Annotated in this window: 52 protein-coding genes and 1 rRNA gene (1 of these 53 running past the window's edge); 30 read left to right on the top strand and 23 right to left on the bottom strand. The window is 40.6% G+C overall.

From position 1 onward, the window contains the following. The 4 genes from C9J12_RS30750 to C9J12_RS31185 form a co-directional block, all read left to right on the top strand. Positions 1 to 38, top strand: the 3' end of a protein-coding gene (locus C9J12_RS30750) for a hypothetical protein (RefSeq protein ID WP_170111818.1). It extends 130 nt beyond the left edge of the window; the window shows 38 of its 168 coding nt (coding positions 131-168); its start codon lies beyond the left edge, outside the window; its stop codon occupies positions 36 to 38. A 315-nt stretch (positions 39 to 353) separates the two neighbouring features. After that, complete coding sequence (locus tag C9J12_RS19015; RefSeq protein ID WP_107244149.1) at positions 354 to 2612, top strand: glycoside hydrolase family 3 protein; 2259 nt, start codon at positions 354 to 356, stop codon at positions 2610 to 2612. 170 nt (positions 2613 to 2782) lie between these two features. Then, complete coding sequence (locus C9J12_RS31190; protein WP_227876411.1) at positions 2783 to 3286, top strand: YhcH/YjgK/YiaL family protein; 504 nt, start codon at positions 2783 to 2785, stop codon at positions 3284 to 3286. Positions 3287 to 3294: 8 nt separating this feature from the next. Further along, positions 3295 to 3675, top strand: a complete 381-nt coding sequence (locus tag C9J12_RS31185) for a hypothetical protein (RefSeq protein WP_107244147.1) — start codon at positions 3295 to 3297, stop codon at positions 3673 to 3675. 96 nt (positions 3676 to 3771) lie between these two features. Here C9J12_RS31185 and C9J12_RS19000 read toward each other — a convergent pair whose 3' ends face one another. The 8 genes from C9J12_RS19000 to C9J12_RS18965 form a co-directional block, all read right to left on the bottom strand. After that, positions 3772 to 4278 (bottom strand): YgjV family protein, encoded by a 507-nt coding sequence (locus C9J12_RS19000; protein WP_107244146.1) that lies wholly within the window; start codon positions 4276 to 4278, stop codon positions 3772 to 3774. After that, complete coding sequence (locus C9J12_RS18995) at positions 4271 to 4963, bottom strand: hypothetical protein (protein WP_107244145.1); 693 nt, start codon at positions 4961 to 4963, stop codon at positions 4271 to 4273. The genes C9J12_RS19000 and C9J12_RS18995 overlap by 8 nt, the downstream gene beginning before the upstream one ends. A 104-nt stretch (positions 4964 to 5067) precedes the next feature. Continuing rightward, positions 5068 to 5694 (bottom strand): bifunctional 4-hydroxy-2-oxoglutarate aldolase/2-dehydro-3-deoxy-phosphogluconate aldolase, encoded by a 627-nt coding sequence (locus C9J12_RS18990; RefSeq protein WP_107244144.1) that lies wholly within the window; start codon positions 5692 to 5694, stop codon positions 5068 to 5070. Between the two features lie 13 nt (positions 5695 to 5707). Continuing rightward, entirely contained in the window at positions 5708 to 6679 is a 972-nt protein-coding gene (locus C9J12_RS18985) for a sugar kinase (RefSeq protein ID WP_107244143.1), read from the bottom strand. Next, a complete protein-coding gene (uxaC, locus tag C9J12_RS18980) occupies positions 6676 to 8100 on the bottom strand; it encodes a glucuronate isomerase (protein WP_107244142.1) in 1425 nt (474 codons plus the stop codon). The genes C9J12_RS18985 and uxaC overlap by 4 nt, the downstream gene beginning before the upstream one ends. Positions 8101 to 8158: 58 nt before the next feature. Next, complete coding sequence (locus C9J12_RS18975; RefSeq protein WP_107244141.1) at positions 8159 to 9622, bottom strand: fructuronate reductase; 1464 nt, start codon at positions 9620 to 9622, stop codon at positions 8159 to 8161. A gap of 82 nt (positions 9623 to 9704) precedes the next feature. Beyond that, positions 9705 to 11006: a TRAP transporter large permease gene (locus C9J12_RS18970; protein ID WP_107244140.1), complete on the bottom strand. Its 1302-nt coding sequence runs from the start codon at positions 11004 to 11006 to the stop codon at positions 9705 to 9707. 25 nt (positions 11007 to 11031) lie between these two features. After that, positions 11032 to 11541 (bottom strand): TRAP transporter small permease, encoded by a 510-nt coding sequence (locus C9J12_RS18965; RefSeq protein ID WP_107244139.1) that lies wholly within the window; start codon positions 11539 to 11541, stop codon positions 11032 to 11034. 299 nt (positions 11542 to 11840) lie between these two features. On the opposite strand from C9J12_RS18965, the gene C9J12_RS18960 reads away from it, so the two are divergent. The 3 genes from C9J12_RS18960 (at position 11841) to uxuA (ending at position 15060) form a co-directional block, all read left to right on the top strand. Next, a complete protein-coding gene (locus tag C9J12_RS18960) occupies positions 11841 to 12824 on the top strand; it encodes a TRAP transporter substrate-binding protein (protein ID WP_107244138.1) in 984 nt (327 codons plus the stop codon). A 101-nt stretch (positions 12825 to 12925) separates the two neighbouring features. Continuing rightward, positions 12926 to 13714: an FCD domain-containing protein gene (locus C9J12_RS18955; protein ID WP_107244137.1), complete on the top strand. Its 789-nt coding sequence runs from the start codon at positions 12926 to 12928 to the stop codon at positions 13712 to 13714. A 161-nt stretch (positions 13715 to 13875) separates the two neighbouring features. Further along, positions 13876 to 15060, top strand: a complete 1185-nt coding sequence (uxuA, locus tag C9J12_RS18950) for a mannonate dehydratase (protein WP_107244136.1) — start codon at positions 13876 to 13878, stop codon at positions 15058 to 15060. A gap of 206 nt (positions 15061 to 15266) precedes the next feature. Here uxuA and C9J12_RS18945 read toward each other — a convergent pair whose 3' ends face one another. Then, complete coding sequence (locus C9J12_RS18945; RefSeq protein WP_107244135.1) at positions 15267 to 15752, bottom strand: acyl-CoA thioesterase; 486 nt, start codon at positions 15750 to 15752, stop codon at positions 15267 to 15269. Between the two features lie 833 nt (positions 15753 to 16585). Here C9J12_RS18945 and mglB point away from each other — a divergent pair. The 4 genes from mglB to C9J12_RS18925 all read left to right on the top strand — a co-directional run bounded on the left by mglB (position 16586) and on the right by C9J12_RS18925 (position 21973). Then, positions 16586 to 17563 carry a galactose/glucose ABC transporter substrate-binding protein MglB gene (gene mglB / locus C9J12_RS18940; RefSeq protein WP_107244134.1) on the top strand — a complete coding sequence of 326 codons (978 nt, stop codon included), beginning with the start codon at positions 16586 to 16588 and terminating at the stop codon, positions 17561 to 17563. A gap of 66 nt (positions 17564 to 17629) precedes the next feature. After that, positions 17630 to 19141 (top strand): galactose/methyl galactoside ABC transporter ATP-binding protein MglA, encoded by a 1512-nt coding sequence (mglA, locus tag C9J12_RS18935; protein ID WP_107244133.1) that lies wholly within the window; start codon positions 17630 to 17632, stop codon positions 19139 to 19141. A 12-nt stretch (positions 19142 to 19153) separates the two neighbouring features. Beyond that, entirely contained in the window at positions 19154 to 20164 is a 1011-nt protein-coding gene (gene mglC / locus C9J12_RS18930) for a galactose/methyl galactoside ABC transporter permease MglC (RefSeq protein ID WP_107244132.1), read from the top strand. Positions 20165 to 20239: 75 nt separating this feature from the next. Next, positions 20240 to 21973, top strand: a complete 1734-nt coding sequence (locus tag C9J12_RS18925) for a methyl-accepting chemotaxis protein (RefSeq protein ID WP_107244131.1) — start codon at positions 20240 to 20242, stop codon at positions 21971 to 21973. Between the two features lie 160 nt (positions 21974 to 22133). Here C9J12_RS18925 and C9J12_RS18920 read toward each other — a convergent pair whose 3' ends face one another. Next, positions 22134 to 24131 (bottom strand): HAMP domain-containing methyl-accepting chemotaxis protein, encoded by a 1998-nt coding sequence (locus tag C9J12_RS18920; RefSeq protein ID WP_107244130.1) that lies wholly within the window; start codon positions 24129 to 24131, stop codon positions 22134 to 22136. Between the two features lie 371 nt (positions 24132 to 24502). Between C9J12_RS18920 and C9J12_RS18915 the strand changes: the two genes are divergently transcribed. Continuing rightward, positions 24503 to 24952 (top strand): hypothetical protein, encoded by a 450-nt coding sequence (locus C9J12_RS18915; protein WP_107244129.1) that lies wholly within the window; start codon positions 24503 to 24505, stop codon positions 24950 to 24952. Positions 24953 to 25065: 113 nt separating this feature from the next. Here C9J12_RS18915 and C9J12_RS18910 read toward each other — a convergent pair whose 3' ends face one another. Beyond that, positions 25066 to 26469 carry a methyl-accepting chemotaxis protein gene (locus tag C9J12_RS18910; RefSeq protein WP_107244128.1) on the bottom strand — a complete coding sequence of 468 codons (1404 nt, stop codon included), beginning with the start codon at positions 26467 to 26469 and terminating at the stop codon, positions 25066 to 25068. Positions 26470 to 27109: 640 nt separating this feature from the next. Between C9J12_RS18910 and C9J12_RS18900 the strand changes: the two genes are divergently transcribed. Together C9J12_RS18900 and C9J12_RS18895 are read left to right on the top strand one after the other, a co-directional pair. Then, entirely contained in the window at positions 27110 to 28612 is a 1503-nt protein-coding gene (locus C9J12_RS18900; protein ID WP_107244126.1) for a peptide MFS transporter, read from the top strand. Positions 28613 to 28740: 128 nt separating this feature from the next. Further along, on the top strand, positions 28741 to 29373 hold the full coding sequence (locus tag C9J12_RS18895; protein ID WP_107244125.1) for an SDR family oxidoreductase: 633 nt from the start codon (positions 28741 to 28743) through the stop codon (positions 29371 to 29373). A 66-nt stretch (positions 29374 to 29439) separates the two neighbouring features. Here C9J12_RS18895 and C9J12_RS30745 read toward each other — a convergent pair whose 3' ends face one another. The 4 genes from C9J12_RS30745 to C9J12_RS18880 are packed head-to-tail and all read right to left on the bottom strand — an operon-like array spanning position 29440 to position 33789. After that, complete coding sequence (locus tag C9J12_RS30745; RefSeq protein ID WP_170111819.1) at positions 29440 to 29598, bottom strand: hypothetical protein; 159 nt, start codon at positions 29596 to 29598, stop codon at positions 29440 to 29442. A gap of 46 nt (positions 29599 to 29644) precedes the next feature. Next, on the bottom strand, positions 29645 to 31183 hold the full coding sequence (locus C9J12_RS18890; RefSeq protein WP_107244124.1) for a DHA2 family efflux MFS transporter permease subunit: 1539 nt from the start codon (positions 31181 to 31183) through the stop codon (positions 29645 to 29647). Positions 31184 to 31195: 12 nt separating this feature from the next. Further along, entirely contained in the window at positions 31196 to 32341 is a 1146-nt protein-coding gene (locus C9J12_RS18885; RefSeq protein WP_107244123.1) for an HlyD family secretion protein, read from the bottom strand. 11 nt (positions 32342 to 32352) lie between these two features. Further along, on the bottom strand, positions 32353 to 33789 hold the full coding sequence (locus C9J12_RS18880) for an efflux transporter outer membrane subunit (protein ID WP_107244122.1): 1437 nt from the start codon (positions 33787 to 33789) through the stop codon (positions 32353 to 32355). Positions 33790 to 33869: 80 nt separating this feature from the next. Between C9J12_RS18880 and C9J12_RS18875 the strand changes: the two genes are divergently transcribed. From C9J12_RS18875 to C9J12_RS18850, 6 genes are all read left to right on the top strand, one after another. Continuing rightward, positions 33870 to 34790, top strand: coding sequence for a LysR family transcriptional regulator (locus C9J12_RS18875; protein WP_107244121.1), 921 nt, complete (start codon positions 33870 to 33872; stop codon positions 34788 to 34790). 107 nt (positions 34791 to 34897) lie between these two features. Next, positions 34898 to 35458, top strand: a complete 561-nt coding sequence (locus tag C9J12_RS18870) for a hypothetical protein (protein ID WP_107244120.1) — start codon at positions 34898 to 34900, stop codon at positions 35456 to 35458. Between the two features lie 545 nt (positions 35459 to 36003). Next, the gene (gene cspE / locus C9J12_RS18865) at positions 36004 to 36213 is read left to right on the top strand and encodes a transcription antiterminator/RNA stability regulator CspE (RefSeq protein ID WP_006228435.1); all 210 of its coding nucleotides are present in this window, start codon (positions 36004 to 36006) and stop codon (positions 36211 to 36213) included. A gap of 453 nt (positions 36214 to 36666) precedes the next feature. Continuing rightward, on the top strand, positions 36667 to 36876 hold the full coding sequence (cspE, locus tag C9J12_RS18860; RefSeq protein ID WP_006228435.1) for a transcription antiterminator/RNA stability regulator CspE: 210 nt from the start codon (positions 36667 to 36669) through the stop codon (positions 36874 to 36876). Positions 36877 to 37109: 233 nt separating this feature from the next. Then, positions 37110 to 37799, top strand: a complete 690-nt coding sequence (locus C9J12_RS18855) for an ABC transporter ATP-binding protein (RefSeq protein ID WP_107244119.1) — start codon at positions 37110 to 37112, stop codon at positions 37797 to 37799. Beyond that, the gene (locus C9J12_RS18850; RefSeq protein ID WP_107244118.1) at positions 37792 to 38562 is read left to right on the top strand and encodes an ABC transporter permease; all 771 of its coding nucleotides are present in this window, start codon (positions 37792 to 37794) and stop codon (positions 38560 to 38562) included. Before C9J12_RS18855 ends, C9J12_RS18850 begins: the two co-directional genes overlap by 8 nt. A 46-nt stretch (positions 38563 to 38608) precedes the next feature. On the opposite strand, the gene C9J12_RS31630 is transcribed toward C9J12_RS18850, so the two are convergent. Next, on the bottom strand, positions 38609 to 38713 hold the full coding sequence (locus tag C9J12_RS31630; RefSeq protein ID WP_407675692.1) for a DUF6942 family protein: 105 nt from the start codon (positions 38711 to 38713) through the stop codon (positions 38609 to 38611). A gap of 258 nt (positions 38714 to 38971) precedes the next feature. Between C9J12_RS31630 and C9J12_RS18845 the strand changes: the two genes are divergently transcribed. The 5 genes from C9J12_RS18845 to C9J12_RS18825 all read left to right on the top strand — a co-directional run bounded on the left by C9J12_RS18845 (position 38972) and on the right by C9J12_RS18825 (position 42726). Next, positions 38972 to 39310, top strand: coding sequence for a hypothetical protein (locus C9J12_RS18845; protein WP_227876410.1), 339 nt, complete (start codon positions 38972 to 38974; stop codon positions 39308 to 39310). Positions 39311 to 39814: 504 nt separating this feature from the next. After that, a complete protein-coding gene (locus C9J12_RS18840) occupies positions 39815 to 40471 on the top strand; it encodes a 2OG-Fe dioxygenase family protein (RefSeq protein WP_107244117.1) in 657 nt (218 codons plus the stop codon). Then, positions 40455 to 41696 carry a cysteine desulfurase-like protein gene (locus C9J12_RS18835; RefSeq protein WP_107244116.1) on the top strand — a complete coding sequence of 414 codons (1242 nt, stop codon included), beginning with the start codon at positions 40455 to 40457 and terminating at the stop codon, positions 41694 to 41696. The genes C9J12_RS18840 and C9J12_RS18835 overlap by 17 nt, the downstream gene beginning before the upstream one ends. A gap of 369 nt (positions 41697 to 42065) precedes the next feature. After that, positions 42066 to 42401, top strand: coding sequence for a hypothetical protein (locus tag C9J12_RS18830; RefSeq protein ID WP_107244115.1), 336 nt, complete (start codon positions 42066 to 42068; stop codon positions 42399 to 42401). 133 nt (positions 42402 to 42534) lie between these two features. Then, complete coding sequence (locus tag C9J12_RS18825; protein ID WP_107244114.1) at positions 42535 to 42726, top strand: hypothetical protein; 192 nt, start codon at positions 42535 to 42537, stop codon at positions 42724 to 42726. Between the two features lie 411 nt (positions 42727 to 43137). Here C9J12_RS18825 and sstT read toward each other — a convergent pair whose 3' ends face one another. The 7 genes from sstT to C9J12_RS18790 all read right to left on the bottom strand — a co-directional run bounded on the left by sstT (position 43138) and on the right by C9J12_RS18790 (position 51832). Beyond that, on the bottom strand, positions 43138 to 44373 hold the full coding sequence (sstT, locus tag C9J12_RS18820) for a serine/threonine transporter SstT (RefSeq protein WP_107244113.1): 1236 nt from the start codon (positions 44371 to 44373) through the stop codon (positions 43138 to 43140). 276 nt (positions 44374 to 44649) lie between these two features. After that, on the bottom strand, positions 44650 to 46362 hold the full coding sequence (locus C9J12_RS18815) for a BatD family protein (protein WP_227876409.1): 1713 nt from the start codon (positions 46360 to 46362) through the stop codon (positions 44650 to 44652). Positions 46363 to 46370: 8 nt separating this feature from the next. Next, on the bottom strand, positions 46371 to 48371 hold the full coding sequence (locus tag C9J12_RS18810; protein ID WP_107244111.1) for a VWA domain-containing protein: 2001 nt from the start codon (positions 48369 to 48371) through the stop codon (positions 46371 to 46373). Then, positions 48364 to 49329, bottom strand: coding sequence for a vWA domain-containing protein (locus C9J12_RS18805; RefSeq protein WP_107244110.1), 966 nt, complete (start codon positions 49327 to 49329; stop codon positions 48364 to 48366). The genes C9J12_RS18810 and C9J12_RS18805 overlap by 8 nt, the downstream gene beginning before the upstream one ends. Next, entirely contained in the window at positions 49322 to 49894 is a 573-nt protein-coding gene (locus tag C9J12_RS18800; protein ID WP_107244109.1) for a DUF4381 domain-containing protein, read from the bottom strand. The genes C9J12_RS18805 and C9J12_RS18800 overlap by 8 nt, the downstream gene beginning before the upstream one ends. Continuing rightward, positions 49887 to 50879 carry a DUF58 domain-containing protein gene (locus C9J12_RS18795; RefSeq protein ID WP_107244108.1) on the bottom strand — a complete coding sequence of 331 codons (993 nt, stop codon included), beginning with the start codon at positions 50877 to 50879 and terminating at the stop codon, positions 49887 to 49889. Before C9J12_RS18795 ends, C9J12_RS18800 begins: the two co-directional genes overlap by 8 nt. Beyond that, on the bottom strand, positions 50876 to 51832 hold the full coding sequence (locus C9J12_RS18790; RefSeq protein WP_006228458.1) for an AAA family ATPase: 957 nt from the start codon (positions 51830 to 51832) through the stop codon (positions 50876 to 50878). Before C9J12_RS18790 ends, C9J12_RS18795 begins: the two co-directional genes overlap by 4 nt. Positions 51833 to 52819: 987 nt before the next feature. Here C9J12_RS18790 and C9J12_RS18785 point away from each other — a divergent pair. The 5 genes from C9J12_RS18785 to C9J12_RS18765 all read left to right on the top strand — a co-directional run. Continuing rightward, a complete protein-coding gene (locus tag C9J12_RS18785; RefSeq protein ID WP_107244107.1) occupies positions 52820 to 53560 on the top strand; it encodes an SDR family oxidoreductase in 741 nt (246 codons plus the stop codon). A gap of 59 nt (positions 53561 to 53619) precedes the next feature. Then, a complete protein-coding gene (locus C9J12_RS18780) occupies positions 53620 to 54825 on the top strand; it encodes an acetyl-CoA C-acetyltransferase (protein ID WP_107244106.1) in 1206 nt (401 codons plus the stop codon). Between the two features lie 101 nt (positions 54826 to 54926). Then, positions 54927 to 55274: a phasin family protein gene (locus C9J12_RS18775; protein WP_006228474.1), complete on the top strand. Its 348-nt coding sequence runs from the start codon at positions 54927 to 54929 to the stop codon at positions 55272 to 55274. 65 nt (positions 55275 to 55339) lie between these two features. Next, positions 55340 to 57157: a class I poly(R)-hydroxyalkanoic acid synthase gene (gene phaC / locus C9J12_RS18770; RefSeq protein WP_107244105.1), complete on the top strand. Its 1818-nt coding sequence runs from the start codon at positions 55340 to 55342 to the stop codon at positions 57155 to 57157. Between the two features lie 448 nt (positions 57158 to 57605). After that, a 16S ribosomal RNA gene (locus C9J12_RS18765) occupies positions 57606 to 57671 on the top strand; the annotation flags it as partial.

Raw genomic sequence — 57671 nt, 5'->3', positions numbered from 1 at the left:
TTGATAGCCTTCGGGTACCAATAAAGTTGCTAGACTGAAGCTGTTGAAAAAAATAAAAAGAGCGCTGATAGAGCGTTCTTTTTTATTGTGTATTATGCCAACCTAGACAAGTACCTGAACACTTCCCAAAATTGGTCTACCAATGCCACGTGAGTGCTAATTCTTCTGTGACCTATTTAACAAAATACGTATTGTTATAAAATGTAAGCATATTTTTGTGAGTAATAAATGCAAGTCATTAAAATTGGTTGATCTAACTGGCATATTCTGCATTTTTGGTTAACCAATTTGGTTTGCTACCTATATTATTGAAACTGTTCGGATAGCAGTGGCACATAATAATAAGGATTCTTATGAACCGTAAACTCTTTACCCTCGCCCCAATTGCCGCAGTACTTATTCTTGCTGGTTGTAATTCATCAAGTTCAAGTGACGGCAAAGATGATCTTCTCCAACCAATTGTTCAATCGAAAGTTCACGACATTCTTAACGTTGATGGTTACCAATTCCGTGATGCTAATGGTGATGGCAAGCTTGCACCTTATGAGGATTGGCGTTTAACGTCGGCAGAACGTGCTGCTGACCTAGTCAGCCGTATGACTCTCGAAGAAAAAGTCGGCATGATGCTGATCGACACTTTGAATGCTGAAGCTTATGGATATGTTGGTAGCGAACACCAAAATTTGGTCAATCGTCAGATGATGAATCGTTTTATCTTCCGTAATACGATTCTGACTCAAGACGAGATTAATGCACTTACTGATGAAGAGCGACAAGATGGTGGTGCAGGCGGGCCAATGGGGGCTAACTATAAAATCAGCCCGATGGAAGCTGCTCAGTATATGAATAGCATGCAGGAGTTGACCGAACGTACTCGTTTGGGTATCCCTGCGTTATTTAAATCGAATGCGCGTAACCATATCGACCCTAATGCTAAAGCGGGTATCAATGTTGATTCAGGTGCTTTCTCGTCATGGCCGAAAGAAGGTGGGCTTGCCGCTACGGGTGATATGGCGTTGATCGGTGAATTCGGTAATATTATGCGTGCTGAGTGGAATGCTATTGGTCTGCGTGGTATGTACGGTTATATGGCAGATCTCGCGACTGAACCGCGTTGGTATCGTGTGCATGAAACTTTTACAGAAGATGCAGATCTGGCTTCAGAAATTATGACATCTTTGGTTGGCAACCTACAAGGTAAAGACGTTTCCTCCGACAGTATCGTACTAACCATGAAGCACTTCCCTGGTGGCGGCCCGCAGTTCCTTGGGGCAGATCCACATTATATTGCAGGTCAACATCAGAGCTATCCGGCGGGTAATTTTGATTACCACGTCAAACCATTTATTGCAGCGATTGATGCAGGTGTTGCTGCAATGATGCCTTACTACGGAATAGTTGGTGGTGGTGAGTGGTCAATCAACAATCCTGATAGGACGGACTTGGATGCAGGTGGTATACCTCTAGGCGATCTTCTACATGAACGCGTGAAAGATACCGTCCGTGTACCGAACAATGATTACTCTACTAGCGTCGGTACGCCTGCGGGTAATGTTGGTGTTGCTTTCTCGAAAGGCATCTTAGATGGCCTTCTGCGTAAAGAACTGGGCTTTAAAGGGGTTATTAATTCCGATACGGGTATCATCAATGATCAAAATGAAGTGCATACTGATTATGAGATGATGCACAATAATCGTGCTTGGGGTCTACAGGATAAAGACAAGACAGAGCAATTTGTTATCGCCATTGAGGCAGGTACAGATGTATTTTCTGGGTTCAAGAGTAATGCAGAAATTCGTACTGTGGTTGAGCAAGGTTTAGTTTCTGAAGCACGTATTGACGAGTCAGTTAAACGTCTTCTGGAAGTTCAATTTGACTTAGGGCTGTTTGAAAATGCTTATGTCGATGCCGACAAAGCGAACGCTATTGTTGGTAATGCAAATTTTCAAGAAAAAGCTCAGCTAGCACAGCGTAAAGCCGTTGTATTACTTGAAAATACAGATGCAACTTTGCCATTACCTACGACATCGAGCCTGTATACCATGGGTATGGATGGCGAAATCGCTAAAGAGTACGGTTACGATGTAACTATCGGTGATGACGCTGAAGGTAATAAAGTAGAAGTTGCGACAGGTAATGATTACGCATTAATTCGAGTGCGTGTTGATAATATTCCGGCAGTTATTACGGGTGATACTCCCACTAACCGTGCATTAGTATTTGGTGGTTCTGATTTCGATGAACTATCAGTGCTTGATTTCACTGGCATGGCTAAATCTGAGTCTTGGGTAATTACTCCGTCTCTAGAAGATATCCAAGCTGTGATGGGGGAGGTTGGTGCTGAAAATACCGTGCTTTCTGTGTACTTCCGTCAGCCATATGTGCTGGATGATATCAGTGGCTTGAAGGGTGCTGGCGCGATACTAGCAACATTTGGTTCGGATGATCGTGCTGTGATGGATGTTATCAGCGGTGAGTTTAAACCTACCGGTAAACTACCATTTGCCTTGGCTAACAGTGCTCAGGCGATTCTTGATCAACATTCTGATGCTCCGGGTTACAAAGAAGGTGATGAGCTATATCCATTCGGTCACGGATTAAACTACAAGTAAATAAATGAGTTTAGTGATTTAAGCGAGATAAAATGCCAGATAATTATCTGGCATTTTTTATATATGAATACGGATCAAGATCAATAAACCAACACTAACTGGTCAACCAATTGCTTGTGGTGGTATATAATGTTTACACCCTGTCAGTAAAGATACCTTTTGGTAATACTTTGCTTTTTAAACCATTAAAATTAATAGAGGTTATTTTGTTTAAAGGTAATTTAAGCCAGTTACATTTAGTTTCAGATTTACCTGAAAAAATAATGGAATGTATAAATAGCGTAAAGAACATTTTAGAGCATAATGTTGAAGTAGGTACTTATCCACTATTAGAAGATAAAGCATTTTTCTTTATTGTTAATGACCATACAGAGCAATTAGAAAAAAGGCGTTCTGAATGTCACCAAAAATATATTGATGTGCAAATAGTATTAGAAGGTGAAGAAACATTCGGTTATAGCGAACATCCATTTTTATCGTTAGATGAAGAGTTATTTGAAGAAAAAGACATTGCCTTTAGTGAAGATATTATTAATGAACAATTTGTAACGCTACAGTCTGGCGATTTTATTATTTTTACTGCTGAACAGCCACATCGCCCATTAATCGCGGTTAATGCGCCTGCTCCAGTTAAAAAAGTAGTTATTAAAATCGATAGAACGTTAGTTAATTAGGTGAAAACATGAATCAATATATTAATGTACTTACTTGGGACGACAGTAATATTCCGCATCGATTATGGGTTGAAAAGTGTGATAATGGCGGTGCTCGTTTATGTTTGAAAGTGATTAAAGATGTAGAACCTGAAATCTTGTACTTAGATTTACCCGTTAGTCAGCAGCAAGTAATGGGGGCTTGGCAGGGGAAAGCATCACCAATATCGGATGAATTCAATGATGGAAAACTGTATTCTCAAGTAAGAAGCTTACTTAACTTACCGCAAGGTTGCGTTGTTTGGACTGTTAATCATATTCAGATGCCGAGTGGATTAAAAATGTCGGCAGACAAATTGGCATTTATACCAGAAATGAAACAAGAACATGGTTTGTTAGTTGCTATATAGTCAGTGTGATACAGTTTTTAATAAAACATCCCCATCAATGATGGTGTTATATTATGGGGATGATTATTTTAGGTAATTTACGATTGTTATAACTCACTAGACAGTGAGTTGTTTGGAATTACGATACATTTTATAGATAGTCACTGCGTTCACGATAATAAACGTTGCTTCCATCATTGTGCCGCCAATCGAACCTAATAATAAATTATTCGTTAGCCAACAAAATGAATTAAATAGAATTAATAAGCGCATATGAATACCTTGAGCTTTAAATAAGCTCCAGGTGGCCACTGATGCCCCAAAGATGGTCAAAATTTCATAGCTATACTCAACATTGGGTAATCCCATTACCCATAATAATCCAATAAAAAACCACATTACGGGGCTAGATTGCGTTCTGGTAGAGGCATAACTGCGTAGCGCGCTGATTCCACAGCCTACGGCGGCAGTAACCGCACCCATTAAAATGAAGTGAGAGCAAAGAACAATTTGAAATACGGTTAGATGAAGCCGAAACTTATGTCCATCTTGATGCAAAAATGCTGTCGCGCCGATTAAAAAAGCAACAATACCAATAGTTTGTGGGAAATCTAATTCAGGCATGTAGCTTTACTGCCTCTGCAAGGTAACGAAGGCATAGCTCAGGGCTCGTTAATATTTCAAAGCTGCTCTTATTACAATACAGTGTTGCAGGTGCCATAGATGCTTGCGCTAATACAACAATATCTGGTTTGGTCTTTACCGCATTAATATGTGCTGCGATTGTTCTAGCATACATTTCTGTATTACCAGCAAAATAATAAGGCCAGGCTTTAGGTACTAACTCCGTTTGGATGAATGGCTGCTTTTTTCGTTGAGCTGTTGATTGCTCTAGATGCTTGCTCGTTTTCCCTTTGGTATTAACGGAATGCAATAACGCAACGGTAGGCTTTAATGTGCTAGAAAGGGCTGCAAGTACCAATATATTGTTATGTTGAATAGCTGCTTCTGCCATTGGGCGATCAACGCGAATAACCTTCGCCGAAATATAGGGTGTTTTTTCAGCTAAATCACCAATAGTAGAGCAGGTGCAAATAATGATATCAGCATTACTTGCTGCAATTTCGGTGATGGTTTTCTGTACGTCACTGGCGACTTGTTCGGTTAAACCGTCTTCCATGGCCTTTTGTAATAAACGTTCATTGGTATGGTGTGAAACCGTAACAGGCAGGTCTTTCAGATATTTATCAATATATGGCTTAAAGAGCACTTCGTTGGCTTGAAGGGTGTAAAGAAAGCTAATGTTCATTGTGACGTTCCCTCGTTCAGTAATCTATTGTTATCGCGTATTCTCAGTAAAAGAAAGGCCTCCAGATGGAAGCCTTAATATTGTTTAGCTGCTATATATATCAATTATTTCACTAAGTCGGCAGCTTCACGCGCTAAACGACCAATTTCATCCCAACGGCCTTCGTTGATCATCGTCTTATCGACCATCCAAGTACCACCACATGCGTAAACTCGGTCAATAGCGAGGTAGTCTTTTACATTGTTAATGTTAATGCCACCTGTAGGCATTAGCTGGATTTGTGTATACGGCGCAAGCAGAGATTTCAGCATATTAATGCCGCCAGATGCTTCAGCAGGGAAGAACTTTAATGTGGTTAGGCCAAGTTCTAACGCGGCTTCAACCGCACTTGGGTTGTTAACACCAGGAACGATATCGATGCCAATTTCCTGACATGCTTTAACGGTTGTCGGGTTTAAGCCAGGAGAGACAACAAACGTTGCTCCTGCTTCTTTCGCCGCCAGTGCTTGTTCGCGGTTAAGTACCGTACCAGCACCGATTAGCATATCTGGTTGGGCTTCGCGAAGTAGACGAATTGCCTCTACTGCTGCATCTGAACGAAAAGTGATCTCAGCGGCAGGTAGACCATTTTCAGCCAATGCTTTACCCAGAGGAATAATGTCTTCAGCGCGGTCGATAGCGATAACTGGAATAACTTTAATTTCGGCTAGTTGTTGTGCAATGGTGCTCATTGTCTGACTTCCTTTATAATTTTGTTGTTGTGGTTGAAGCGGTCGAGTGGATATTAAAATCCATCGCTTCGGTGGCATAACATGGGATAATCGCCCCTTTGTGCTGGATCACCGTACCAGCTAACTGATGGCCCTGAAGCGCCGCTTCTCGTGGTGTTTTATCGGTAAGGTAACCCGATAAAAAACCGGCATTAAATGAATCGCCAGCCGATGTTGTATCAATAACCGTTTCTACTGGCGTTGTACCAATAAGTTCTGGAGTATCAGCGTTGAAATCAGTATATAAGCAACCTTTCGGCCCCATTTTAAGTACAACTTTTTTTACGCCAGCGGTCTGTAAACGCTCCAATGTTGCTTGTGATGATGTATCTCCCCACAAGGTTTCTTCGTCGTCGTCAGTCACTAATGCAAGGTTGGTAAACGACAATATTTGCTTGTAGCACTTACGTGCTTCATCGGCACTTTCCCACAACGCAGGGCGATAGTTGGAATCAAAGGCAATTTCAACGCCATTGCTAGACAGTTGTCCAAGCAATGTGACTAATTGTTGACGATCTTCCGCGGGTAAAATCGCTAAGCTAATACCACTGACATAGACCATATCAACGGTCTGCAAATGAAGTTCTATCTGTGCAAAGTCAGGGTGACGAACAAGATAGCGTGCCGCCGATTGGTTACGCCAATACAGGAATGTACGTTCACCTTGCTCATCAAGTTGGATCAAATATAAACCCGGCTGACGTGTTTTATCACGTAACACGTGTTCGGTATTGATACCTTCTTGCTGCCAACGTGAAATCATACCGTTACTGATAATATCTGTACCGAGCGCACTGATGTAATCAATTTCGACAGATTGCCCTGCAGTACGTGCCATATATACCGCAGTATTCAGTGAATCGCCGCCATAGGCTTGCTGCATGGTGCCAAAAGAGGCGCCATTAAGCTCTATCATGCATTCGCCGATAATTGCGATGCGTTTCATGCATACTCTCCAGGTAGTTTGAAGTAAGTTTTCGCATTATTAAAGCAAATATCTTTAATCATCTGACTTAATAGATTCATATCATTTGGTGCTTCGCCATTCTCAACCCACTGACCAATCATGTTGCACAGAATACGACGGAAATACTCATGTCGAGTGTATGACAAGAAGCTACGAGAATCGGTAAGCATACCCACAAACTGGCTTAACAGGCCCAGTTGAGATAACTGTTCCATCTGGCGTTGCATGCCGTCTTTTTGATCGTTGAACCACCAACCTGAACCGAACTGTACTTTGCCTGCAATGCCGTCACCTTGGAAGTTACCGATCATCGTTGCCATCATCTCGTTATCACGTGGATTTAGGCAATAAAGAATGGTTTTTGGTAGTTCATTAGTGATGTCCATCGCATTGAGTAACGAAGCTAACTCAAGGGCAAATGGGCGATCAGACATTGAATCAAAGCCTGTATCCGCACCCAGTAGCTTGAACATGCGGGTGCTGTTATTACGCTGTGCGCCTAAGTGGAGTTGCATTACCCAGCCACGTTTTGCGTACTGCTGACCAAGCCAAACTTGAACGGCAGTGGTAAATTGATCGACTTGTTTTTCTTCAAGTGATTCGCCATTTAAACGACGAGTCAGCATGCCATCAAGATCGGCTTCTGATGGAATGGCAGCATAACGTAGTATTTCAATACCGTGATCAGCTGCGCGACAACCATGAGCGGCAAAGTGATCAAGACGACGATCAAGCGCAGTCAGTAAATCAGAAAAACGGCGGATTTCAATATCAGCGACTTGACCTAACTGCTGCATATAATCAGCAAAGCCTTCGAGTTCTACTTTAAATGCACGATCAGGACGCCAGCTTGGTGCAACTTCAATGTCACAAGTATCATCTTCAGCAATGGTTTTGTGATGTTCTAGTGTATGGATGGGATCATCCGTTGTGCCCGCCATAACCACGTTCATTTGTTTCATGATACCGCGCGCAGAAAATTCTGGGCTCGCGAGCATTTCGTTACATTCGTGCCAGATATCTTCAGCGGTTTCAGGGCTGAATAGTTTGCCAGTGATACCAAATGGACGACGTAATTCTAGGTGAGTCCAGTGGTACAGTGGATTGCCCAGTGTCTGTGGTACTGTTTTAGCCCATGCCATGTATTTTTCAAAATCAGAGGTTTCTTTACCCGTGATGAGCGACTCACTAATACCTGCAGCGCGCATACCGCGCCATTTGTAGTGATCGCCTTCTAGCCACATTTGACCCAGATTATCGAATCGACGGTTATCTGCGACTTCTTGTGCATTGAGATGACAATGGTAATCATAGATCGGCATGTCTTTCGCGAAGTCATGATATAAACGGCGTGCAATGTCATTGGTTAGAAGAAAATCTTCACATAGAAAAGCTTTCATAGATGACTCCAGAAAAGTATCCCCTCGAAAGGTGTATCAGTCGAAGGGATAGAATTAATTAAAGAGATGCAACCGCAGCACGAGCGCCGTCAGTGATTATTAGCTGATAAGCGTCGGTTACAGCTGTAACCAATTCTTCGTTCTTAATCAGATCGGTGCCGAAGATTGCTTCAATGCCCAGAAGTGCTTTAACCACAGAAGCATTAATACCGTGTTGCTGGTAGATCTCTTTAAATAGGTCGACCATAGGGTCGCGAACATCTATCGGGTTCGCTTTTTCGTCAGAACCGCTGACGTATGTCATCCAACCTGCAATGCCCATTGCCAGCCATTTGTAGTCAGAACCAGCGTCAAGGTGGAAACGTAATGAGCCACCCATACGTTGAGGGATCTTTTGGCTACCATCCATCGCGATCTGCCATGTTTGGTGCTTCAGGCTTGGGTTGGTGAAGCGGTTGATAAGCAGGTTTGCGTAACCTTCTAAATCGGTGCCTTCAGGCATGTTTAGGGTCGGTGCTTGTGCTTTCATCATCATGTCGAAAGCTGCTTTACGGTAGCTTTCATTGGTCATGGTGTCAGAGATGTGCGCGTAGCCCCCCAAATAGCCAAGGTAGGCTAAGAAAGAGTGGCTACCATTGAGCATACGCAGCTTCATTTCTTCGAAAGGCACAACATCAGTAACGAATTCAGCGCCCACGATGTTCCATTCAGGACGACCATTGACGAAGTTATCTTCAATAACCCATTGTCTGAATGGTTCACAAGCGATACCACATGGGTCTTCAACACCGACTAAGGTTGTGATTTCAGCTAATGTTTCAGCAGTTGCCGCTGGCACAATACGATCGACCATAGTGCATGGGAAAGTTACGTTAGCTTCAATCCAACCAGCAAGCTCTTTATCTACTAGCATTGCAAAATCTAACACTGCTGCGCGGGCAACATGACCATTTTCTTGCACGTTGTCGCAAGACATGACTGTGAAGGGGTTGATGTTTAGTTCACGACGAATGCGCAAAGCTTCAACAATGTAACCAATGGCAGATTTTGGCTCGCTTGGGTTAGCTAAATCCGCTTTAATTAGACTATTGTTTTTATCTAAACGACCTGTGGCAGGGTCGGCACAATACCCTTTTTCTGTAATCGTCATTGATACAATAGCAACCTGTTCTTCTGCCATTTTTTCAAGTACGGCACGTTGTCCGTCAAGTACAGGATGCAGAGATTCAGTCACAGAACCGACCATTTTCACTGTAGTCGCGTCGGCACCTTTTTCTGCCACCGTGTATAAGTGGTCTTGCTCGCGCAGTTGCTTGATAAGAACTTCACCACCGAACAGGTTAATTTCACAAATCCCCCAATCACTACCGTTTTTTTCTAACATTTCACTTGTGAATAACGCTTGGTGAGCACGGTGGAATGCCCCAAAACCTAAATGAACGATACGGCTCTTAAGGGCAGTTCTATCGTAATTAGAACGGATAACTTGCGCATTGATTTCAGTATTAGCAATATTTGACATGTTGTATTTCCTTTATTTTCTCACCGGTTTATTACCGATGAGAAATATATTAATTGAGACGTTCTAGTGAATTGATAATTGCTTAGTAACCTAAAACTAAACCAGGTAGGAATAGGCTCAATTGAGGAATAAAGGTTACAGCCATTAGCGCAATAACCAGTGCCGCATAGAAAGGTAATAATGGTTTGATGATCTTATCAATCGATACATTTGCAACTGAACAACCAATGAATAACGCACTGCCTACAGGCGGAGTACAAATACCAATAGCAAGGTTAAACGTCATCATGATACCGAAGTGCACAGGATCAATGCCTAAATCTAATACGATAGGTAAGAAGATAGGAGTGAAGATCAGTACTGCTGGTGTCATGTCCATGAAGATACCAACAATTAATAAAATAAGGTTGATAATTAATAAGACAACGAGTGGATTATCAGAAACAGCCAGTAATGCGTCGGCAATCATGTAAGGGATATCGGCGTTAGCCATTGCCCACGACATGCCCATTGATGCACCCACTAACAGTAGAACAATTGAGGTTGTCACTGCTGATTCTAAGATGATGGCTGGAAGCTGCTTTATTTTAACTTCACGGTAAACAATTACGGCAAGTATAAAGGTATATACCACTGCAATAGCCGATGCTTCGGTTGCGGTGAAGATACCGCCAATAATACCGCCCATAATAATGACGATAAGCATTAAAGAAGGTAACGCTCTTAATAATGTATCCCACACTTCTGCCAGACTTGGCTTAGGCGCAATAGGGTAGCCACGGCGCTTGGCAATAAAGCCTGCAACACACATCAAGCTCAAGCCCATGATCAGGCCCGGAATGTAACCCGCTAGAAATAGTGCCGCAATCGATGTACCACCAGAAACAAGTGAGAATACTATTAAGGTATTACTCGGTGGAATCAATAAACCAGTAGGGCAAGATGTAATATTGACCGCTGCAGAGAAATGCTCATCATAGCCATCTTTCTTTTGTAAAGGAGACATCGTACCGCCAACGGCTGCCGCAGAGGCTACCGCTGAACCTGAAATTGATCCAAACATCATATTTGCCATGATGTTTACATGCGCTAGAGAACCAGGAAGACGACCACCTAATACTTTTGCAAAATTAATAAGGCGAATCGCAATACCGCCTTGGTTCATAATATTACCCGCCAAAATAAAGAACGGGATTGCAAGCAGTGCAAAGTTATCAAGACCTGCCGCCATACGCTGTGCTACTACGGCTATTGCAGGTTCAAGTGGCAGGCTCAGCATAATGGTTGCTAAAGAAGACAGCCCAATAGCAAATGAAACTGGGATCCCTAACGTTAAGAGAACCGCAAAGCTACCAAATAGAGTAAGAATGACTTGCCATTCCATGATGGAATTCCTTTTTTAATTAGTTTTATTGAGGATCTGCGGTTACTTGGGCTTCACCAGATATCAGTTGTTTTGCTTTTTCTAAGCCGAAAACAAAAGAGTAAAAAATCATTAATGCCCCGCTCAAGGGTAAGCAGAAATAGATGTAGCCCATTTCCCAACCCAGCGCTGGTGTAACCTGCCCAGTAGCTAATGTTTTAAGTGCGAGGTTAGTGCCACCGTAGATCAATACAATAAAGGCAAAAACAGCAATGGCGGCTTGAATAAAGATTTCGTTAATTAGTTTTCGTTTGCCTGTTAATTTCATTGTTAACAAATCGATAGCAAGATGACGTTTTTGACCTGTTGTATAAGCTGCACCAACAAGCGCAACCCACATAAATAGATAGCGTGCTAATTCATCCGTGATGGTGCTTGGTTTGCCAATAACATACCGCGAGATCACCTGCCAGATGACACAGAAAACGAGGAAGGTAGAGAGAGATACAGTAAATGTGGCTAACCCTCTATTTATATAACCAACCAATTTATTCATCTTTAATTCCTTAGTGTGTGGGAGTCTGTAAATTAATTTTTGGTTAACCAATGTAAGGAAGTATTAATCAATATTATTTTTACACACTCGTTTCTAGTGGGGATTATAGGTAATGGTTAATAAATGTCATGTGAGCTGCCTCACAATTCAATTGGTTGACCAATTCAGGGGTTGTTATTGTGATATAGGTCAACCAATTGGTATTTTTGTTTTGACGACATACGTGTTTAACGCCAATATTGGTCCCGTATTCCAATATACCCTACGAAATGGACAACCAATCTCACGGAGATATAATAATGATGATACGTAAAAGTGTACTAACAGCTCTAATCGGTACTGCGCTAACAATTGGTGCTTCAGCTTCTGCTTTTGCTGCAACTACATTTAAGCTGAGCCATAACCACCCACGTGACCATGCCGTTCACCAAGCTATGGATTCAATGGCAAAAGAAGTACGTGAGCTGACTAATGGTGAAGTGCGTATTCGTATCTACCCTGATGCACAATTAGGTACGCAACGTGAGTCAATGGAGCTAATGCAAAATGGCGCGCTTGATATGGTTAAAACAAATGCGGCTGAATTAGAAGCATTTGCACCAGCTTATGCGGCATTTAACTTACCGTACTTATTCCGTGATAAAGCACACTACTACAATGTACAAGAAGGTGCGGTTGGTGAAGAAATTTTAGCGTCTTCTCATGATAGTGGTTTCATTGGCGTAACGTATTACGATGCTGGTGCACGTAGCTTCTATACGTCTAAGCCTATTAACACACCGGAAGACCTTAAAGGCTTAAAAATCCGTGTACAACCAAGCCCTTCTGCAATCAGTATGGTTCAAGCGTTGGGTGGTAATGCGACACCTTTAGCTTACGGTGAGTTGTATACCGCTCTACAACAAGGTGTGGTTGATGCTGCAGAAAATAATATTCCTTCATTTAGCTTAAGTCGTCATGGTGAAGTCTCTAAATACTTCAGCTTGGATGAACACACAATGGTACCGGATGTATTGGTTATCTCTAACAAAGCGTACGACGGCTTGTCTGAAGAAAACCGTGCTGCACTTAAAACGGCAGCTAATCATTCTATGGAGCTAATGAAAAAGCTCTGGGCTGAATCAGAAGCGAAAGAACGTGCGAATGCTGAAAAGTTAGGTGTGAAATTTATTACGCCAAACAAAACTGCTTTCGTTGAGGCCGTTCAACCAATGTATGACGCTTTAGATGAAACAAACCCAGATCTAGCTGAAATTGTTGAGCGTATTAGAGCTGTTCAATAATTGACAGATTAGTTATTAGTGAAAAATAACAAGGTGTTGCTACTCTTTACCATAAAGAGGTTGACCAATTTGTTCAGGTCTTTATCATGGCGTAGAGTGCAATGGAATATAGTGACAATATCAATATGATGCCTTTTGAAGCAAAAAGACCTTATCAAGAATTAGGGTTGGTACTGAGACAAGAATTAATGAGCGGTCAGTATAGTGTGGGTGACCGCCTGCCACCTGAACGTGACATCGCCGAAAGGTTAGATGTGAGTCGTACAGTGGTGCGCGAAGCCATCATTATGCTTGAACTTGAAAATTTAGTTGAAGTTAAAAAGGGGTCGGGGGTATATGTTCTTAATATTCCGAGTGAAACGAGTAGCCACGAAAATGTGATTAGTGATGAAGCCGGCCCATTTGAAATGTTGCAAGCCAGACAGTTACTAGAAAGTAACATTGCTGAGTTTGCCGCGATTCAAGTAACACCGAGCGATATTGTGAAAATGCGAGTCGCACTTGAGCTTGAGCGTAATGAAATCGCCAGTGAATCTGAAAATTGTAACGGTGATGAACAATTCCACCTTTGCATTGCTGAAGCAACTCAGAATTCTGTGCTGGTGGATATGCTTAAACATTCTTGGGCGCGACGTGAGCAAAGCCCAATGTGGAAAAAGCTTCATTCTCGCATTAATGATCAGGCTTATCGCGAAGAGTGGCTAGGCGATCACGCAAAGATTCTTTCTGCAATGCAGCGGAAAGATCCTATTGCAGCCAAAAATGCCATGTGGCAACACCTTGAAAATGTAAAACAACGATTACTTGAGTTATCTGATATCGACGATCCTAATTTTGATGGGTATTTATTTAGCTCAAACCCTGTTGTCCTTCTTGGGGACGATAAATAAAATCGAGTCCTTAATATAAGGCATCGACAAATAAGACCAATGTCCTTGTTGGTCTTTATTTAGAACTGCTACTTCTAAGTGACAGTTAATTAGAATTCTTAAATACTTTACTCGTCAATAATTATCGAGCGGGTTAAGTGTGTCTGTAAAAGGTGATTGTCATGGAACAAACTTGGCGCTGGTATGGTCCTAATGACCCAGTTTCTCTAAACGATATTCGTCAGGCGGGAGCGACGGGCATTGTGAACGCGTTACACCATATTCCCAACGGAGAAGTGTGGACGAAAGAAGAAATTCTTATTCGTAAGGCTTTAATCGAAGATAAAGGCCTTACATGGTCAGTGGTTGAGAGTGTTCCGGTACACGAAGAGATCAAAACTCAAACGGGTAATTACCAGTTGTGGATTGATAACTATAAACAAACATTACGCAACTTAGCTGAATGCGGCATTGATACTATCTGTTATAACTTTATGCCTGTTCTAGATTGGACACGTACTGATCTTGAATTTGAAATGGAAGATGGCTCTAAAGCATTACGGTTTGACCAAATTGCATTTGCCGCTTTTGAATTACATATTTTAAAACGCCCAAATTCCGAAGATGCTTATTCTGATGAAGAACAAGCACAAGCTAAAATCTATTTTGATAATATGTCTGATGCCGAAATTGCTAAACTGACGGGTAATATTATTGCAGGGTTACCTGGCGCAGAAGAAGGCTATACATTACAAGAATTCCAAGCCCAACTAGATCGTTACGATGGTATAACGAAAGATAAACTTCGTGATCATATGGTGTACTTTCTAAAAGAATTAATGCCAATCTGTGATGCTAACGGTTTAAAAATGGCAGTACATCCAGATGATCCACCACGCCCAATTTTAGGCCTACCTCGTGTCGTTTCAACGATTGAAGATATTGATTGGCTAACAACTGAAGTACCAAGCCAAATGAATGGTATTACAATGTGCACTGGTTCGTATGGTGTACGTGGTGATAATGATTTAGTGAATATGATTAGACAACACGGTGATCGTATTTATTTCACTCATTTGCGTTCGACTCAACGTGAAGACAATCAGCTTAGTTTCCATGAAGCTGCACACCTTGATGGTGATGTTGATATGTATAACGTAGTGATGGAAATTCTGAAAGAAGAACAGCGCCGTGATGAAGCTGGTGATGTACGGTTAATACCAATGCGACCAGATCACGGTCATCAGATGTTAGATGATTTGAACAAAAAAACGAACCCTGGTTACTCGGCTATAGGTCGCTTAAAAGGCCTTGCTGAAGTGCGAGGTTTGGAAATGGCATTAAAGCGCGCATTCTTTACAAAGTGAAAATAAAATAAATTTTAGAAAAGGTCCGATTATCGGGCCTTTTTTGTTTGTTGTGAGAATAGACTTCGGTCTACTGATGTAGTAAAAACCCCCAAGTTTGTATTCAGTAAACCTCTTTATTTTATCATGATGAAGAGGCTTGCTGATTACCTTTAAACACCATACTAAAGTGGCGTCAAAATTCATTTTTTAATTCATTTTTTAATTCATTTTAAATACTTTACATGTGCTTCCATTTCTTCCCCGATTTCTTTACGCATATTCATTAATTTAATGGCTGAATCACGTAATTCAATATCTTCAGGGGTCTGTGGAATCCATTCTGGAATAGGCGTTGATTTACCGTCTTCATCAACAGCAACCATAATGACAATACAATGCGTAGTTAGACGGCGTTCTAATAGTTTAGGATCGCTTGCTTGTACATCTATCGCAATATGCATTGAAGATCGCCCTGTATAAATAACCTTGGCACTGACTTCGACAAGGTTACCTACTTGAATAGGGGCGACAAAACGAATCCCACCAGCATAAGCAGTAATACAGTATTTAGCACTCCATCCGGCAGAGCAGGCATAAGCAGCTAAATCGATCCATTTCATTACCGCCCCGCCATGGACTTTACCACCAAAGTTAACGTCACTCGGTTCTGCTAAAAAACGGAGTGTTACATCACGCTGTCCACCTTTCATACAACTATTCCTCAGAGCTTAAAGAGATACGATTTAATTTTATGTAAAAACAGATGTATTAGTAGTGTTAATTATTTGTTTTGCTATTACACCTTTACAAATCTGATAGATCAAGCGCTTAGTGGCTATTTTCTGGAATAAATAGCCACGGTAGCCTTTACTTTACTTGGATTGTAACTTCAATGTAACAAGGTGCGGTTCCACTGGGGGGGAGGGATAAATTCATGATTTATTAGTGAAAGTGGTTACGTTTACAATGTTTATATAAAAGGTTTTCAAAGGGTTGTATCTACTGGGTGTTACAGCATTGATAGTTGTGTCACAAATTTTACATTTTGTCATATGTGCTTTTTTAATAAGAAGAAGGGAAATTAAATTTATTAATATTCAATAAAATCATGGGTTTTAAAGGTGATTTTTTCTTTATGATAGAGTAATCAATTAAATTGTTTGTAATGCTTATTTTTTGTAAAGTAGCCACGTTTTTTTATGAAAAACAGCGGTGTTATTTGTGGTGTGAATGCATTTTGTCTATATGAATTATAAGTCTATCATTATGATTACTGGGAATAAATTTATTAATTCTATTCTAATTGGCAATTTATAGGTGTATGAATATTAATCGGTTACAAAGTTGGTAAAACTAACCAACATTACGCAGTTGTAACTATTGTTACACTGGGGAAACGTTTACATTAACACCGTATCGATCACGTTAAACCTAATTCCAATCAATGTAGACTTCGCTTAGAAAGGTCAATCGAGCAGAGGATATTGCTCGAACCTCTCCCTACAAAAGCAGTATAACTATAATAATTGACAGGATTAGTTCGATGAAAAAACTGACTATACTCGCTACTCTATGTGCTGGAATGTCTTTCGGTACTAGCGCACTTGCTGAAACGACGCTTGGTTTTACGGTTTACAAATATGATGACAACTTTATGGCCGTTGTTCGTCAAGCTATCGTGAAAGTTGCAGATGAAGACAAAGATGTTCGTTTGTTAATGAATGACTCGCAAAATAGCCAATCAATGCAAAATGATCAGATCGACATTATGCTTGCGCGTGGTGTACAAGCCCTTGCAATAAACTTGGTAGATCCTGCGGCGGCGCCCGTGATTATTAAAAAAGCAAAAATGGATGATGTGCCAATTGTTTTTTATAACAAAGAACCATCAGCGGCTGCATTAGCAAGTTACGACAAAGCATATTATGTCGGAACAGATTCAAAAGAGTCAGGCATTATTCAAGGCGAACTGATTGCTAAGCAGTGGTCAGAAAATGCCAATTGGGATTTAAATAACGATGGTGTTATTCAGTATGTTTTACTTAAAGGTGAACCTGGACACCCAGATGCTGAAGCACGTTCTAGTTATGTAATCAAAACATTGAACGAAAAAGGGTATAAAACAGAACAATTACATCTTGATACTGCCATGTGGGATACCGCAATGGCCAAAGATAAGATGGACGCATGGGTTTCAGGACCTAACGGTAATAAGATTGAAGTTGTAATTGCTAACAACGATGGTATGGCAATGGGTGCTGTAGAATCATTGAAAGCGGCAGGTAAAACCGAGCTCCCTGTATTTGGTGTTGATGCATTGAGTGAAGCATTAGCGATGGTACGTTCTGGCCAAATGGCAGGCACAGTATTGAATGATGCAAGTAATCAAGCAAAAGCAACATTTGAATTAACCCGTAACCTTGCAAATGGTCTTCCTGCGGGTGAAGGAACAAATTGGAAAATAGAGAATAAAGTTGTACGTGTACCGTACGTTGGCGTTGATAAAAGTAACCTAAACTAATTTTCTGCCAACTAGAAGCGGGAGACGTTCTTTTCCCGCTTTTATAACCTTCTGGTTAATGCCGTTATGACTACAATAAATAAAAATGAATTTCTGTTAGAAATGACAGGAATAAGTAAAGAGTTCCCTGGGGTTAAAGCTCTCGATAAAGTGAACTTGAAGGTACGCCCGCATTCTATTCATGCATTAATGGGTGAGAATGGAGCAGGGAAATCGACGTTATTAAAATGCTTATTTGGGATCTATGAGAAAAACGAAGGGGATATCGTTTTCTTAGGTAAAAGCATTAATTTTTCATCATCAAAAGAAGCGCTAGAAGCTGGTGTTTCTATGGTACACCAAGAACTAAATCAGGTTCTGCAGCGTACCGTTATGGATAATATTTGGCTTGGCCGTTATCCGACAAAAGGTTTCTTTGTTGATCAAAAAAAAATGTATGAAGAAACTAAAAAAGTATTTGAAGAACTCGATATTGATATCGACCCTAATGTAAAAGTCGCGACCTTATCTGTATCTCAAATGCAGATGTTAGAAATTGCAAAAGCATTTTCTTATGACGCAAAAATTGTGATTATGGATGAGCCAACATCGTCATTAACTGAAAAAGAAGTTAATCACCTATTCAAGATCATTAAAAAGCTAAAAGAGAAAGGCTGTGGCATTGTTTATATTTCTCACAAGATGGAAGAAATATTTGAAATCTGCGATGAAATTACCATTTTACGCGATGGTGTTTGGGTTGATACACGCCCGTTAGAAGGTTTAACCATGGATCAAATCATCGGTATGATGGTTGGACGTGAATTAACGCAGCGATTTCCTGAAAAAACAAATACGCCGAAAGAAACCATTTTAGCTGTGAAGAATTTAACGGCGTTGAATCAACCCTCTGTTCAAGATGTTAGCTTTGAACTCCGCAAAGGTGAAATTCTAGGTATTGCTGGATTGGTGGGCGCGAAACGAACCGATATTGTAGAAACATTATTTGGTATTCGTGAACGTAGCAGCGGCGATATTATTTTGCATGGTAAACACCTAAAGAATAAAGACGCCCACGAAGCCATTAATAATGGTTTTGCGTTAGTGACAGAAGAGCGACGCTCTACTGGGATTTATAGCAACCTCGATATTACATTTAATTCTTTGGTAGCGAATGTTGAACAATATAAAGAAGGCTTTGGGCTACTTAGTAACCGAAAAATGAAAAGCGATACTCAGTGGGTAATCGATGCCATGAGTGTGAAAACACCGTCGCATAAAACCATGATCGGCTCGTTATCTGGTGGGAACCAGCAAAAAATCATTATTGGGCGCTGGTTATTAACTGGCCCTGAAATATTAATGTTAGATGAGCCAACGCGGGGTATTGATGTTGGTGCGAAATTTGAAATCTATCAACTGATATTAGAATTGGCCAATAAAAATAAAGGGATAATTATTATCTCTTCTGAAATGCCTGAACTTTTAGGTATTACTGATCGCATACTCGTGATGAGCAATGGTCGTGCTGCTGGCATCGTAGAAACAAAAAATACCACACAGAATGAAATTCTCGGTTTGGCCTCTCGTTATCTTTAAGGATTAGAGTTAATGGAAACTTTAAAAAAACTCAGCATGATGCGCTACCTCAAAGAAGGGGGCATTTATGCGGTACTATTTATTTTATTGGCAATTATAGTTATTCAAGAACCAAGCTTTTTAAGCTTAAGAAACCTGAGTAATATTCTTACCCAATCATCTGTACGTATTATTATTGCATTGGGTGTTGCAGGGCTTATTGTTACCCAAGGTACTGATTTATCAGCAGGTCGTCAGGTAGGTTTGGCTGCGGTATTATCGGCTACCTTGCTTCAAGCGGCAGATAACGTTAATAAGGTTTTTCCCAATGTTGGTGAAATCCCAATTGTTGGCGTCATTATCGTTGTGTGTGCCGTGGGGGCGCTAATCGGTTTGATTAACGGCATTATCGTTGCGTATTTACATGTGACCCCGTTTATCGCCACACTGGGTTCAATGATCATGGTATACGGTGTTAACTCACTATACTTTGATTCCGTAGGGGCATCACCGGTTGCTGGTTTTGATGAGCGTTTTTCTGAATTTGCTCAAGGCTTTATTCGCTTTGGTGATTTTAGATTATCGTACCTTACGTTTTACGCCATTATTGCCATCATATTTGTCTGGATTATATGGAATAAAACTGTTTTTGGTAAGAACATCTTTGCGATTGGGGGGAATCCAGAAGCGGCAAAAGTATCGGGTGTTAACGTGCCGATCACACTGCTTAAAATCTATGCCTTATCGGGTGTGTTCTACGCATTTGGCGGCATGTTAGAAGCGGGGCGAATTGGTAGTGCGACTAACAACCTTGGTTTCATGTACGAACTTGATGCCATTGCTGCCTGTGTAGTGGGTGGTGTGTCATTTGCGGGTGGTGTAGGAAGTGTTGCAGGTGTTGTAACAGGGGTATTAATCTTTACCGTTATTAACTACGGAATGACGTATATTGGTGTTAGCCCTTACTGGCAGTACATTATTAAAGGCGGCATTATTATTTTCGCAGTAGCGCTTGATTCAATGAAGTATGCAAACAAAAAATAATAATAAGTAACGACAAAGGCAAAGAGCTAATCGCTCTTTGCCTTTTTTCGTTTAATTGAAATAGGAATTCAACGTATGTCTTTTAAAGGTAAAATATACGCATTATTTGGGTTTATTATTGCTCTTGCAGTATCAACGTCATATTTAAGCGTGAATTATTATATTAGTCAGTATATTAACGATAACAGCATTAACAATATAAACCATCAGCTTAATTTGGTGCGTGATAAGCTTTCTGGTGATATTAAAAATAAAGTCTTACTCGCTGAAAATATAGATACAAGTTCATCAGGGTTAGCAGAGTTACAGGAACAGTCTGGCTTCTATCGCATCAATAAAATCATTCAAGGGATGGTTTTTACTGATACTGGCACGGTGACTGATCCCACGATTACTGAACCATTAGTGTCTATGGTGAAGGCTGCGGGTGATAAGGTAACCGTTAGTGATATCTTTACTGATCAAGGCAAGACTGTGATTACAGTGACCAAGCCGGGAGCCAATGGACGAGGTGATATTTTCTTTATTGATCTGGGTGATATTCAAACCTTGCTAGAAAATTCGACATCTAAAGGTAGCTATCTTGAGTTAACCGATCAGACTGGTACATCATTATTCAGTAATAAAGTGTCAGGTGATTTAATTAAAGCGGAATACCCCGTGGCGGTGGGTGATAAGACTTGGTTGTTAACGGGTTATATTGATAAAGCCTTTATCGAGCAGGATACGAGTGTGCTTAACAATGCGATTACTTTGGCATTGGTTATCGCTGGCGTGGTGATCATTATCATTAGTATTGTGTTGGTGAATATAGCTTATCGCCCTATAACTGGGCTTCGTGACGTTGTCACTGATTTGGCGGGGGGAGAAGGGGATCTTACCAACCGATTAGATGTGTATAGCAAAGATGAACTTGGTCAGATAGCAGGGGCGATAAATCAATTTACGGCAAGCTTACAGAAGCTCATGCTAGGTGTATCAGATTCGACCAAAATATTGGGTGATGGAGTAGGGCAAATTTCTGCACATGCAGAACATAACCAATCTTTAATGGCGACGCATGTCGCTGAGACCGAACAAGCCGTCGCGGCGATTACAGAAATGAGTGCAACGGCCGATTCTGTCGCTCAAAGTGCTTTATCAGCAGCACAGTTAACAGAACAATCAACGCAGCAGGCTGAACAATGCAAAACGTTAGTTGGGCAGTCAGTACAGAGTGTCGAAGCTTTAGTGAATGAAGTTGAGCATATGTCTGGCTCTATCCATACCTTAAATCTAGATATTGGTAAAATTAGCAGTGTGTTAGGGGTAATAGGTAGCATCGCTGAACAGACCAATTTACTGGCGTTAAATGCTGCGATTGAAGCCGCGAGGGCGGGTGAGCAAGGCAGAGGTTTTGCGGTTGTTGCCGATGAAGTGCGAGCATTAGCCGATCAAACCCAAAAAAGCACTAAAGAAATTAATGAGATGCTAACGAAGCTGCAGTCAGGCACGAGTTCTGTTGTATCGGCAATGGAAAAAACGAAGCAAGGTTGCCAAGCCTCTGCCGCCGCGACAGCACAAAGCACTGTATCGTTAGATGCCATGACCGTATCGATTGCTGATATCAACTCGCTTAATACCCAAATAGCTACTGCTGCTGAAGAGCAAAGTGTCGTGACAAACGAGATTTCTCGTAATATGGAAGCGATTCAAACCATGATTGCAGAACTAGATGAAAGCGGTAAAGCAACACGCTTGAGTACAGCTCAACTAGCGGAAACGAAAGCGCAATTAGTCGAGGTTGTTGAGCACTTTAAGCTGGCGTAATGTGTGAATTCTCGCTGAAACGAGCAGCTTGAGGTAACTTGGGTATAAGTATTAGAACATCCACTTATTTATTAAACATAGAAAGAAACCAGCTCACTCTTACTGAATTGTAGGAGTAGGGCTGGTTTTTATTTGTTTTGTAACTCGATATTAAGCCGATTTACACCGTAAATTTTGCCATTTCGTTATTTAAATCGACCACTTTATGTTTGATTTCTTGTGATGTGGTATTTGCGTCGTCACAATTATTGGAGACGTCATTAGCAGAATCTGATAGCTGATGAACGATATCTGCCAATGATTGTGAAACCGAAGATTGTTGTTCGGTAGCCACAGCAACATCACTGACTTTTTGCGAAACATCCTGCATTTGATTAATGGTTTCAAGCAGCATATTACTGGCTGTGGACGTTTGCTGCGCGCCTGTTTGTACTAACCTTTGACTCTCGCCAATAACCTTAACTACTTGTACGGTTGAGCTTTGAATTGCTTCAACAATGCTATTAATTTCTGTGGTCGAGTCTGTTGTACGTTGTGCCAATAATCGAACCTCATCGGCAACAACGGCAAAACCTCTGCCTTGCTCGCCAGCTCTTGCGGCTTCGATTGCTGCATTTAATGCTAACAGATTCGTTTGCTGTGCAAGGCTTTCTATTACCTCGGTCACTCGCTCTATACGGTTACTTTCTTCACTTAAACTGTGCACCATGCCACTGGCACTTTCAATTAATTGATGAAGTTCTTCGGCGGTTAGCTTATTTTGAGTGAGTGCTTGCTCACCACTGGTTAAGTATTTTGTCGACGTCTGCACGCTTGCAGAGACATCTTGTGTGTTTTGAGCCGTTTCATTTGTTGTGACAGAAAGCTCTTCAATGGCTGTTGCCATAGATCCCACTTTATTTGCTTGATTCTGTGTTTCATTGGCTGTTTTAGCATTAATATTAAGTAAACTCGCCATGCTTGAATCAACGTCATCGGCTTTGTTTGAAACGCCTTGGACTAAAGAAGAGAGCGACTCTGTCATACGGTTTACTGTAACCATTAATGTTGCCAGTTCATCTGAACCACTATTTTTCAGTGGGCGGCCTGAAAAGTCACCGAGGGAAATATCTTCTGCACGTTTAGCAATAATACTTAGCCGTAAGCCAATATTACGGCCTAACCATGTCGCAATAATAAAGGCGCTCAAGCTTGCAATAATGGCGGTAACCACAAGCATCCATATAACATTGGCAACACTCGTATTGATGGCGAAGCCGCTTGCCTGTGCGATTGTTTGTTGGTTTTGTACTATTTTCTCGAGTGATAATTCAAGTTGGGTGGCGATTGGAATGACGTTATTGGTCATCATGAAGTTCGCTTTGTTCCAATCTGGTGCTTGGCGCAATGCGATAACTTGATCTGCTAATGGGAGGTACATTTTCTGCATCTCTTCAAATAGTCGCCACAAATTCACATCACTTTCACTTAAGCGGTCGATTTTAGCGTTTATTTCAGCGACTGATTTTTTATGACTGATAATTAAATCATTGTATTTGTCTGAGTACTCTTGCTCGCCATACAATAAAAAATCACGCAGTACACTAAGGCTGTTCGCTAGCGAATTATAGCTATCGGCATAGACTTTAATTAAGCGCTTTCTATCACCGCCAAAAGGATTATTTTCTTCTTCATTTAACAAGCCTTGAAGTTGGTCAAGCGCGACTTCTGCAATAGGTGCCGCTTCATTTAATAACAAGGTGTGAGCGGGGAGATTATCTTCAGTATGACTGATGCGCATTATCTCGCTTTGTGCATTGACTAGGCTTTTCCACTGTAGGTCTATTTGGTCATAATTTTCTGAGGTTAAATGTGCTTGTAGTGTTGGTAATAATACGTCAACCGAAGCAATTGTTTTTGCGAGTTCGCTTTGTAATTCAGCCGCGGTATTTTTATTTGCGCCAAGTAACATATAAGCCCGAACCGATGACATCGAAGCTTGTACCGATTGCTGTAGAGAGCGACTAGCATCGACTGTGGGCAAGTCAACGTTTAGCAAGGAGTTGGCATTGGTTTCTACTTGGGATACCAACTTATACAGTGCGACAGAAGAGAATAAAAAGAGGGTTGTAACCAACAAAAAGCTCAGTCTGAGTTTTCGTGCAATCGATAATTTCATAACATCGTAAATCCATTTACAGTAAAGTCATGGTTAATATAATGTTAAATTAGTCAATTAGGAATGACCGTTTTATCAAATACGATCTAAATGGCATATAGTTCTAAACGAGTGCGTATAAAAAGTTTTTGCTGCTTTATAGACCAAATCAGTTGATTGGATGGCCCGGTTAAGTGAATCATGACAACTATAGATGCGGTTATTTATTGCTCACATTTAGGTCTGCGGACGTAGAATGCTTGGCTCATATGTATGATTTATATTGCGTGATTGGTAAAAGGCACAATTCAGGACTAGCCTCATCTTTATTAAACAATCACAGGTATGCTTGTGATGCTTAACTAACGATATGAGCCAACATAGGATATGTGATGAGTGAGAAAGTATACCGATTTAATACTCCGCAACGACTCTTCGTGGGTTATACACTGGCTGTTTTGGTCGATCTGACTGTCCTTAATTTCTATGATGAGTACTGGGAGTTCGTCAATATAGACTCTTTTACTATTTCGTTTGCCGCAGCATTATTATTGCAGTTGTTACTTAAGTTATCGCTTGCCGCCGAACATAAGCTAGCAAATTATTTCAAACAAAAACCAGGAACAGCCGCAAAGTTTTATCGTGGTATCAGCACATATATCATCCTAGTGGGTTCAAAGTTCATCATGCTTGAAGCCATTAATATTTTGTTTGGCGATAAAGTGCAATTTACGGGGCCACTGCATGGTGTCGTGGCGTTTTTTGCGGTTGTGTTCACCATCTTAATCAGTGAAATCGTTGTCTCTAAAATCTATTTCGCGCTGGATAATGGTAAAGAGTAATGGTCACCTTTGTTTCCAACCTTTGTCCCCAATAAAAAAGCAGCGAGATTAGCCGCTGCTTTTATTTTATATACTTGTTAGTGTTGTTGTGACAGCTGGTATTAATGGCTTAATTAAACTTTAAGCCCTTTCATTAATCCCTCAAGAACATCTGCTTGATGATTCAGACGCTGTATTTCGCTGGTTGATTGAGTAACCATATCAGCCACGCGTTGCGACTGTTCACGTACTTGTTCAACGTCTGATGCGATATTATCTGCAACTGCACCTTGCTCTTCTGCTGCGGCTGCAATTTCAATACTACGATCTGCAATATATTGGTTTTGCTCAGAGATATGACTAATATCTTTACTGACTGACCCCATCATTTTTTCGCTTGATTCAGCATTATTAACGGTAAGTTGCATTACTTTCATCAAGCCCTGACTATTGGTTTGTAGTGCCTCGATCATTGTCTTGATTTCAACCGTTGCGGTTTGAGTTCTACCTGCAAGGGTACGTACTTCATCAGCAACAACAGCAAATCCACGGCCTTGTTCGCCGGCACGTGCAGCTTCGATGGCAGCATTCAATGCAAGTAGGTTTGTTTGCTCTGAAATAGCATTAATTGTTGTTACAACGTCATCAATTTTGGCGGCGTTACTATCGAGTTCGGCAACGGCTTCTGCGGCAGAATTTATCTCTGTCCCTAATTGATTTATAGATTTAAGCGTTTGATTTACCTGAGCCAAGCCCTTGGTTGTTGTTTCTGTCGCTTGGCTAGTTTGGCTAGATGTATCTTGCGCATGACTTGCTACTTCGCGAATTGAACCTGCCATTTGTTCTGTTGCACTGGCGAGAGAGTCGATTCTATCTTGTTGTTCGTTCGTTAATTGCTCATTTTCAGTGCTTCGTTGGCGCAGTTCTGAGCTAATTTGTTGAATTAAAGCAATGGCTTCTTGTGTTGCTTTCACTAATTGTTGCTCTCGATCTGATACGCGATCGATTGTTTGTGCAATAAGATTAAAATCGTTTCGTGCTGGAGCATACGCAATACGTGAGACTAAATCGCCATCAGCAAGACGTTGAACAGCATTATAGATATTATAAAGAGCCCCACCCATGAAAGTCATGATGTAGTAAAGGCACATAATAATGAAAAGGCATGAAGCGAAAATAATGCTTATGTGGCTGAATGCCAATGATGAGATTAAGCTCGGCTGCTCTTTTATCGCGAGGCTGTAAGAGGTGTTGGGCACTGAAACAGTATCGACGCCATAGCCACCAACCTGGATATTACTGCCAGTCAGAATACGATCAACGTCATTTTCTGTCAGATTTGATTGGGCGATTAAGTTTGCAACAGTACCCATGTTTTGTTCTAGCAATTGTTTTTGCTGGCTATCTGATGCATTTATTAATGTCAAGCTGACAATGATTATTGCTAGAACAGGCGTGAAGAAGAGGATTAAAAAATTCTCTTTAAGAGTGACATTGACTAAATATTTATCAATCCAACGGAATGCAATTTCTTTCATTGTATTTATTCTCTAAGTACAGCTATGAATAGTCAGGGTTTTAAACTGCTCATATTATGTATGTAAACAATGTTCGAGTTCTGTTGAATTAAGTGATCACAATCACGAATGTAATGATAAAAGTCATTCAGCCACTCCGTCCTTCCAGAGAATCAATTGAAAACGAGAGCTTGGTGTTCAAGTAATGACCTCTATTTAATTATCCAGCGGTTCAAGGCGTCGTGATCAATATTGATTCTTATCCAGCATAGGCGGCTTCAATTTTACGGTAACTCAACCTGAAAAAGAGATAGTTCTGACTCATTGAAGGATGATATCTGCTGGAAAATTGAAGCCAAAATTTGATGGCGATTGTACTGGAAGTAGAGAGTGGTGACGGAGATCATAACTTATTGATCCTACTTGATATATTACCAAAATTTGATACACGTGTGGCAGTTTTAAACCTACTGAATGATATAGTCCTCGAAAAATACCCATTCATAACAAAAGGTTATGACAATTCTATCAATAATTTCAAACATCCAGTGAACGTAGCTTTCCGCAGTTCTTACCCTGTTAGTCGTATAAATAAACTGATGATGCCTAACTAATAAGGCACACAATCTACACAATTAAGCCCACATATTTGGAGTGAAACATGCAAGACCATAATTCAAGATTCCCTACGATTTCTAAGATTCTTATCTTACGGCAACTTCTTTGGGGGGCAGCCTTCTACGGTACATATGTACTTTTAACTAAATTCTTTTTAAATGACTTAAATTACAGTGAAGCAGACACCATTATGATGATGGGTGCCTTCGGTGCGGTTGGTCCGGTCTTCTCGGCAGTTGGTGGGTTTGTTGCCGACAAATATATTGGTGCTTTTCGCGCTGTCTATATTGGCTACACAGCGTATTTAGCTGGATTTGTATTACTAGGGGTTGGTGCTAGCGATCTCAATGTACCTTTAAGTATCTTTGCGATTGCATTAATCGGTTATGCACGCGGCTTGTCAGCTACTTGCCCTACCGTTCTTTTGGGGAACTCCTATTCAGAGACCAATCGAGATGCATTCCAACAGGGTCTGACGGTAAACTATTCAATCAACAATCTTGGTTCTTTTTCTGCTAAGTATCTATTTCCTTTCTTGATTGCTTACCTTGCGTATCAGGGGGTTTTCTTTATCTCTGGGCTGCTCATGGCTTGCATCTTGGTCTTATTTTTCAAGTTCCGTAAAGATCTCGAGAGTGTGGGTAACGATTTAGATAAAACGCCACTGCCATTCATGACATGGGCACTCTTTTTTGTAGGTTCAATTGCGACTTTAGGTTTGGTATTTTGGATTTTCTCAAATCTAGATATGGGGAAATACATTCTTTACTCGCTAGGCTTTGGTGCTATTGGCTACTTCATTTATGAAATCACTAAAGCAACTCGTGCTTATCAATTCAAAATGGTCGCGGTACTGATCACTGTTTGTATTCTAATCGTGTTCTATTTTTTCTACGGCCAAATGTTCACATCAATGAACATGTACGCTATTAACCTGATGGGTGACAAGCTACTTGGTTTTATTCCAATTTATCCTGAATCCAATATGGCATTCAACCCACTATGGTGTTTTGTTCTGGGTGGGCCAATGATTCAGGTATACGCTTGGTTAGATCGTAAAGGCTATTCTCCGACTATTCCAACTAAGATCGCTGGCGCATTTGTACTAAGTGCTATCGCGTTTACGTTATTGGGTCTATCTTCAGAAAATATGGGGCCTGATGGTAAAATATCAGCAGACTGGATTCTATTGGTACACTTTTTCCAATCTGGAGCTGAGTTGATTGTAGGCGCATTAGGTGCTGGCTTTATCTTCGAGATGGTACCTCGCTATTTAGCCGCGTTCTCTATTGGTTTACGTGCTGTGGCGATTTCACTAAGTGGTATTTTGGCTGCGGTAATTGCAACTAAAATTGCATTGCCTAAAGACATTGTATTTACGCCAGAAGTGGTTGAAGCGGTCTATACGGGTTACTTCTATATGCTAGCCCAGATTGCCGCATTTATGTCTGTCTTGACCTTCGCTTTGTCACGCGTGATTCAGAAGTTAATTTTACGCGGAGAAGCGCTTGAAGCAGAAGAAAAGGAAGCCGCTCTGTCACATTAAGTGATGTTAGTCGCGAATGTAATGATGAAGCTTATTCAGTAATCAAATAATCGTTCTTCATAGGTTTTGTATCATTTCGTGGTAATACGAATTAGAATCATTATCTAAAATTTCAAGGTGTGTGACTTATGAAGACGATTGCTATTTTTGGTGCGAATCGAGGTTTAGGCTTAGCAATGGTTAAGCATTATGTTCAGCAAAACTATTCAGTGATTGCGATGGTACGGAACCCTGAAAAGGCAATCGAGCTGGCTGAATTGAACGTCAAAATTATTCAATGTGATGCTGTTAATCAAACGGATGTTCAACATGCAGTGAGCTGCTTGCCAAAAGATACTATTGTGATTTCGGGAATGGGGAGCTTTCAAGCTCAACAATCTGTCGACTATATCGGTCACCGTTATTTGATTGATGCGCTTGAAGAACAAGAAATACAACGTTTCTTAATGGTGACGTCGTTAGGGTGTGGTGATTCATGGCCGATGCTTTCTGATCGTGCAAAAGCTGTATTTGGTGCTGCTGTGCGTGAAAAAAGCTTGGCGGAATCTTGGCTACAAACCAGCCAACTGGCTTACACAATTGTAAGGCCTGGAGGTTTAAAAGACGGCGAATCAACAGGAAATGCTGAAATTTACCAGAATGAAGAAGTGCATGGTTTGATTAATCGAAGTGACGTTGCTGTGATAACAGAAAGGTTGCTGAATGATGATGCTTCAATCGGGCAAATTTACGCAAGTGTTGATCCTACATTAAGCTATTAATTAAAACGTGAACATTGTAAAAAAGGAGAGCATAGCTCTCCTTTTTGTTCAATTATTGGAGTGAGATTAATCACCGCCCCCATCACCGTTATCAGAAGAAGCTCCGCGAGCGTATTTTTTATTCCGCTCTTCCAATTCGAGTTGCTCTTCTTCTTTTTGCTTATTGATAACAGCTTCTGCTTCATCATCTTTTGGCGTGAATAAACCTTTAGCCCATTCGAACATATACTGTACCTTTGTTGCTTCGGATCACCGAAACTTTGTTTAAAGTTTAGTCGATATTAACAGCAACATTAGTCGTGCTTTTCTGGCTTGACAACTTTCTGGTCTTTATCGGTTTGGCTAACCACACAATAGGGATTAAGCATAAGCATAAAATTCCCGTCATCCAGAATATGTCAGTTGTTGACATCATATAGGCTTGGCGAGTTAATTCGCCATTCACTGCGGTTAAGTTATTGCCCATTTGATGGATGAACTCCATTGCGCTTTGATTTGCATTGGTAAAACCTTCCGCTAGTCTGGCATGGTGAAATTCCATGCGTTCATCCCACATTGTTGTGACGATAGAAGATGAAAAGCTGCCAAACAAGGTTCTAAAAAATGTTGATAATGCGACGGCATTGGCAATTTGGTCACTGCTAACGCTCGTTACAACAAGGTTCTGTAGTGGCACAAAAAACGCTAAGGTGGCAGCTCCCAGTACGAATTGCGGCATCATAATGTAACTGTATGGTGCATCAAGGCTATAACTGGCTCGCCAAAACCCGACAATAGAAAACATGACAAAGGCATAGCTGAGTATGATCCGCAGGTCGACCTTTTGCACTAGTTTACCAATAATAGGGGCGCTGACTATCGCCAATATACCGATGGGTGCCACGGCATACCCAGACCAAGATGCGGTGTAGCCCATCACACCTTGTAACCAGAGAGGTAGTAAGACGGTTGACCCGAAATACATCATAAAACCTAAGCACATCACAACAACGGCAACGAGGAAGTTACGTTGCTTGAAAAAGCGAAAATTCACTATTGGGTTATCGTGATACCATTCCCAGATAATCATGATCCCCCATGATAAAATGGCAACAAAGGTTAAACCAACAATGAGGTTTGACTGAAACCAATCATTATTTTTACCTAAATCGAGCATCATTTGTAAGCTACCCGCCGCGATAACCAACAAACCAATACCGATATAATCGACGTTCTCACGTTGTGCTTTTGTATCTCGATCTTTAAGCAAAACATAAACCAAAATACTGGCAATAATACCGATGGGTACATTGATAAAAAATATCCATGACCAAGAGTAATTATCAGTCAGTACGCCACCTAGAATAGGGCCCATAATAGGAGCAACCACCACGGTCATCGACCATAAAGCCATTGCCATCCCATGCTTTTCTTTTGGAAAGTTACGCAACAATATGCTTTGCGAAAGTGGGGCAATTGAGCCTGAAACTGCCCCTTGAAGAACGCGGAAGAAGATCAGCGTTTCAATACTGTTAGACATGCCACACAGTATTGAGGTAACAATAAACCCCACAACAGCAAATGTGAATAAACGTACTTCACCAAATCGACGGCTAAGAAAGCCAGTCATCGGCATTGATATCGCATTGGCGGCACCAAACGCGGTAATTACCCATATACCTTGGTCGGTAGATATGCCTAAGTTACCCGCAATGGTGGGTATGGCGACATTGGCAATGGACGTGTCCAAGACCATCATAAAGGTTGCCATCGATGTGGCGAGAGTGATCAATAAGAGGCGAACGCCTTTGACAGGTGTTAAATCATTCATATTAGCACCTCATTACAAGGTGATTTGATGAACAAAGGTGTCAATATGCTGATCAACAGTTTGTAGGTGCTGTTGAGTAATATTGGCAAGGCTGTCATCAGTAGTAAAAACAGAGTAGTCAAAAGGTTCGTCAGTTGCTGATTCAGTATCAACAGTCACTTTCATTGACATACCAATACGCAGAGGGTGTGTTTTGAATTGTACTGGGTCGACGTAGATGCGTACCGGTACACGCTGAATCACTTTGATCCAATTACCTGTCGCATTCTGTGCTGGAATCGCAGAGAACGCACTGCCAGTACCAGCTCCTATACCAGCAACAACGCCTGTGTAAGTGTGTTTGCTACCGTATAAGTCAGAGATTAACGTAACAGGTTGCCCTGCTTGCATATTGGTTAGCTGAGTTTCTTTAAAGTTTGCTTCAATCCATACTTTATTCAGTGGCACTAGCGTCATAAGTGCTTGTCCTGGTTGAATCTGTTGACCAACTTGTACGGCACGCTTGGCAATTATCCCGCTTTTAGGAGCAATAATTGTGCTGTTGACCTGTGCCAAATAGACTTTTCGCAACTGTGAAATAGCTGCTTCAACCTGTGGGTTATTAAGCAGTTTCTCTTTAGGCAGTAATACCTCAGAAGCTTCAAGTTGTTTGTTCAATGCAACAAGATTTTGTGAGCTGATGTTGACTGCGTTTTTAGCATGAGCAAGCACTTCTGGTAATACTGAGCCATCTTTGTCGCCGCCAATTCGGCGGTTGTAATCTTGTTTTGCTTGTTTGTAGGCGATTTTTTCAGCTTGAACTTGCGCTTTTAGTTGGTCGATTTTGATGTAATTGCTTTGAACCTGACGCAAGGTAGCTTTTAGGTTCGCTTCAGCTGACTGTTGTTCTAATGATAATTTATTACGATTCAAAGTGAGTAGTTCACTGCCTTGCTTAACCGCTTGTGTATCATCAACGCTAATCGAGTCTATTGTTCCGGGTTCTTGTGAAGTAATTATTACCTGCTGACCAGCCACATAGGCATCATCTGTTTGTTGTTGTGTGGTAGGCAATAACATGAACCAAATACCTGCTGCTGCCGCAACAATAAGGGTAAAGCTGGTTAGAATAATATTTCGTTTTTTCTTTGATGAGTTAGATAGTGTTTGAGTTGTCATTGTTATTCTCTTTACTCGTTATTGCTTGGTGTTGATGCCAAAACGGATTGTTCTTGCTGGTAATCACCACCAAGTGCCACAATTAACTGCAATTGATTTTGTAAAATAGCGGATTCAGTATTGGTGGCTTTTACTACTTGTTGGTGCCATTGCATACGGGCACTGTTCATATCAGCAAAGCTTGATAAACCACGCTCGTAACGATTATTTAAAATGTCGTATGCTTGCTGGTAATGGGTAACGGAAGATTGTGCGAGTATTTGTTGTTTTTGTGCTTCTTGTAAGCTGACGATGGCATCGGAGGTTTGTTTAACCGCGTTAAGTATCGTTTGATTGTAATTTGTGACCGCTTGGTCAAACTTAATATTGGCTGATGCGTAATTGGCATCGCGCACGCCACCGTCATAAAGCGGTAAGCTCGCCGCGACTGTTGCACCACCTAAGAATAAGCTGGCAGGGTTCATATTTGAGAGCTTTTGAAATACGCCCATTACCATCAAGTTCACGTCTGGATAATATGACGCTTTGGCTTGTTTAATACCTTGCTCGTTCGCTTCCACCATCCATTTGCTGGCAATAATGTCAGGACGACGACCGAGCAAATTCATAGGTATAGTATCGACAGCAGCCAATTGGTTGATTGCTTGGGCATTCGGTAAGGTTAATTGGCCCAATTGATCGGGAGTTTTAGCAAGATACAAAGCGAGTTGGTTTTTTGCTAATTGCTGCTGGGTTTTTGCATCTGATAACTGAGCTGATAAGGTGTCGATATCACCTTGGTTTTGAAACGATTCCGCTTCGCTGGCTAAACCTCGTTTTACTTGCGCGGTAATCACTTTATTTTGATGATTAATTTCGTCTAATAACGTGGTTAAGTTTTGCTCTAAACGATAATTATTCTGTAAAGCAAAGTAACTGCTGGCGATAGATGCAGATATTACTAATCGAGCTTGTGCTTCTTGTGCTTCTAAAGATAGCTTTTGATCACTTGCTGCGGTAATTGTCGCTTCGTTCTTGCCCCAGAAATCAAACTGGTATGAAAAAGAGGGTAGGAGCATGCCCATCGCGGAGTAATCAGCATTAGACATATTGAGCGATTGCGTATTAGCGCCAATACCACCGCCACTTACATTGAGGTTTAGTTTTGGTTTATCACCTGATTTAGCAAGAGCCACTTGTTGAGAGGCCAAATCAATACGCTGTTTGGCTTGTTGTAATGTGAGATTATTTGTAAGCCCTAATTGGATTAGCTGTGTGAGCTGTTGGTCACCAAATTGATTCCACCATTGACGATGAATAACTTGAATATCATGACTTTTTAGTTGAATTTGTTCATTTGTTAACATCGATTGATGTTGCGGTTCTTCAGGGGGAATCATGCTACATCCTGAGAGAACCGATAAGGATAATAATATCGGAATGGATGCATTTTTATGAAAACGGTTCATCGTCTGTCCTAATCTGTTTTATAGGGTAGAGTATAAATATGATCCGATTGTTGATATATACGCCATAAAGGGAAAGACTGTTGCAGACAAAAAACAATAAGATTGGTTTCGATCTGAATACGCTCGAGATGTTTGCGCGAGTTGTGGTATGCCATAGCTTCACAAAAGCTGCGGCAGAACTAGAAATAACGAAATCAACGATTAGTCGAAAAGTCGCGGAGTTAGAAAAGCACTTAGGTACACGCTTACTAACGCGATCAACACGAACCCTAGTATTAACGAAAGAAGGCGAAGCGTTTTATCAATCTTGTGTCCATATCATAGATCTTATTGAGCAAGCTGAATTGGAAGTTATGGCAAGCCATGATCTGGTTCGTGGACCATTGAACATCGTTATGCCAGTAGAAGTAGGGAATGGGTTATTAGGACGGTGCATGAAGGAGTTCATGAAATTGCATCCCCATGTAACAATTCATCTAGAACTTTCAAATCGAAAAGTTGATCTTATTTCTGAAGGTGTTGATTTAAAAGTACAAATAGGAGAGCTGGATGAGTCGTCGTTAATTGCACGAACATTCCACTATTCGACACGTATTCTTGTGGCTAGCCCCGAATACTTAGCAGAATACGGAACACCGCAATTACTCGAAGATCTAAAAGCGCCGCATCAGCAAATTAAAAATAGCAGCTCAATACGAACAGCAGATAAAAACGTATTAGCAGGCTTGCCTTACCGTTTTAAAGTGAACACGATTAATGCATCATTGGAAGCTTGCTTAGATGGTTTTGGTATCACTTTCATGCCTGAATTTATTTGTAAAGAACACATAGTCTCTGGACGGCTCGTACATGTTTTACCAGATGTATATTCAGCCCAGATACCCGTTAGTTTTGTTTATCCCGAGAGAAAATTGATTTCAAAACGGTTGAGAGCATTCATTGATTTTACCATTATGCGTTTTGAAGAAGAGATAACGTTACGAAAAGTTAATGAAATTTAGATCTCATTATGTACAGCGTGTGCGATGTGTTTAGAGGCGGTTTATAGCCATGCAGTGTGATGTTGATCATCTTTTACGTTTGCTATACAAACGAAGGTGAAATGATAATGAAGCGATTGGTAAAACTATTGGTTGTTCTATTTAGCTTGTCTCTCATTGCTTGCGCTAACAACGGCAGCTCCTCTTCATACAATGCGAACTACTACACTGGGTCGTGGTGGTATAACGATTACTACTATTACTGGGCTGATAACTATCCTTGGTGCTGTGATTCTGATGATAAGTGGGATGAAGTACTTAACAGCTGGTGGAATAATCTAGACGAAGATAAACAGCAACAAGTAAAAGATAACGTGGCGAATTGGAAAGAGAATGGTGAGAAACCAGATTTAACAACATTGAAGTCTGATTTTCAAACACATTGGAGCAGCCTACCAGAAGAAAAGCGCAATAAGGTACTTGATTCACGAGAAAAGCATCTGAATGATCCATTGGCAGCCAAAGACCGCCTCGAAGATATAGATAAAGATAAAGTTGCTCAGAAGGTAAATGATAGTGATAAATTGAGCCCCAACCTAAATGCCGAGCATCGTTCCGAATTTCAGTCTCGTATGGGAAGCGCACCAGTAAGGATACGTGGACGTTTAGGTGGTGGTTTTAGGCATTAAAGAATGCCATTCCTACACACATTTTTCTTGAATTAAACACGCTGAGATCACTCTGAATCCTGCATCTTGAGGTAGCTTGGGTATAAATGGACGTCAGATTCTGCTGTGCTAGGTGGATTATATGGCGACGAATGGGATTATTACGTTATTTCACTTTTATTAATCAGAGAAATAAAGGTGAAAATGCTTAATAAAGAGACGAACAGTAAGTCCCTTATGTTTTCAGGTTCTTTGTCGTGTTTTTTTAAGTATTTGTTATATAGGTATTTCCATCGGCGCGCATCAGAATATGTGTGCTTTTTTTGATTTTTTGCCACATAAAAAACAAAAAAGACTACCCAAATCCTTTTAGGATGCTATTATTCTTTCCGGCTGTAATTCAGACCTATTTATATGCAATATTATGTTTTAGAAAACCTTTGCTGCACTGCTTTTCAAGTATGTTGTTTTTGAAGATTTCACTCATAAGTTATCAACACATAAATAATTCTATTCTGGCTAAAACCGCATTATTGCGAATTATTTCGAAAATTTAGGAGACTATCATGTCTAACACAACTGGTATCGTTAAGTGGTTCAACGAAGAGAAAGGTTTCGGTTTCATTACTCAAGATAACGGCGGCGCTGACGTATTCGTTCACTTCCGTGCTATCGCTTCTGAAGGCTTCAAAACTCTTGCTGAAGGTCAAAAAGTTTCTTTTGACGTTGAACAAGGCCAGAAAGGTCCTCAAGCTGCTAACGTAGTTGCTCTTTAATTTAGAGTCTATGTAACAGTATAAAATGTCGGCTTAGCCGGCATTTTTTTTATCTGCTATTTATCAATCTCGTAAACTCTCTTCTAACTTTTATAAATATCCTTCTGTACGTTTAATCATCGATCTGCTTTTGTTTTAACTTATCATTTAACTTCCTGATTTTAATGTAAAAAATACAATTTTAACTGTTTTATTATGCACTTAATCACATTTATGGGATGTTCGGTAAATAAAGCTACCCAACCGTATATTCTGTGGTAGTATGTGTCTCGGCCTGTAATTCAGACCTTATTTATATGCAACATTATGTTTTAGAAAAGCTTCGCTGTACCGATTTACCCAGTAAGTTGTCATGAAGATTTCCACTCATAAGTTTCGTTCACATAGATAATTCTTTTTTCGGCTACAAACGCATTTTTGCGAATTATTTTATTGAAAATTTTGGAGACTATTATGTCTAACACAACTGGTATCGTTAAGTGGTTCAACGAAGAGAAAGGTTTCGGTTTCATTACTCAAGATAACGGCGGCGCTGACGTATTCGTTCACTTCCGTGCTATCGCTTCTGAAGGCTTCAAAACTCTTGCTGAAGGTCAAAAAGTTTCTTTTGACGTTGAACAAGGCCAGAAAGGTCCTCAAGCTGCTAACGTAGTTGCTCTTTAATTTAGAGTCTATGTAACAGTATAAAATGTCGGCTTAGCCGGCATTTTTTTTATCTGAAATTTGAAACTAACGTTATTCAGAATCACCCATCACTTTCCTTCATGTTTGTAATGATTTCTATCAATTTGAGTCATAGCCTTCTATTTCGTACACTGTACCCAACAAAACGCGCTGAGATCACCCTTAATTCTGCACCTTGAGGTTACTGGGTATAATCGTATTGCGGAGGGGATATGACAAACAATGCAGATATCTTGCTATTAATTAATCAGTTAGGTTCGGGGCTTGAAACTAAAAACGGTATGTTACTGACGCAAACCGTTAAGTCTGGCGAACACCTTGCCATATCTGGATCATCAGGATGTGGAAAAACGAGCTTATTAATGGTCTTAGCTGGGTTGAAAGAACCTAATAGTGGAAGCTTTTCATGGCAAGGGCAACCAGTCTTAGTTGATGGACTCACTTGGTGGCGACAACAATTTTGCTATTTACCACAGCAACCTGTTATGGGGGCTGAAACCATTAGCCAAGTACTGCGGTTACCTTGGACACTAAATGCGATAAGAAACGTGCCTTCTCCTTCTTCTGAAACATCGCTATTGAATCAAGACGCTGCAACTGAACCAAGTGAACAAGCCTGTATTCATGCTTTGCGACAAGTAGGGCTGAAACAATCATTAGACACTGATGTTAATCTGCTTTCAGGTGGTGAAAAGCAACGCATTGCTATTGCCCGTGCTGTATTAATGCAGCGACCATTATGGTTATTAGATGAGCCAACATCAGCATTAGATGGCACAAGTCGTGACACTATCATTGAATTACTAACCACGCTTGCCCCTACTCGAATATCTGTATCACACGACCCTGTGTGGTTGGCATCGAGTGATCATCTGCATCATATGGAATCAAATAATGGATAGTGTAGCCAATATTCAGAATGTTGCCTTAGCGGCATTCTACCTGTTGCTTTTATTGCCTTTATTTTTATTTCATCGTTGGCAGCTAGGCTTAACACGTACTGTTGTTGAAGCTGTATTAAGAATGACGTTACAGCTCACGATTGTTGGTATGTATTTACAAACGTTATTTACTTGGCAAAACCCAACGTTGAATATTATTTGGCTATCTGTCATGGCGCTTGTTGCCAGTTATAGTATTTGTCGAAGAGCAGAAGTTAATCTACGTAAAATATTTCCAGCAGTATTGCTAGGGCTGGGTGTCGCATTATTGGTTGTCTTACCGGCTATGTTAGCGGGAGTGATACAAGCTGAACCGTGGTGGCAAGCGCAATATATGATTCCAGTGGCAGGAATGTTATTAGGTAATTGCTTAACTGCCAACGTATTAGCGTTGGAACGCTGGCATAGTAGCTTACGAGATAAACAAAATGAGTATCAATTTTATCTCACTTTAGGAGCTCCTAATCCGGTTCAACCTTTTATTCGTACGGCTGTAAAAGCAGCGCTTGCGCCTCAACTCGCATCGATGACAACATTGGGAATAGTGAGTTTGCCTGGCATGATGACAGGGCAAATTCTTGGCGGTACAGAACCACTGCTTGCAGTGAAATATCAGCTTGTCATTATGGTGGCGATTTTCATTGCCGGTGTATTATCGGTAACAACCTGTTTAGCGCTTGTAAGCCGTTATGCTTTTAATCGCTATGGTCAATTGATGATATAGACGTTGAATGAAGAGACTTTATTGATGCCATAATATTTGCTAGTTTTTAAATTTTAATATTAGAAAGTTGGCGATTATCAAAGTAAGGGCACACTATCACTCTATGCTCATCATGGCTGGAGTATTTTCTATATACACCGCAATCTGACATTCTGGGCATCCAAGACCAATACGTTGTTTCATTGAAATTCCTTGTTACATTTTATTGCTCTTAATCTTGTCTGAATCAGAGCTTTTTATAGTGTTTATAACTAGCCGTTTTTTATGATTAATTAGTAATAAATGGAACTTTTTTGCTATGTTTTTGTCCAGTTCTGTCGATCTCATAACACGGCACTGACTTTGGCATGACATTCGCTGAAGGTTCAAATGTACCATGTTCATAATAAAAATTACTTATGAGCATTTTATGAAATTATTAATTTCTATTTTCTTGATGATGTCATTCGCGATTCCTTCGTATGCTTGGGCAGGTAAGGGACATGGCAAAGGACACGGTAAAGGGCATAATAAACACCACCATAATACTGTCGTGGTCGTACAGCCTAAGTATAAGAAGAAGCACCATCATCATCACAATACTGTTGTGGTTGTGCAGCCGCCACGTGATCGCTATTATCACCGTTCCCGTTTACCTGAAATTGCAACTTTTGCGGTGATTGCTGGTATCTCTTACGCTATTGTCGATAACGTTTTTTATAAGAAATCGGGTGACCGATATGATTATGTAGACAATCCACGTCGTTAATATGATATTTCAAAGCGTGTAAAGTCGGCATTAGACATGTATGTTTAATGCCTATTTTTTCCTCCCTTCTTATTTATTCCACCTTCAATCTCATCACTTTTCATCGTATGTTCTACAAAGACTATAAATGAGCACTTGCTCACAAACAGAATAATGCACTGCTTTTTGGGTCGTAAATATACCGTTGTATTTACGATATTGTATATTTAAACTATTAATTATCAGTTGGTTATGTTTTTGTTGGTGAACATATCTAGTTTCACACTAGCGAAGGCCGTCAATTTGAAGTGTTAAGCTGATTTGTATCTATATAGTGGGTTATTATTTTGTATTTGTGCTTTTGTTTGAAATTTAAATTGCATTTACTTGGCTTTTGCAGTTTTTTGTTTAATTCTAATTGTAATCGAATTGTTACAAAGTGGCGGGCGCCAAATAACATTCTTAAGCGTTAAACAGGATGTTGGTTTTTGCTAGGGACTTAAGCAAGCACTAGGACAAGATGATATGAATTCTCTGCTCGATCGTACTCTACAACTGACTCAATTAAGTGGACAAGCGGTAAAAGAACTTTCTCCATCATTCGACCAATTACCCAAAACTGATCACGCTGATGGTGAATATCGATTACGTCGTTATTCAATTGTGAGAGTAAGTAATGGCAAAGTTCAAGCCATGCCACCGCGTAGTTTTATGCAGTCTGATGAGGTTAATACCTTTCAAGGAAATGTTTGCCGAAGCTTTGAAGCATTAGATGAAAGTATTCTTAGTAGCGCCGGTATGTTTGAGATGTGTGAAGTCTTTAAAAATGCCAACGTACTGTCTGATGAGCAAGAGATCGAAATCCATCAAATTCGTATTGCTGCAATCAATGGTGAAACACAAGTTGCGCCAGAAGGGGTACACCAAGATGGATTTAATCATATTGCAGTGATTGGTATTGATCGTCATAACATTGAAGGTGGCGAATTCATGGTTTATCGAGATAAAACAGACATCCCATTTTTAAGTATGGCGTTACAACAAGGCGAAGTTGCTATTTTAGCGGATAACCAACTATGGCATAACGCGCGTCCGATTAAAGCAGTAAAGCAAGATGAGCAAGGCTACCTTGATTTGTTTGTACTGACAGCAAAGGAGGCAGCTCATGCTCTTCACGCCTAATGCTGTTCGCCCTGCGTTTCCCGCTTTACATCAAACGGTCAATAATAAGCCAGTTTACTTTTTTGATGGTCCAGGTGGGTCACAAGTTCCTCAGCCTGTTTTAGATGCAATGGTAGGGTATCTTGGACACTACAACTCTAACCTTGGTGGTTCTTTTTTCTCAAGTTCAGTAACCGTATCTTTGATGCAAGAAGCGAGAATATCGGCTCAAGCATTATTAGGTGCAGCGTCACCCAACAATATTGTGTTTGGCGCAAACATGACCTCTCTCACCTTTCAATTAAGTCGTGCGATTAGTCGCGATTGGCAAGCAGGTGATGAGGTGATCGTAACAGCGTTAGATCACTATTCAAATGTGTCTAGCTGGCAACAAGCCGCTGAAGATAAAGGTGTGATTGTTCACCAAGTGCGAGTGAATGAAGAAGATTGCACGTTAGATTATGATCATTTTGAATCTTTGCTTAGTGATAAAACCCGTTTAGTGGCAGTGACATACGCCTCGAATACCACTGGCTCTTTAGTGGATGTAAAACGATTAATCGATGCTGCACATGCTGTTGACGCGCAAGTTTATGTTGATGCGGTTCACTATATGCCACACGGTCTAGTTGATGTGCAAGATCTTGGTTGTGACTTTTTAGTGTGTTCAGCCTATAAGTTCTTTGGTCCGCATGTGGGTATCGCTTACATTGCTCCCCAATGGTTACAGACATTGCAACCTTATAAAGTTGAACCCGCGACAGATGAAGGCCCCGGACGGTTTGAAACTGGCACACAAAGTTTTGAGGCGTTAGCTGGATTCGTTGCTGCGGTGGATTATCTTGCGCAATGGGGCGATCAAGATGCATCGTTACGTCAACGCTTATTAACGAGTTTTGTTCAATATCAAGAGCATGAAAAAAACCTTAGTCACCATTTTTTAAGTAAGCTTTCAGAGTTTGGTAACGTGAGTTTGTATGGAATTAATAGCCCAAACCTACTAAGTGAGCGCACACCAACTTTTGCTATACGAATTGATGATGTAATGCCATCAGATGTTGCGGCACATCTTGGGAAAAATAACATGTGTGTGTGGAATGGTCATTTCTACGCGCAAGGGTTATGTAAACAGTTAGGTGTAATGGATAAAGGTGGTGTTATTCGCATTGGCTTGATGCACTACAACACGATCGATGAAATTGATTTACTTTTTACTGAATTAGCGCCATTTCTAATAAAAAAATAAGTAACGTTTAGTAAGATAAATATAAAAACAATAAGATATAAATAGATTCAAACAATGTCACAGGCTTGAAATTTCTAAAATAACGATAAAGCCCTGCAAGTCTACCTCGTGAAGGTTTTACTTCAGGGCTGTTTTTGTTCCGCTGAAAAGAAACTCAATAACTGCATGATAAAACGCCAGTATGGTTCAGCGTATCTCGACCATTGGGGAACTTCTGTTTTTCAGGGTTATTCAATGATGAATATGAACATAAAATAAAAGCAAAAAAGCACTTTAATTTTTATTATTTCGTTTTATTAAGGGATTAAAGGCACCGTTGTTAGTATTTACGGCCTGTTCGATTTAATGAATATGTGAATTGGAGCTTAAATGTTTTCTCGTACAAACGCGTCGCTTTTTATAAAATATGCCCCCTTACTCGGTTTGCTTGCCGTATCTTCTGCCCATGCAGACAATTTGGTTGAGCGATTAAATCAAGTTGATAACAGTCTACAAAAGGCACACCACTCTGTGCAGAAGACTAAAAATAGTATTAATAACAGCCAGAATAAATTTGATAATACCCAGCGTTCAATACAAGAGGCGAAAGAGGGCACTTACGTTGAAAAACGCACTGAACGAAGTGTAAAAAACACCAAACGTAAGGCGGTTGATAATTTGATTAATCGATCAAATCGTGCGATTCGAGATATCACTAACACGTGATTTGCTTTAAAAAGAGCAAAAAAATAACACCATTAGTCAGCTGTCGGTATAAAATTAACGGTAAGATGATTGAGTATATTATGTTGAAAGATACATAGACTCTAGAAATAGAAAAATAAATGGTGAGTAGCAAATGTTAAAATATATTGTATTGGCGTTAATTGGCTTTGGTATTTATATTGGTGTGACTTATCAAGACCAATTCTCTGATCTAACTAATTCTCGGTCATTTGAAGATGTTAGAGACGTTTATGAAGACGTTAAAGATCAAGCAATGGATGACTTTAGTGCCATTTCTGACAAGGTCGAAGACCTTCAGAACTAATATAAAACCTCGTTTGCAACTTGGGGCTGGATTCAAGCAAAAAGGTCGAGTCACTGAATAGTGACTCGACCTTTTGTTTTTTTAGTGACTAGCAACGATGTAGAAGTAGTAAATCACTGATGCTGCTCATACAATCTCAAATGAACAGAGCGTATATGACCTTTGACTTAAGAAATAATGGGACAAAACTGACTTAGAGAGTAATCTGTTATGACTAACGACTCTAAATGACAATGGAGCAGATTCAGCTTAGAGTTATCATCCTAAGCCAGAGTTGGACAGAAGTTATATATTAGATTTAACGCTATTCAGTAATATGACCGATAACGTCTAGTTTTTTACTTATGGGAAAAAAAGCGGCAACCTAATGGCTGCCGCTTTTCATATCTATTACGTTGTTAAATACGTTTATTACGCAACGTGAGGTGATGCAACTTTCGCTTCAGCAGCTTTACAAGCAGCGGCTGTGAAAAGAACATCTGTTGAGCTGTTTAGTGCTGTTTCAGCTGAATCTTGAATAACACCAATGATAAAGCCAACAGCAACAACTTGCATCGCCACTTCGTTTGGAATACCAAACAAGCTACATGCTAGTGGGATAAGTAGTAGAGAGCCTCCTGCCACACCTGATGCGCCACAAGCAGAAACGGCTGCTACAACACTTAATAGTACCGCTGTTGCGATATCAACCTCCACGCCCATAGTATGAACAGCAGCAAGCGTTAATACTGTAATCGTAATTGCAGCGCCCGCCATGTTGATTGTTGCACCTAGTGGGATAGATACAGAGTATGTATCTTCGTGCAGGTCTAAATCTTTACACAGCTGCATGTTTACCGGAATGTTTGCTGCAGAGCTACGTGTGAAGAATGCAGTAATACCACTTTCACGGATACAACGGAAAACCAATGGATATGGGTTTTCTTTTGTTTTGAAGAAAACAATCGCAGGGTTAACCACTAACGCAATAACTGCCATAGAGCCAAGCAGTACAGCAAGTAAGTGTGCGTAACCTGCTAGTGCTGCAAAACCTGTTTCTGCAAATGTGTTAGCAACCAGACCGAAAATACCGATTGGTGCTAAGCGAATAACAAAACGAACAATCAATGTTACGCCGTTAGACATGTCGTGGAACACTTGCTTTGTTGCATCACTTGCTTGGTGCAGTGCAAAACCTAGTGCAATTGCCCATGCAAGAATACCAATGAAGTTACCTGACATTAGTGCATTTACAGGGTTATCAACGATTTTGAATAAAAGTGTGTTAAGAACTTCAGCAATACCTTCAGGGGGTGATGCTGTCGCGTTGCCAGCAACAAGCGTTAAAGTGGTAGGGAAAAGGAAGCTCATTACTACTGCGGTTAATGCTGCCATTAGTGTACCGAATAGGTACAGCATAATGATTGGCTTCATGTTCGTGTGCGCACCTTTCTTTTGGTTTGCAATCGAAGAGGCAACAAGTATGAAGACCAAAATAGGTGCTACAGCTTTAAGTGCACTAACAAATAAACCACCAAGGAAACCAACACTGATTGCTGATTCTGGTGCTACAGACGCAAGGAGAATACCTGCGACGATACCAACGATAATTTGGATAACCAAACTTCCGCTAGCGACTCGGGCTAAAAATGGTTGTGTTTGACTCATAATATATCCTGCATATTTTATATTTATATATCGGAGCGTTTTATTTCGCTCTCAGGCCAATTTTTAACAGGATCTGCGATAGATTACCAGCTATCTTTTTAGAAACTTTTGCATTACAAGCTTTTAACCTTATTTGTTGTGATGTAGGTAACCAATGGGTTTTAAATGGGATAGATAATTTTTTTGAGGCGTTAGTTTAATGACTATTGTTAAAAAAGCTCATGTTTTAGCATGAGCTTCTGAAGGGAGAATCCTATCATTCGTTTGAATGAATATTCAGGATTTTGTTGGGATGAGTTCTTCTAGCGCCGAAGATTGTAATGATTGGGCAGAATGATTACGTGCTTGTTGCAATAAAGACAGTAATATTGCGTTATTCCACATCATGCTGTTATTACCTTCTTGGCTGTGTTTGCTATAAATAGCAGCCATCATATTTGCGACTTCTTGATCCATCTGAGTCACTAGACCATCAGGTAAAGAATGTTTAGCCCACTGTTGATAATAGGTTTGCACTTTAAGTGCATTATTTGCAGTTACCGCTTGCACTAATCGGCTGTAACTATCTGATGATATAGCTATATTTTTAGATGATACGTTAGCAGTAGGGGTTACTATCTTTCTTGCTCGCAACCAAAGTAGCAGCGTTATAATCCATAAGGTGGCAAAGATAGCCGTTAGCCAAGGCCACCAACCAGAATCAGTAACTACAGTTATTTCAGTAGGCTTTGTTTCTGTTGTGGGCTGGCTATCAGGTAAAGCTGGCACCATAGGCGTACTGACTGTATTCGCGTTATCACCCGGCAATACCGTTAATGAAAGTCCGTCAACTTTACTGGTTTCTTGGGTGCCTGTAATTGTATTCCACCAGTTGATTGATAGTTCAGGCAGAACTAGCGAACCGTCTTTTCGTGGAATAATAACTTGTTTTACCGTCATGCTAGTGAAGCCATTGTTATTGCTGTACACCGGCTTTTCGTCATACATTCTGACTGAGCTAGGGTAGGTTAATACTAGATTCGGCATACTGCTTTGGGCGGTATTTTTAATGTGTAACGTGATGACGCGTGTGATTGGCTCACCCACATGAATGTTATTTAATTGCGATGATCCCTGTTGTGGTTGCCATTGTTGTTCAATTTTTAGTTCAGGGGTAGGTAACCATAAACCTTGATAATTATCTGGCTTACCTTTGATATTCAGTGTGATGTCTTTGGCTTTTTTATCAACTGGCACACTCAATGTTGAACCGAAACCACGACTGCCTTTTACAACACTTCCTTTAAATTGCGCACCTTCTAACGTAATGGTGCCTGCTTTGGTGGCACTAATTTGGTAATAGCGAGTAATCACTATATATCGGCGTCCGTTAAGCACCGTTTCTGCTTGTCTATCATCACCATCTTGCACAATATCAAGGCCGTCACCAAATGGCGCAACTAAAGCTGCTTGATCCATTTGCTCTCCGATTCGAATTTGAACTCGATAGCGTAAACTTTCACCTACGTATAGCTGACGTTTATCTATTTCAGCATCGACTTTAATATCGGGCTCTGTCGATTTAGCTGCAGGGCTTGCGTTACTACTTTTTAAGGACGTGATGGTAATGGGTTCAGTGGTGGAGCTGCCAATTCGAAAGCTCGGTATCGTAAATTCGCCAATTGCTTTGGTTGCTATAGCCACTTTCCACTCTGTATTACGTGAAACCACACCATTATTGAACGAATTTATGCTGCTGACGCTAGGGCGTCCATAGGTAAAATAGGTCGCAAGCGGTGATAAATCCAGAGAGTTAGTATTTATATTGGCATCGACAGAGACGACTAATTGAAAGACTTCGTTCACACCCACAATATTTTTAGACACCGTTGCAATTGCTTGTGCAGCTGAAGCGGCTGTAGGTAGTGAGCCGATAATGAATAGCAATGCCCCTAAAAGGGAGATACAAGGGCGCTTTAACTGAAAATAACGTTTCATCATTTTGTTCATTGTTTTTATCACCATGAATTTTCGGTAGCTGTAGGTGCTTGCTTTTGTCTTGCTTGCAGTAGCAGTTGAGCACGAATAAGCCCACTCGTATTATCGGGTACTTGTTCTAGCTTCTTTAGCACAGGGTTGCTGGCTGACAAGGGGCTGGCATTACTATTTTCTGGGCTATTTTTTATGTCGTTACTGTCTGCGGGCACAGCTTTTATCTTTTTGTCGGCATCATTTTTCGTGTCGTCTTTTGAGGAACCTTGTTGCTGAGCAATTTTATCCTCGTCACTTGGTTCATTGCTATCGGCTTCATTGGCTTGTTGATTTTGGCTTGATGAGTTATTAGCACTCGCATCTTGATCACTTTGTTTTTCGTTTTGTTGCTGACTATCTTGTTGTTGGTTCTGCTGAGGGTCATTTTTTTCACCATCAGCGCTCGATTGTTGATCTTTCCCTTTTTGCTGTTTCTCTTGATCAGCGTTTTGCTGGTCTTTATTTTGTTGACCGTTTTTTTGTTGATCTGAGCTTTCTTGCTTTTGATCTTTGCTTTGCTGAGATTCAGATTGATCTGATGGTGATTGCTGATTCTTGCTGTCATCAGATTTATCTTGTTTTGAGTCAGACTGTTGATTCTCTTTTTCCGACTTGTTCTTCTCTGATTTGTCTTGCTCCGATTTTTGTTGCTGTTGCTGTTGCTGCTCTTGTGCTTTTTTAACTATTTCAAGATTCTTTTTTGCATCAGCGTCATTAGGATCATCTTTTAAGATTGATTCATAAATAGCTTCTGATTCCTCAAGCTTCCCTGTTTGTGCGTAAGCATTCGCTAAGTTATAACGCGATCTTTGATCGGTTAATGGCTTTAAGGTTTCAATGGCTTTTTCGTAGTCGCCTGACTTGTATTCAGCAATCCCTTTCCAAGCGGGAGAGTTAAAGTTTCTTGCGGCTTCTGCAAAGTTACCTTGTTCATAAAGTTGATAACCGCGCAGATTACTGTTTACCCAAGGGGAAGCATTGGCATTATCGATTGGCATTAATACGAACATTGCAGCAATCACTACACCACGTCGAAATCCAAGCAGTGCGAATAAAAGCAGTGGAAGTAATAGCCAAAAGCCGTTGTTTACGCGCTCTTCTAATTCTTTGGTTTTATCTAAATTGGCTTGTTCTCGCGGTTTAGCCGTTAATGCCACAATGGTGTCGACATCACGGTTATTGGCTTGAGATAACTGCAAATTTCCTCCTGTGCTTTTTACCAGTGGTAGTAGCGTGTCTACCTCTACACGGGCAATAACAGGGTTACCATTGCTGTTACTTAATAATGTGCCATCAGGTTGTTTGATGGGCGCGCCTTGCTGTGTACCTACGGCTAATATTGATAAGCGGTAATCCTGATTTTTAACTAAGGCCATGGTTTGATCGGATTCTTGCTGGGTCATACCATCGGTAATAATAATGATGTCGCCAGCTTGATGCCCTGCTTGTTTTAATAGTGTAATAGCCTCTTGCACACCTGCTGCCGCATTGCTGCCTTGAATTGGCATGATTTCTGGCGATAAATTTGGGATCAAATTCTTTAAGGTGCTGCTGTCTTCGGTGAGTGGGCTAACCACATAGCCGTCAGCGGCGTAAGCGACTAAACCAGTGCTACCTTCTTTCCAGCCTGGCAACATATCTAATGCCTTAAATCGTGCCTGTGTTAAGCGTTTTGGAGCAATATCTGTTGCGTACATTGATCTCGACATGTCCATCACCAATACTCGCGCACCAGAAAGACTATAAGCGGGTAGGGTATTTTTCTCCCAACTTGGTCCTGCTAATGCGAGTACTGATAGTAACCAACCCAACGCTAAGATAACGAAAGGTGTGTTTTTTACTTTGCCTCGTTCAAGCCCTAAATGCTTGGCAAGGTGCGGTGCAATCAATCCTGAATGGTGCGCTTTACCTTTTAACCAAGGCAATATTAGCCCTAAAGGAATAAGAACGAAGAACCAATACGGATGAAGAAATGTGAAATTAGCCACGACGTTTCCTCATAAAAGCAATGATAACGGAGAGCATCAATGCGATGGCTAATGGATAGCGGAACAGTTCGTCACGTGGACGCCATGTTTGCTGTGCAGTGTTTATCGGTTCCAGTTGGTCGATAAGCTGATAGATGTGTTCAAGTTCTTGTGGGTTGCGTGCTCGGAAGTATTGCCCCCCAGTCATATCTGCAATCTTGGTCAGCATTCTTTCATCAAGGTCTTGTGAAGGGTTCACTTTACGATTGCCAAAGAAACTTTTTTGAATCATTTCTTCAGCGCCAACCCCGACGGTATAAATGGTGACATTACTTTCTGCTGCAAGTTTTGCCGCTTCTAGTGGCTCAATAACACCGGCGGTATTTGCGCCATCACTGAGTAAGATTATTACCCGCTGTGGCGCTTCACTGTTGATAAAGGTTTTGGTGGCAATGCCAAGACCTTCACCGATGGCGGTGCTTTGCCCTATTAATCCTAATACTGTACGTTCGAGCTGTTGTTTAACGGTGTTGCGGTCGAAGGTGAGGGGGGTTTGCAAGTAAGCGTGCTGGGCAAATAAAACTAAACCTAAACGATCACCTTTACGTTGCTCAATAAATTCAGCCAATACATCTTTAACTGCTGCTAGACGATCAATGCTTTCACCACTTTTGGTTATCATATCTTCGATCGACATCGATCCTGATAGATCGACAGCCAGTAGCATATCGCGATGATCCGGCTGCACTTCGATAGGATCGCCATACCAAACAGGACGGGCTAACGCACCTAGTAAGCATACCCAGAGTAAAGACATCATCACTTTGCGCCAAATACTATTTGGCTGCTGTTGTCCTATGCCTTCAGGCAATTTAGGTAAGGTTATTGCTGCGGGTTTCATTACAGGTTTACTAAATCGATAAACCAGCCAAGCGAGGGGTAATAGTGCCCAAGCCCAAATCCATATGAATTCAAACATCTTGTTGCTCCTGCTTAGAAGCCGAGGTGTTATCGACAGATACATTATCTGTTACGTGTTTATTTGGCTTTGGCGGCAATGCGCAGGTGATCCAGTTTGATGCGAGCTTTTTACATTGCATTAATTCGTCTTCACTAAGGCCATTGGGAGAGAAAAGACCTTGTTGCCAAACATCAGAATAGGCTAAAAAACCTTGTTGCTTCGGTGGCAATTGTTGATCAAGAAAAGATAGCCAGCGTTGACCTGTTAACCCTGCAACTTGTTGGCGAGGAAAATAGCTAAGGGCTGCTTTACGCAGCAATTCATTAATATCACCCAGTTGGGTTGTTTGTGCCATTGCTTTAAGCTGTTGTTTTGCTTCGTGCTGAGCTTGTTTGGATGCACGATGTTGTTTGATTTTTCTGAATAACAAGCTAGAAAGATAAGAAAGCGCAGTTACGCCAATAATAATACATAGCCACCATCCCCAAGCGAGTGGCCAAGTACCCGGTATATCTTGAAGATGTACATCGGCAAGTGGCAGCGTAGTGGTGGCTTTATTCATTGGTATTGTTGGATCAGCCATGGTGAATGCGTTGACCTCCTAACTGTTGAAGCAAAGGTATAGCTGCTGATAAAGAATGCAAGGGTATCGCTAAGGTTTGTGCCATGTCTTTAATGAAGAGTTGATGAGCGAGATATTGTTCACTCAGTTTCTCTTTAGTTTTTTTCGCAGAGAAGTCGAGCCACAATGATTGCTTATTATCTGTGACGCTTTCATAACCCGTAAAACTCGTTTGCCCTTGTTCTAAAGGATCATGAATTTGCACGAATTGAATTCGATTATGATGGCGTAGTTGACTTAAACGGCGTTTATCACTTAACGCTAATTGATAGAAGTCACTGATAATGACAATCTCACTGCCTTTCGGACATAGGTGATGGAGATGCTTCAATGCACCTGAAAAAGGCAGTGAATAGCTATTTTCGCTAGATTGCTGGTGGTGTTGCTGACTATATTGTTCATTAGATGAAGAGGGTATTTGTGTTTTGTGTGCTTCAATCAAAGCATTAATAACCCGTAATGGCCCTTGTTGGCGTGCCGTCGGTTTACATTCTGTTAATCGCTTACCATCATAGATAATTGCACCAATACGATCTTTTTCTCGTACCGCTAACCAGCTGAGTAAACTAGCAAAATGTGCAGCTTGCACTGATTTTAATAACAATTGTGAACCGAACTTCATGCTGTTACTAATATCAATTAATAACATAACTGGTTGTTCGCGCTCTTCGGTAAATAGTTTGGTATGGGTTTTACCTGTCCGTGCGGTTACACGCCAATCAATGGCTCGAATATCATCACCCGCTTGATATGGACGAACTTCTGAAAAGTTCATCCCCCGTCCTTTTTGACGGCTCATGTGCTGACCGTTTAACTGAGACCAAACACTTTGCGCTGGTGGAAGCCAGCGCACAGCTTGGTTTTTGTATTGCAGTAACTCAGCCAGACACAAATTCACACCATCGCAATGCGCGGGTAGAGTCGGTGTTATCTGTGATTCTGTCATGCGCAAGCAACCTGCTCGATCAAGTGGCTTACAATCGAATCAGCTGCAATGCCTTCTGCTTGTGCTTCATAGCTCAATAGCAATCGGTGACGAAGTACCGGATAAGCCATTTTTTGTACATCTTCTGGCGTGACAAAATCACGACCATTCAACCATGCATGGGCGCGAGCACAACGGTCGAGAGCTAAGGTTGCTCGTGGGCTAACCCCCATTTGTAACCAGTTGGCTAATTGGTCGCTGTAACGTTCTGGCTGGCGTGTTGCCATGGTTAAGCGAATAATATAACGCTCAACATCCTCTGCCATATGAATGCTTAATACTGCTTTACGTGCAGCAAAAATGGATTCTTGTGTAATGTGTACCGGATCTGCTTTCTCAATACCCAGTGCTTCACCGCGATTAAGGCGAAGAATTTCTAATTCGCTGGCTTCATCGGGGTAGTTCACATTCAGTTGTAACAAGAAGCGATCAAGTTGCGCTTCAGGTAAAGGATAGGTGCCTTCCTGTTCGATTGGGTTCTGTGTTGCCATCACTAAGAACAGTTCAGGTAATGGGTATGTTTTTCGCCCAGTAGTAATTTGTTTTTCAGCCATTGCTTCTAACATCGCGGCTTGTACTTTCGCAGGCGCGCGGTTGATTTCATCAGCTAGTAATAATGAATTGAAAATAGGACCCGGCTGGAAGGTAAATTCAGCGGTCTCTGGACGAAATATATCAGTCCCCGTTAAGTCTGCTGGTAATAGATCTGGGGTGAACTGTACACGGTGAAAACTACCTTCAATACAGTCAGATAAGATTTTCACAGCGCGTGTCTTCGCTAAACCAGGAGGACCTTCTACCAAGATATGCCCATCTGCTAATAAGGCAATCAGTAACTGTTTTACAAGATCGGGCTGACCGATGACCTGAGTTTCGAGATAAGTTTTAAGGCGTTGAAATGTTGAAGCTAACATCGAAATATATGTCCTTGAAATACAAACAGTCAAACAGAAATGATGAAATTTAAGACTTAAAAATGACAATAAAGTTCATGAATTTTATCGTTTAAGTCTTTGAATCGTCATGTGTGTTCTTATTTAAGGGTAGTGCGAAAACAAAGGAATTAACATAAATTATTTTTTATTCATAGACTTATAGATAATCAATGACCAGCCTCGATTAAGGTGACACAAGAAATGAATCTGAACTTTCTTGGTGCAAAAAGAGTCATTCGGATTTCTCTACGATATTGTTCAGAGCATTAGCATTGCACTATTGGTTTTTTTCGCAAGCTGGAGTGCTGAGTTATGATCTCTTCTGCACTCATTACCTTTAGCATTATGACTATCAACTTTTCTGATCGCCACTTTCCTTCCAACATCATCCTCCAACTCTGTTTTTTTTACTCAGAATATGTTCAAAAAATGAGCTGTTAACATTTTTCATGAGTTGTCATTAACCGTTCGTTAACATTACCACTGCGCGTCATGGCAATTTAAATATACAAATATGCGTTTGAATGAATAATTAAGCTGCATCAGTGCACATATAAGATGCAAGGAAATGATTGTTTATATTATTTTTTATATCGAAGTCGTCCTGTATGTCTATTCCGTATTCATTTACTTGTTTCTGCTTAAACTAAGCACTCAGGCATGTAAACAGAATGTTATCACGCGTTGGTTTTTTAGTATTAGGCAAATATTCAATTCCACATAAGGATATTGGTCTGACCATTAATGTCGTGTATTGATATTGGTATGCGTGTGTGTTCTTATAATGTTTATGCAACATGTTTTTCATAATAGTGTCGCATTTTGTAATTAAGATGTATTCAAATCAATTTGTTATTTGTAGTTAGTATTAATTTTTACAATATTATTTTTGTAATGTTGTTTTTAAGATTGTCAATTATTTCATGGTGATAGTTCATCCTTGTGATGAGCGCGGAGTCTTTTAAAATGAACAAGAAAGCATTAGTTACTGGCGCTAAAGGTGGTATTGGTTCATCGATTACAAAAGGATTAGTTGAGGCAGGTTATCGAGTAATAGCCACATATTTTCCAAACGGAGAAGCTAAGGCAAAAGAATGGTTTGAAGAGAATAATTATTCAGAAAATCAGGTTCGTTTATTCCCTTTGGATGTTACGGATACAAGTTTTTGTAAAGAGGCTCTTGCAACATTATTGCAGGAAGAAGGTAACATTGACGTATTGGTTAATAATGCTGGCATTACTCGTGACTCGACATTTAAACGTATGTCAGCGGCACAATGGAATGAAGTAATCAATACAAACCTCAATAGTTTGTTCAATGTTACACATCCTTTGTTTGACTCTATGTGTCAGCATGGAAATGCTCGAATTATTAACATTACTTCTGTAAACGGTCTAAAAGGTCAGTTTGGTCAGGCGAACTACTCAGCAGCAAAAGCTGGAATGATTGGCTTTACCAAAGCCTTAGCTGCAGAAGGTGCCCGTTCGGGTGTAACCGTTAATGCAATTGCACCTGGTTACACTGGTACACCAATGGTTGAAGCGATTAAGTCGGAAGTATTAGACTCAATTAAAGCTGAAATTCCAATGAAACGTCTAGCTATGCCACAAGAAATTGCCGGCGCAGTCACTTTCTTAGCAAGTGATGCAGCAGCATATATTACAGGCGAAACGCTGTCGGTAAATGGCGGTTTGTACATGAACTAATCCATAACCTTCAAGAAAGAATGGTTGGATAAATTTGATTGGAAAAGGAAGTTAAGATCATGACTAAAGTATTTATTGTTGCTGCTAAACGTACACCTATTGGCAGCTTCAACGGTGCATTAAAAACAGTTTCAGCAGCACAACTGGCAGCTGTAGCAATTAAGGGGGCTTTGGCACAAGGCAACATACCTGTAGAAGCTATTGATGAAGTTGTTGTTGGTAATGTTATTGGCGCAGGTCAAGGAATGGGGCCAGGTCGTCAAGCCGCAATTTTTGCAGGGATCCCAAATGAAGTACCGGCTTATAGCTTGAATATGGTTTGCGGCAGTGGCATGAAAGCAGTCATGGATGCAGCTGCGCACATCAAAGCGGGTGATGCTGAACTCGTGGTTGCAGCTGGTGCAGAGTGTATGTCACAGATCCCTTTCTGTGCATCATCAAAGATTCGTGATGGTCAGAAAATGGGTAACTTAGAGTTAACTGATTTACTTATTGCTGATGGTTTAACGGATGCCTTCAATGATTACCACATGGGTGTAACTGCTGAAAACGTAGTTGCAAAAGTGGGTCTAAATCGTGAGCAACAAGATAATTTTGCATTAGCAAGTCAACAAAAAGCGATAGCAGCTATCGAGCAAGGTAAGTTTGTCGATGAGATTGTACCTGTTGAAGTGAAATCACGTCGTGAAACAAAAGTAATTGATACAGACGAATATCCAAAGTCAGATGCCTCTTTTGAAGGATTAGCAAAGCTACGTCCTGCATTTAAGAAAGAAGGTTCAGTTACTGCGGGCAACGCATCGGGTATTAACGATGGTGGTAGTGCCATTATCGTGGCTTCTGAAGCTGCAGTAGAAAAATACGGCCTAACACCATTAGCTGAAATTGAAAGCTACGCACAGGCGGGTGTTGCACCTGAACTGATGGGACTAGGTCCTGTTCCTGCTGTTATTAAAGCTTTAACTAAAGCAGATCTAAATATTGAGTCTGTTGGCTTATTTGAATTCAATGAAGCGTTCGCAGGTCAAGCTCTTGGTGTGCTACATGAAGTAGCAAAAGAGCTAGATACGTCAGTAGAAGATTTAGCTGAACGTTCAAACGTAAATGGTGGTGCCATTGCATTGGGCCACCCGCTAGGTGCTTCAGGTAACCGTATTATTGTTAGCCTTTTACATGAAATGCGTCGTCGCAATACTGAATACGGCTTAGCAACACTGTGTGTTGGTGGTGGTATGGGTACAGCGATTGTACTGAAGAGTGTTTAAGTAGTACCTGTTTTACATTAATGCAGAATATTCACAGATTGTACCTAGATAAAATATGGCTAGGTACTTCAATTATACTTTTATATTAAGGAATCATGACTATGTATACGGAAATGTTTAAATCTTTCTCTGAGCAAACTGAAAAAACACTTGCACCTTATGCTAAGTTTAACAAGCTATTTTCTAAAAATGTTGAAGAGCTAACTGAGCTTCAACTTACAGCTGTTCGCACTTACAGTGAATTGGGTCTTTCTCAGTTGAAAGCCGTTGGTGAAGTAAAAGATATGCAATCATTGGCAGAGTTCAATGGCCAGCAGCTTGAAACACTAACTAAGCTTTCTCAGCAGTTAATGGAAGACAGCAAGAAGTTCTCATCAGTTGCACAAACATTTAAAACCGAAGTTGATGAACTAGTTGCAGAAAATGTAAAAGAAGTAACACCAGCATAATTGCATGACCATTCTGCCGCCCAATTCATGGGCGGTATTTTAGTCCAAATACAGAGGTCATTGTAATGAACGACAACTTCTTCTCGGACTACTTTGCCAAGCTCCAAGATATGAACCAGCTATGGTGGAAGGAATTGGATTCCGGCAAGGCAGCTCTAAATACTCCTCTCAATAAAGCGATGAATGAAATCAACTTGAAAGATACTGTTGAGTTGATCGATAAAGCCAGCGCTCAGCCAGGAGTACTTGCGAAAGTACAAATGGATTGGTGGGAAAGTCAGATGAAAATCTGGCAAAACGTTACTATGCCAAATAGTGATGAAGATAATAAAGTTAAACCTGAAAAAGATGATAAGCGCTTTAATGATCCCGCTTGGGATAATGAGGCGTATTACAGCTATATAAAGCAGTCGTATTTACTCTTTAGCAATACAATGAAAGAAAGTATTGAATCTATTGAAGGGTTAGATGAAAAAGCGAAAGAACGTCTTGGCTTTTTCTCTCGACAAGCGATTAATGCACTTTCGCCTACAAATTTCGTTACAACAAATCCTGAACTCGCTAAATTAACGGTTGAAACTAACGGTGAAAACTTAGTTAGAGGCATGGAGTTGTATCAAGAAGACGTACAAGCAAGTGCCGATGTTCTTAAAATCCGAATGACAAATGATAGTGCATTTGAATTGGGTGAGAACATTGCCAATACTGCTGGTGATGTCGTTTTCAAAAATGATTTATTTGAATTGATTCAGTACAAGCCATTGACTGAAAAAGTGAATCAAACGCCGCTTCTTATCGTGCCTCCTTTCATTAATAAATACTATATCCTTGATCTTCGCGAGAAGAACTCAATGGTACGTTGGCTAGTAGAGCAAGGTCATACAGTATTCATGATGTCTTGGCGTAATCCTGATGCCACAATGGCAAATATTGATTTTGATGACTACGTGCTAGATGGTGTAGTTAAAGCCGTTGATGCTGTCGAAGAGATTACTGGTGAGAAGCAAATCAATGCTGCAGGCTATTGTATTGGTGGTACGTTATTAGCGACGACTTTAGCTTATTATTCCGCTAAACGAATGCGTAATCGTATCAAGTCCGCTTCGTTTTTCACTACGTTGTTAGATTTCTCTCAACCAGGTGAGATAGGAGCGTATGTTAACGATCCTATTGTCTCTGCAATTGAAGCCCAAAATGAAGCAAATGGTTATATGGATGGACGTTCACTTAGCGTCACGTTCAGCTTGTTACGTGAAAATAGTCTTTATTGGAATTATTACGTAAATAATTATCTAAAAGGCAATAGCCCAATAGATTTTGACCTGCTTTATTGGAATGGTGATAGTACTAATGTTGCCGTTGCATGCCATAGCACTTTATTACGACAGTTCTATCTAGAGAATAAACTGGTCGATCCAAAGGGATATAAAGTGGGTGGGGTCTTTATTGATTTGTCGAAGATTAAAGTACCAACATACTTTATCTCTACGCAAGAAGACCATATCGCATTGTGGCAAGGCACATACCGTGGTGCACAGAACTTAAATAGTAAATCAACATTTGTTCTTGGTGAATCAGGTCATATTGCGGGCATTGTTAATCACCCAGCTAAAAATAAGTATGGGTACTGGATCAATGATGAAAAAATTGACGATCCAGAAGCATGGCTAAGTAATGCAAAGCGTGAAGAAGGTTCTTGGTGGAATCATTGGGACACATGGCTAGCTGACTTTAATCCAGAAGAACAAGTTGAGCCTCGTGAAGCAGGTAATGCTAATTATCCTTCTATAATGACAGCCCCTGGTAACTATGTTCGCCAAACACTGCCAATAGAGGTTTCAAATGTAAAATCTCAACAGGTAAAGTCTGTTGACGATGTTTAAAATCTAAATATTGCAGAATAATGATATATAGCCGACGTTAATACGTCGGTTTTTTGCTTTTGGCTGCAGATAAAATTACATTTTTGCTCTAAATTGCTGCCGAAGAAAACAGGTTGGTTGTTTATTGAACGGTTGGTAATTAAATTAATAAAAACTATTGTCATGGCTGAATATCTCCCTATAATGCGACCTCACTGACACGGAGCACGGCGATTAGCCAGCAACCTAGTCAGTATGTTCTTTAACAATTTGACCATGCAATCTGTGTGGGCACTCGTGAAATTATAAGTCGAAAGATTTATCAATGAACTGAGTGACCTTAATCATCGCAAGATGACACAGTCAATTTATGCTTCATTTCTTCGCAAGAAGAAACGAAACAAGAAAATCAGTAAAAATCATTGAGCCGATTCGAAGCTTTTTATTAAGTAGAGAATCAACAGAACTTTAATTGAAGAGTTTGATCATGGCTCAGATTGAACGCTGGCGGCAGGCCTAACACATGCAAGTCGAG

Source organism: Photobacterium frigidiphilum (genome assembly GCF_003025615.1).
In the GTDB taxonomy this organism is placed as follows: Bacteria; Pseudomonadota; Gammaproteobacteria; order Enterobacterales; family Vibrionaceae; genus Photobacterium; species Photobacterium frigidiphilum.
The sequence above is the reverse complement of the archived record's forward strand: the minus strand, read 5'-3'. Positions and strand labels throughout refer to the sequence as shown.

Coding starts and splice junctions, on each gene's coding strand:
- C9J12_RS19015 (WP_107244149.1), top strand. CDS start 354: ATGAACCGTAAACTCTTTACCCTCGCCCCAATTGCCGCAGTACTTATT.
- C9J12_RS31185 (WP_107244147.1), top strand. CDS start 3,295: ATGAATCAATATATTAATGTACTTACTTGGGACGACAGTAATATTCCG.
- C9J12_RS19000 (WP_107244146.1), bottom strand. CDS start 4,278: ATGCCTGAATTAGATTTCCCACAAACTATTGGTATTGTTGCTTTTTTA.
- C9J12_RS18995 (WP_107244145.1), bottom strand. CDS start 4,963: ATGAACATTAGCTTTCTTTACACCCTTCAAGCCAACGAAGTGCTCTTT.
- C9J12_RS18990 (WP_107244144.1), bottom strand. CDS start 5,694: ATGAGCACCATTGCACAACAACTAGCCGAAATTAAAGTTATTCCAGTT.
- C9J12_RS18985 (WP_107244143.1), bottom strand. CDS start 6,679: ATGAAACGCATCGCAATTATCGGCGAATGCATGATAGAGCTTAATGGC.
- uxaC (WP_107244142.1), bottom strand. CDS start 8,100: ATGAAAGCTTTTCTATGTGAAGATTTTCTTCTAACCAATGACATTGCA.
- C9J12_RS18975 (WP_107244141.1), bottom strand. CDS start 9,622: ATGTCAAATATTGCTAATACTGAAATCAATGCGCAAGTTATCCGTTCT.
- C9J12_RS18970 (WP_107244140.1), bottom strand. CDS start 11,006: ATGGAATGGCAAGTCATTCTTACTCTATTTGGTAGCTTTGCGGTTCTC.
- C9J12_RS18965 (WP_107244139.1), bottom strand. CDS start 11,541: ATGAATAAATTGGTTGGTTATATAAATAGAGGGTTAGCCACATTTACT.
- C9J12_RS18960 (WP_107244138.1), top strand. CDS start 11,841: ATGATGATACGTAAAAGTGTACTAACAGCTCTAATCGGTACTGCGCTA.
- C9J12_RS18955 (WP_107244137.1), top strand. CDS start 12,926: ATGGAATATAGTGACAATATCAATATGATGCCTTTTGAAGCAAAAAGA.
- uxuA (WP_107244136.1), top strand. CDS start 13,876: ATGGAACAAACTTGGCGCTGGTATGGTCCTAATGACCCAGTTTCTCTA.
- C9J12_RS18945 (WP_107244135.1), bottom strand. CDS start 15,752: ATGAAAGGTGGACAGCGTGATGTAACACTCCGTTTTTTAGCAGAACCG.
- mglB (WP_107244134.1), top strand. CDS start 16,586: ATGAAAAAACTGACTATACTCGCTACTCTATGTGCTGGAATGTCTTTC.
- mglA (WP_107244133.1), top strand. CDS start 17,630: ATGACTACAATAAATAAAAATGAATTTCTGTTAGAAATGACAGGAATA.
- mglC (WP_107244132.1), top strand. CDS start 19,154: ATGGAAACTTTAAAAAAACTCAGCATGATGCGCTACCTCAAAGAAGGG.
- C9J12_RS18925 (WP_107244131.1), top strand. CDS start 20,240: ATGTCTTTTAAAGGTAAAATATACGCATTATTTGGGTTTATTATTGCT.
- C9J12_RS18920 (WP_107244130.1), bottom strand. CDS start 24,131: ATGAAATTATCGATTGCACGAAAACTCAGACTGAGCTTTTTGTTGGTT.
- C9J12_RS18915 (WP_107244129.1), top strand. CDS start 24,503: ATGAGTGAGAAAGTATACCGATTTAATACTCCGCAACGACTCTTCGTG.
- C9J12_RS18910 (WP_107244128.1), bottom strand. CDS start 26,469: ATGAAAGAAATTGCATTCCGTTGGATTGATAAATATTTAGTCAATGTC.
- C9J12_RS18900 (WP_107244126.1), top strand. CDS start 27,110: ATGCAAGACCATAATTCAAGATTCCCTACGATTTCTAAGATTCTTATC.
- C9J12_RS18895 (WP_107244125.1), top strand. CDS start 28,741: ATGAAGACGATTGCTATTTTTGGTGCGAATCGAGGTTTAGGCTTAGCA.
- C9J12_RS30745 (WP_170111819.1), bottom strand. CDS start 29,598: ATGTTCGAATGGGCTAAAGGTTTATTCACGCCAAAAGATGATGAAGCA.
- C9J12_RS18890 (WP_107244124.1), bottom strand. CDS start 31,183: ATGAATGATTTAACACCTGTCAAAGGCGTTCGCCTCTTATTGATCACT.
- C9J12_RS18885 (WP_107244123.1), bottom strand. CDS start 32,341: ATGACAACTCAAACACTATCTAACTCATCAAAGAAAAAACGAAATATT.
- C9J12_RS18880 (WP_107244122.1), bottom strand. CDS start 33,789: ATGAACCGTTTTCATAAAAATGCATCCATTCCGATATTATTATCCTTA.
- C9J12_RS18870 (WP_107244120.1), top strand. CDS start 34,898: ATGAAGCGATTGGTAAAACTATTGGTTGTTCTATTTAGCTTGTCTCTC.
- cspE (WP_006228435.1), top strand. CDS start 36,004: ATGTCTAACACAACTGGTATCGTTAAGTGGTTCAACGAAGAGAAAGGT.
- cspE (WP_006228435.1), top strand. CDS start 36,667: ATGTCTAACACAACTGGTATCGTTAAGTGGTTCAACGAAGAGAAAGGT.
- C9J12_RS18855 (WP_107244119.1), top strand. CDS start 37,110: ATGACAAACAATGCAGATATCTTGCTATTAATTAATCAGTTAGGTTCG.
- C9J12_RS18850 (WP_107244118.1), top strand. CDS start 37,792: ATGGATAGTGTAGCCAATATTCAGAATGTTGCCTTAGCGGCATTCTAC.
- C9J12_RS31630 (WP_407675692.1), bottom strand. CDS start 38,713: ATGTCAGATTGCGGTGTATATAGAAAATACTCCAGCCATGATGAGCAT.
- C9J12_RS18845 (WP_227876410.1), top strand. CDS start 38,972: ATGAAATTATTAATTTCTATTTTCTTGATGATGTCATTCGCGATTCCT.
- C9J12_RS18840 (WP_107244117.1), top strand. CDS start 39,815: ATGAATTCTCTGCTCGATCGTACTCTACAACTGACTCAATTAAGTGGA.
- C9J12_RS18835 (WP_107244116.1), top strand. CDS start 40,455: ATGCTCTTCACGCCTAATGCTGTTCGCCCTGCGTTTCCCGCTTTACAT.
- C9J12_RS18830 (WP_107244115.1), top strand. CDS start 42,066: ATGTTTTCTCGTACAAACGCGTCGCTTTTTATAAAATATGCCCCCTTA.
- C9J12_RS18825 (WP_107244114.1), top strand. CDS start 42,535: ATGTTAAAATATATTGTATTGGCGTTAATTGGCTTTGGTATTTATATT.
- sstT (WP_107244113.1), bottom strand. CDS start 44,373: ATGAGTCAAACACAACCATTTTTAGCCCGAGTCGCTAGCGGAAGTTTG.
- C9J12_RS18815 (WP_227876409.1), bottom strand. CDS start 46,362: ATGAACAAAATGATGAAACGTTATTTTCAGTTAAAGCGCCCTTGTATC.
- C9J12_RS18805 (WP_107244110.1), bottom strand. CDS start 49,329: ATGTTTGAATTCATATGGATTTGGGCTTGGGCACTATTACCCCTCGCT.
- C9J12_RS18800 (WP_107244109.1), bottom strand. CDS start 49,894: ATGGCTGATCCAACAATACCAATGAATAAAGCCACCACTACGCTGCCA.
- C9J12_RS18795 (WP_107244108.1), bottom strand. CDS start 50,879: ATGACAGAATCACAGATAACACCGACTCTACCCGCGCATTGCGATGGT.
- C9J12_RS18790 (WP_006228458.1), bottom strand. CDS start 51,832: ATGTTAGCTTCAACATTTCAACGCCTTAAAACTTATCTCGAAACTCAG.
- C9J12_RS18785 (WP_107244107.1), top strand. CDS start 52,820: ATGAACAAGAAAGCATTAGTTACTGGCGCTAAAGGTGGTATTGGTTCA.
- C9J12_RS18780 (WP_107244106.1), top strand. CDS start 53,620: ATGACTAAAGTATTTATTGTTGCTGCTAAACGTACACCTATTGGCAGC.
- C9J12_RS18775 (WP_006228474.1), top strand. CDS start 54,927: ATGTATACGGAAATGTTTAAATCTTTCTCTGAGCAAACTGAAAAAACA.
- phaC (WP_107244105.1), top strand. CDS start 55,340: ATGAACGACAACTTCTTCTCGGACTACTTTGCCAAGCTCCAAGATATG.